The organism is Streptomyces sp. NPDC026417, from assembly GCF_055567695.1.
Genome location: NZ_JBVHPY010000025.1, coordinates 55,867 through 102,640 on the forward strand (window position 1 = coordinate 55,867; position 46,774 = coordinate 102,640).

Here is a 46,774-nt window from a genome sequence, read left to right on the forward strand (position 1 = left end):
GTGCGCCATTGCCGCAGCAGCGCCGAGACGTGCGCGCGGGCACGGGCGGGCGCGTCGTTGCGGGCGGGCAGCCGCCAGGTCGCGGTGTCCCCCTTGCGGTACCCGATCATGCGCGCGAGCAGCAGGGTCACGTCGTCGCGCTGGCGCGCGGGCGCCAGCGTAGAGATGACGTGCCGCGCGGCCTGCTGCAGGGCGTCCCAGGGGTGCACCGTGGACACGGCGTCGGCCAGCCTGTCGATCCCCTCGTCGATCGACAGGGCCGGATCCTCCACCAGGCCGTCCGTGTAGAGGGCGAGCAGGGAGCCCGGCGGCGCGCTGAAGGTATGCACGTCGAACGGCTCCCGCAGCGCGAATTCCGCCCCCAGCCCGGGGTGCGGGCGCACCGACAGCGGACTCGCCCGCCCGTCCGGAAGCACCAGAACCGGGGGGAGGTGGCCGGCGCTGGAGAGCGCCACCTGATGGCTGACCGGGTCGTACAGGGCGATGCAGCAGGTCGAGCCGAGGGCGCTGTAGCCCGCCGCCAGCCCGGAATCCGAGTCGTCCAGCAGTGACACGGTCTCGTCGAGGTGCTCCAGTACCTCGTCGGGTGCCAGTCCCGCGGAGAGCAGCGCGCGGGCCTCCATGCTCAGCTGGCCCATGGTTGCCGCGGCTCCCAGACCGTGCCCGACGACGTCACCGACCACCAGCGCGGTCCGGCCGTCCGGCAGCGGGAAACTGTTCACCCAGTCGCCGCCGACGCCCGCGCTGTCCGGGGTGGCGGGCTGGTACACGCTCGCGATCTCGATGGTGTCGCCGCCGGACCGGGGCAGCAGCCGGCGCTGCAACGCCAGCACCTGCGTGTGCTCGCGCTGGTGCTGACGAGCCAGGTCGACGTGATGGGCGGTCCTGGCCACCAGTTCCTGCAGGTCCAGCAGTTCGCTGTCGCGGAAGGGGCGGTCCGCCCGGCGCCAGACCTCCGCCACTCCCAGCACGACGGGCGGCGTGGCGTCCAGGACCAGCGGAATGCACGCCACACTCGCCGACCGGTCGCCCGGCACCAGGGCACGGATCACGCGCGGACTGCCGAGAACCCGCTCGATCGTCTCCCGGTCGGGTATGACGATCGCCTGCGGGGCGTCGTCCCGCCGTACGGCCTGCGCCAGCAGGCGGCTCGCGTCGCCGGGAAGATCGTCGCCGGGGGTCACGTACCCCTCGGGCCATGCCCGGTCCGGCACCAGTGCCGCCCGCCGGAGCCGGATGCGCCCCTGCGCCCGCTCGGTGACGCCCTCGCCCGTCCACACGGCGAAGTCGAGGTCGACGGCTGCCACGTCTCCCCAGGCCAGCAGGGACTGGGCCAGGGACTGCGCGGTCTCGCCGATGTCCAGTGAGGTGCCGATCGCGGTCTCGGCGGCGTACAGGTGCAGCCGCCTGGCCATGGCGATCACGGAGACGGTCAAGCCCTCCTGGGGTGCCGCGGCGGGCAGGATGCTCAGCGAGGTCACCAGCTCCGACCCGTCTCCGCGGCGCAGGCGCTGGATCCGGGCGACGTGTGCCTCACCGAGCTCCAGGACCTGGCGCAGCCGCCGGGTGACCGTCGGTACGTCCCCGGGAGGCAGCAGATCGGCGAACGGAGTCCCCGGTACGGCGTCCAGGCCCGCGAACACGGGGGCGTCCAGGTTGCGGCGGGTGACGTTGAGGTCCGCGTCCAGGTTGACCACGCCGAGAATCTGGTCCTGACGGTCGGCCGCCGGGTCCTCTCGTGGGCGTCGGCCGGTGCCGAGGTCGCCCTGCGCGTCGCCGGGACCGGCGGCCGCCGCCGCTCCGCCACGCGGGATGTACCGCCCCAGGGCGCTGCTGACCAGGTCGAACGGCGACGAGGCTGAGGGCGTGGAGTCCATGCGGCTCTCTCGGCAATCCCCGGCGCAGGGCCGGGGGCGTTACTCGGACCCGTGCGACGGGGCCCCGAGATCCCTGAGCGCACATCTCATTGAATAACACCGGGGGTCGCTTCGCACACACCAGCGCATCGGGAGGTGAACGCTCCCGCTGGGATGCGGGCCGTACGGCCCGCATCCCCACGAGAACGCCGGGCTCCCCCGCCACGACGGGTGCGCACCGGCCTGACCGGTGCCCCGCGCGGGAGCGGGGAGGGCCCGGTCAGGCGTCGATGATGACGGGGATGATCAGCGGCCTGCGGCGGTGTGTGCGGAAGGCCCAGTTCGCCACGGCACGGGCGATGAGCTGTTCGAGCTGATGGGCGTCGCCGACGCCTTCCTCCGCGGCGGCGGCCAGCGTCTTCTCGATGACGGGGACGACGGGCTCGAAGGTGGTGTCGTCGTGGACGAAGCCGCGGGCCAGGAAGTCGGGGGCTTCGGCGAGGGCGCCGGTGTCGGCGTCGACGATGGCCACGACGGTGATGACACCCTCCTGGGCGAGGGTGACCCGGTCCTTGAGGGAGGCTTCGGTCGCGCCGCCGACCTCCATGCCGTCCACGTAGACGTTCCCGGCGGGCACCTTGCCGGTGATGGAGGCGCGGCCGTCGACGAGGTCGACCACGACACCGTCCTCCGCGATGACGACACGGTCGGGGTCGACGCCGGTGCGGATGGCGAGGTCGGCGTTGGCCCGCAGGTGGCGGAACTCGCCGTGGACGGGCATGACGTTGCGGGGGCGGACGATGTTGTAGCAGTAGACGAGTTCGCCGGCGCTGGCGTGGCCGGAGACGTGCACCTTGGCGTTGCCCTTGTGGACGACGTTGGCACCCCACCGCGTCAGGCCGTTGATCACCCGGTAGATGGCGTTCTCGTTGCCGGGGATGAGGGAGCTGGCGAGCAGGACGGTGTCGCCCTTGCCGATGCGGATCGCGTGGTCGCGGTTGGCCATCCGCGACAGGGCCGCCATCGGCTCGCCCTGGGAGCCGGTGCACACCAGGGTGATCTTGTGGTCGGGGAGCTTCTCCAGCTCCTTGGCGTTCACGACCAGGCCCGACGGGACCTTGAGGTAGCCGAGGTCGCGGGCGATGCCCATGTTGCGGACCATGGAGCGGCCCACGAAGGCCACCTTGCGGCCGTGCTGGTGGGCGGCGTCCAGAACCTGCTGGATGCGGTGCACGTGGCTGGCGAAGCTGGAGACGATCACGCGGCGAGGCGCGGTGCGGATGACCTGTTCGATCGCGGGGTTCAGCTCGCGTTCGGAGGTGGTGAAGCCGGGGACCTCGGCGTTGGTGGAGTCGGTGAGGAACAGGTCCACACCCTCCTCACCGAGGCGGGCGAAGGCGCGCAGGTCGGTGATCCGGTCGTCCAGGGGGAACTGGTCCATCTTGAAGTCGCCGGTGTGCAGCACCATGCCGGCGCCGGTCCGCAGGGCCACCGCGAGCCCGTCCGGGATCGAGTGGTTGACGGCGACGAACTCGCAGTCGAACGGGCCGAAGCCGCGCCGGTCGCCCTCCCGCACCCGCACCGTGCGGGGCCTGATCCCGTGCTCCTTGAGCTTGGCCTCCAGGAACGCGAGGGTGAGCTTCGAGCCGACGACGGGAATGTCCGCCCGTTCCCGCAGCAGATAGGGCACGCCCCCGATGTGGTCCTCGTGGCCGTGGGTGAGGACGACGGCGACGATGTCGTCCAGGCGATCCCGGATCGAGGTGAAGTCGGGCAGGATGACGTCGACCCCGGGCTGGTTCTCCTCGGGGAACAGCACACCGCAGTCCACGATCAACAACTTGCCGGCGTGCTCGAAAACGGTCATGTTGCGACCGATTTCGCCGAGGCCGCCCAGGGCGGTGACCCTCAGCCCGCCTTTGGGCAGGGGCGGGGCGGCTTTGAGTTCTGGATGCGGGTGGCTCATAACCTCACGTTACCGAAGAGTCCGCCGGGATGATCCACCGCCTGCACCGTCGACGCGAGACGCGGCGCGATGTCCGGGCGAAACGGTCGCCGCGGGGGGCTGAGCAGGGCGTGCCCGCGGCGGTGCACCGCGCGGGCGGCGCCGGTCGGATCACCGGAGGCCGCGGCGACCCGCGCCGCCGCGAAGGCCCGATCGGGGGCGGGGTGACCGGAGGTGCGGACGTGGCGGCGCCTGGCCGTGAACCCTGGCGCGCGGAAGCGGCGGGGTCCGCTGCGTCCGCGCCCGCCGGTGGACCCCTGTGCCACCTGGGGCCCGCGGGCAAGCGGGTGAGGGGTGCGTTGCCCGGGGGAGGGGGTCTCGTTAGGACGGGCATGATCAAGAAGCTCGCCTGTGTCTCTGTCATCGCCGCGGCCCTGCTGGTGTCCGCCCCGGCCGCCCAGGCCGCCCAGGCGGCCGCTCCCGGCCCCGGCCGGTCCGCCGCCCCTCTGGCGCCCTTCCTGAACGGTGTCCTCGGCTCGCTGGAAGTGGGGCACCCGGCCACCTCCCTGCAGTCGATCCTCCCCGCGGGCACCCTGGGCGGCTGACGGGCGGGAGTCCATACGACGGACCGGGAGGTCGTGCCCCCGATCCGCTCCCCGCGGTCCGGGCAGAGGGCGGGGGCACACCGTTCCGGGCCGTCCTCGTCCGGGGCGGCCCGGCGAGGTCGCGCGACCGCCGGCCCCGCGGGCGGCGGAGGTCAGCCGTCGCCGAGGAAGGCGACCAGCTCGGCGCGGAAGGCGGGATCGAGCACCGCCTGCATGTGGTCGCCGGGCACCACGCGCAGCGTCGCGTCGGGAATCGCGTCCGCGAGGGTTTCCGGGCGGACGGCGAGCACGTCGTCCCGGCCGGCGACGACCAGGGTGGGAGCCTTGATCGAGTCGAGCGGTATCGGCCGGGCGTGGGCGGCGGAGGCCTGCGCCGCCAGGGCGATGCGGTCGCCGCCGACGGCGTCGACGAACGCCCGGAAGCCCGCGGCGGCCGGATCGGCGATCGTGGCGGGGTCGTCGGCGCGCAGGGCCTGCTGCAGGGCCGGGCCCCCGATCACCCTGGTGTCCACGCCGCCGAGTTCGACCACCGCCGCGCCCACACCCCCGACCACCAGTCGCCGTATCCGCGCGTCGCGGACGGCGGTGAGCAGGGCGACGATCGCTCCCATCGAGTAGCCCACCAGGTCGTAGGACGGCGCCCCGAGCAGATCGGCCAGCGTGCGGACGTCCTCGGCCATGCGGGCCTCGCCGTACCGCTCCGGGTCGTGGGGCTTGTCCGACCGGCCGTGCCCCCGTGCGTCGACGGCGACGACCCGGCGTCCGCCGGCCGTGAGCGCCGCGACGATGCCGGTGGAGACCCAGTTGGACTCCCCGTCCGCGATGAAGCCGTGGTGCAGCAGCACCGGGGGCAGGCCGGAATCCCCCGGCCACTCCCGATACGAGAGGCGGACACCGTCGGTGGCGGTGAAGACCGGCATGTGCGGTCCTTTCTCGAAAGGCGAGGGCGTGAGGCGGCGCTCCGTGAGCGTACCCACCGTCCCGCCGCCTTCGAAGGGCCGAGTTCCGCGAGCACTGGTCGAGTTGGCCGGTACCGGACGCGACGTGCGCGTCCGGGGAGTCCCGTGGGGCCGCCGAGCGGCGAGCGGCTCCTGTGCATCGTGCAACGAAAGCGTGGAAGAAGGCTGGCATGCCTACCAACCTGGAAGACCAGCTGGTCGCCGACTTCTACGACTTCGAGGCCGCGCTCTCGGACGAAGAGCGCAAGACGCTGCTGAAGACGCGGACCTTCATGCGCGACGAGATCAAGCCGCTGGTGAACGAGAACTGGGCCGCGGGCACCTTCCCGCCCGAACTGGTCCGCAAGTTCCGTGAGAGCGGCCTCGTCGGCCTGCCCTACGAGGACTACGGCGAGCACCACACGGCGGCCGGCCATCTGCTGACGGGGATGATGGCGATGGAGATGGCCCGCGTCGACGCCTCGGTCGCCACCTTCTTCGGTGTCCACAACGGACTGGCGATGTACTCGATCGTCGCGGGCGGCAGCCAGGAGCAGCGGGACCGCTGGCTGCCCGGCATGGCCAGGATGGACACGATCGGGGCGTTCGCCCTGACCGAGGCCCTCGGCGGATCCGACGTGGCCGTCGGGATGCGCACCACCGCGAGGCGCGAGGGCGACGACTGGGTGCTGAACGGGTCCAAGCGCTGGATCGGCAACGCCACGTTCGCCGACCACGTGGTGGTGTGGGCGCGGGACGTCGACGACGACCAGGTCAAGGGCTTCGTCGTGACCAAGGGGACCAAGGGCTTCACCACCGAGAAGATCGCGAACAAGACGTCTCTGCGGATCGTGGAGAACGCCGATGTCACGCTGACCGACGTGCGGGTGCCGGAGACCGACCGCCTGCAGAACATCGAGTCCTTCCGCGACGTCGCGGAGATCCTGCGCGCCACCCGCAGCGGTGTGGCCTGGCAGGCGCTCGGCGTGATGATCGGCGCCTACGAACTGGCCTTGAAGTACGCCACGGAGCGGGAGCAGTTCGGCCGGCCGATCGCCGGCTTCCAGCTGGTGCAGGACCTGCTCGTGAAGAGCCTGGGCAACATCACCGCCTCCTGGGGCATGCTGGCGCAGCTGGCCCGGCTGCAGGACGACGGGGTGTTCAAGGACGAGCAGTCGTCGCTGGCGAAGGCGTTCGTCACCGCGCGGATGCGGGAGGTCGTCGCCTGGGCGCGGGAGATTCTCGGCGGCAACGGCATCGTCCTGGACTACGACGTCGCCCGGTTCTTCGCGGACGCCGAGGCCATCTACTCCTTCGAGGGCACCCGCGAGATGAACACGCTCATCGTCGGGAAGGCGATCACCGGACAGAGCGCCTTCGTCTGAGGGCTTGCGGTCGGACGAGGGCGCGCCGCCACCGGCGGCGCGCCCTCGCCTCAGCCGGAGCGCGTCACGGTGAAGTGCGCCCCGTCGGGGTCGGAGAGGACGGCCTCGGTGGACCCCATGCCGCCCTGGAGTGCGGTGCCGCCGTGGGCGCGGGCGGCGCGGGCGCACTCCTCCACGTCCTCGACCGCGAAGTGGATCTGCCAGTGCGGCCGCAGCGTCGGATCGGGCGCGGCGCCCAGGGCACCGGAATGGATCCGGGCCACCACGTCGCCCCGGCTGCGCAGCACGACCTCGTTCTCCTCGTAGTCGACGTCGCAGCAGCCGGCCTTGTCGGATGCCCAGTCCAGGACCTCGCCGTAGAAGATCGCTGCGTCGAAGGCGTCCCGGGTGTGCAGCCGTACGAACGCCGGAGCCACCCGGCGCCACTCCTCCCAGCCGGTGACGAGCTTGCCCTCCCAGATGCCGAAGACCGCCCCGTCACGGTCGGCCAGCAGGGCCGCCCGTCCCGGGTGGAAGGCGATCGGCCCCACCGCCGTCGTGCCGCCGCGCTCCTGGCTGCGCGCCACGGCCTCGTCGGCGCTCGGGACGGCGAAGTACGGAGTCCAGGCCGCCGCGATCTGCCACATGGTCGCCACCGCGGCCACTCCGGCGACCGGGACTCCGTTCACATGGGCGACCTTGAACTGTTCGCCCAGCTTGACCGAACGCCACTCCCAGCCCAGCACGGCCGCGTAGAAGTCCTGGGTGGCCCGCAGGTCGCGCGCGGTCAGGCTGACCCAGCACGGGGCACCGAAGACCGACTGGCTGGAGTAGACCCTGCCGGGAAGCGTTCTGTTGCTGTTCATGGTTCGTCGCACTGCCGTTCTGGTCCTGTGGCCGGCCCTGCGCTCAGAGCCGGGTTCCGAAGCGCTCCCACACACGATGCTTGCCGAGCAGCCCGGTGATCTGTTCCAACACGCCCGTGCCGCTGTCCGCGGTCACCACGCCCGGTGCGTCCGCCGGAATGCCCGCGGCCGCCAGCACCGCGTCCGCGCCCGCCCAGCCGCCGATGGCCTTGCCGTGCCGGAAGGCCTCCGCCAGCATCAGCGTGACCCGCGGGTCGGCGGTGGCGCCGACGGCTCCGTCGCCCGCCTTGGCGTCGCGGGCCCCGAAGGCGTCCTTGGCGGGACCGGGGACGCCCGCCAGCAGGAGCGCGTCGCACTCCACGGACCGGGCGGTGGCGAAGGTGCGCTGCACCGTGAGCGGTTCGCCGTCCGGGTCGAGCTTCCCGCCCCTCGGGGCGATGACCAGCGGGACCATGCCCGCGCTCAGGACGGCCTCCTGCACGGCGCGCACGCCGTCCAGGTCACCCTGCTCGTCGGTCACGATGCCGATGATGCGCCCCTCCAGCGGCCAGACCTTGCCCAGCTGCGAGAGGGCCGGGCTCGGTTCGGGCGTCACCAGCGGCTCCGTGGCCTCCGGGGCCGGCAGCCCGAGCCCGGTGGCGACCTGCTCGCAGAGCTCGGGGTCGATGTTGGCGAGCACCTGCAGCGCCCGCTCCTTGATCGCCTGCTCGTAGCACTTGCTCAGCTCGAACGTGTACGCGCCGACGATGTGCTCGCGCTCCGTCGGAGTCATGCTGAGCCAGAACAGCCGGGCCTGGCTGAAGTGGTCCGAGAAGGACGCCGGGGCCTCCCGGACCTTCCGGGCCGCGGGCACCTCGACCGGGGTCTCGACGAACGCACCGGTGTCCGCGCCCGCGAGGAACGGGCAGCCCCCGTCGAGGGAGTTGGGCCGGTAGGGCGCGACTCCGGTGTGGACCGCCGTCTGGTGCATGCCGTCGCGCAGCATGTCGTTGACCGGGGCGTGGGTGCGGTTGATCGGGAGCTGGCCGAAGTTCGGTCCGCCCAGCCGGCTGATCTGCGTGTCCAGGTAGGAGAAGAGCCGTCCGGCCAGCAGCGGGTCGTCGGTGACGTCGATGCCCGGGACGAGGTGGCCCGGGTGGAACGCGACCTGCTCGGTCTCCGCGAAGTAGTTGGACGGGTTGGCGTTGAGCGTGAGCATGCCGATCGGCTGCACCGGCGCCAGTTCCTCGGGGACGATGTTCGTCGGGTCCAGCAGGTCGATGCCCTCGAAGGTCTGGTCCGGGGTGTCCGGGAAGGCCTGGATGCCCAGCTCCCACTGCGGGTACGCGCCGGCCTCGATCGCGTCGGCCAGGTCCCGGCGGTGGAAGTCCGGGTCCATGCCGTTGATGAGCTGGGCCTCCTCCCAGACCAGCGAGTGGACGCCGAGCTTGGGCTTCCAGTGGAACTTCACCAGCGTGGTGGCGCCCTCGGCGTTGACCAGCCGGAAGGTGTGGACGCCGAAGCCCTCCATCATGCGGTACGAGCGCGGGATGCCGCGGTCGGACATGTTCCACAGAGTGTGATGGGTGGCCTCGGTGTGCAGGGTGACGAAGTCCCAGAAGGTGTCGTGCGCGCTCTGCGCCTGCGGGATCTCCCGGTCGGGATGCGGCTTGCCGGCGTGGATGACGTCCGGGAACTTCACCGCGTCCTGGATGAAGAAGACCGGGATGTTGTTGCCCACCAGGTCGAAGGTGCCCTCGCTGGTGTAGAACTTCGTCGCGAAACCCCGGGTGTCCCGGACGGTGTCGGACGAGCCGCGGGAGCCGAGCACCGTCGAGAACCGTACGAACACCGGCGTCTCGGCGTCCTTGGCGAGGAAGGCCGCCTTGGTGACGTTGGCGGCGGTGCCGTAGCCCTGGAAGATGCCGTGGGCGGCCGCGCCGCGGGCGTGCACCACACGCTCCGGGATGCGCTCGTGGTCGAAGTGGGTGATCTTCTCCCGCAGGTGGTGGTCCTGGAGGAGCACCGGTCCCCGGGCGCCGGCCTTCAGGGAGTGGTCGGTGTCGTGGAGGCGGGCCCCTTGAGCCGTGGTCAGGTAGGTGCTCCCCTGGGCCATGTCGCTCGGCGCGGCGCCGGTCGGCACACCGGTGGGGCCGACCGTCGCGGGGGAGCCCTGGTCGGCCTTGGGCGGAAGCGGCTCGCGCGGCTCGGTGGGCTCGGCGACGGTCGGCGGCTGCACGCCCGGCCTGCCCGGGACGGAGTCCGACGGGCCGGCCTCGCGGATCGCGTCGACGACCTGCTCGGCCTTGGCCTTCAGGGGGTTCTTCTCACTCATCACACATCCAAGGGGGTCGGGGGTTTGCCTGGGTACCCGGGACCCGCTCGTCGAATCGCCCGTCGTGCGGAGGTTTGCGGAGGTCGGCCTACCGTCGAGCGGCAGCCCGGCGGCTGTGTGGCGGGCGAACCGCACGGAGCAGGGCCGGTGCCCACGACCTCGCCGGGAGCCCGCACGGCGGTGCGGGGCGGCGCGGAGTGCGGTGCCGACCACCACGACTCTGCCGGTTCTGGCGGCCGAGTACCCGGTGGGCCCGGCCCAAACGGGTCACGGCGTCCGACTCGGCCCCGCCCGCGGCCGTCGTCCCGGGCGCGGGGCGGGGCCGGCGCAGGAGGCGGGTTTCCCGGCGGCGTCGTGGGGGACTCGGTCGGACGGACAGAAGCCACCTACGCGGAGCAGACCCGGTTCCGAGCGGGACCGGAGGCAGAAGGAAGTTGAAGTGCCGTGACCGCGGACGTCAGAAGAGACAGCATCATCCGCCGGCCCGAGACGGGCTGGGCGAAGGCACGTCGCCGACGCGCGTGCGCCATACGGACCTGCGTCCCCGCGAGAGCCGACAGAGACAACCGGCAGGCCCAGGCGGCCCCGGACTGGAACATCGTCAGAGGCGAGGACTGACCGGCCGCAGGCCGGCGGAGGGACCCGCGAGGGAAGCAGGGAAGGGCAGGGGGGGGGGGGGGGGGGGGGCGCCCCCCCCCCCCCCCCCCCCCCCCCCCACCCGGGTGCGTCAGTGCTGACGCCTGCTACCAGCGGTACCAGCGGCCTCGGTTGCCGCCTGCTCCGGTGGAGCGGGCGAAGAAGCCGACCAGCCAGATCACCAGGACGATCACGGCGATCCACCACAGTGCCTTGAGGGCGAACCCGGCACCGAAGAGGATCAGGGCGAGCAGAAGAACGAGAAGCAGGGGAACCATAGTTATCAACCTCCGTCCCGCCGTCTGCCCCGCCCCCACACCCGCACACCTGGAAGTTTTATGTGTTTCTTATCGGCCGGCCGGGGCATCCTGACCTGCCGCCTCCACACCCCCGCCGCCGGCCGGAGCCAGGCGCGTTCGATGCGCACCCGCGGGGGAAACCGGCAGGCATGTTCTTCTTCAGCAACCGCGTCGGCTGCCTCGGCTCCCTGCTGATCAGCGTCGCAGCCACCGCCGTCCTGTACCTGCTCCTCAGCCGCTGACACCCCCACCCGCTCCGCCCTCGCCCCTTCTCGGCTCTCGTACAGGCGTGGCCGGTACACCAGTCCGGCCCGTCACCCGATGGGTGATCTTGCCCGCGCCGTCCCGCCCGCCCGGTCACGCTCGATGCCAGACACACCACAGGGGGCGGGCCACCGGCCGAGCACAGCCTGGCCGGCGCGCTGCTCGCCCCCGGCGGCCACAGACACAAGGGGGCGGTCATGACCGAGGAGACAGCGAGCCGGCACAGCGACGTCGTGCTGCTGGGGGCGGGCCTGGCCGACCTGGCCGTCGGCGCACTGAGCTCCGCCGTGGGAGGCCTGCGCACCCTGCTGGGCCGCTCGGACGTGGCGGACCTGGCCGGTGAGAGCCGCCAGGAGCTCAAGGCCCGCGGCCAACTGGCCCTTGACCGCTGCACGGTGACGGCACCCGCCCACCTGGAGGTGCTGGCCCGCCGCGCGGTGGCCAGCCGCGGTGACGGCGCCGATGCCTGAGGGCGGCGAGCCGGCCGCTCTGACCGCCCGTATCGAGCGGGCCCTGGCCCACTTCGTCGAGCGGGAGATCGAATCGCTGCTGGACATCGACGCCCAGCTGGCTCCCATCGCCGAGCAGCTCCAGGCCGCCACCGGCCACGGCAAACGGCTGCGGGTGGCGTTCTGCTACTGGGGCTGGCGGGCGGCCGGACAACCCGACAGCGACGCCCTGGTGCGGGCGGCCGCCGCCATGGAACTCGTCCACGCCGCCGCCGTCGTCCACGACGACCTCATCGACGCCAGCACCCTGCGGCACGGCCTGCCCACCGCCCACCGGGCGCTGCGCACCGCCACCGCCGGCAGTCCCCGCCCCAAGGCCGCCGCCCGCTCCCTGGCCATGCTCGTGGGGGACCTGCTGATGTCCTGGGCCGGGCAGCTGTTCACCACCTGCGGCCTGCCCGGCGCCTACCTCTCCCGCGCCCGCCCCGCCTGGGCCGTCCTGGCCAGAGAGCTGGTGGCCGGTGAAGCCCTGGAGATCCTGCGCACCGGCGCACCCCCCGACACCGACGCCTCCCTGAAGGTCATCCGGTACAAAACCGCCAAGTACACCGTCGAGCACCCCCTGCACATCGGCGGCCTGCTGGCCGGCGCCCGCCCCGCACTGCTGGAGGCCTACTCCGGCTACGGACTGCCGCTGGGGGAGGCCTTCCAGCTCCGCGACGACCTGCTGGGCCTGTTCGGCGACCCCGCCCGCACCGGCAAGGCCGCCGCGGACGATCTCGGCGCCCACCGGCCCACCGCCCTGCTCGCGCAGACCTGGCAGCACGCCCCGGCCGCCGACCGGGCCGAACTCACCCGGCTGCTGGGCCGGCGCGACCTCGACCAGGACGGGGTGCGCCGGGTGCAGGAGATCATGCACGACGCCGGGGCACCCGCCCGCATCGAGGCGATGATCACCGAACGCGTCGCCGTCGCCGCCGCCGTCCTCCACGACACCGACCTGCCCCCCGACGCCGCCCGCGCCCTGACGGGCCTGGCCCGCACGGCCACCGCCCGCCGCCACTGACCCACCACCCCGCCCCACCCCCGGCGAGCCCGGTGCGCCCACCACCCGCACACCCGACGCCGCCCGCGCCCCGCACGCCGTACGTGCCCCCATCCGCGAGGAGCCCTCGATGACCTACACCGAGCAGTCCCTGCAAGCCCTGCGGCAGGCGGGCGACGAACTCGCCGACACCACCGTCGCGACCCTCTTCGAGCGCGGCGAGGTCGGCAAGTTCAACACCCTCATGCGGTACTTCTCCACCGCCGGCCAGCCCCTGCCCGACGGCCTTCCGGAGGTGGCCCGCGCCTACCTGCACGAAACCGCCGCCCCGCCCTCCTGGGTGGACTGGGGCGAGATGGAAAAGGCCCGGCTGTTCTTCATCGACAACCAGGTGCACATCTCCACCGCACTGTCCTTCGCCTCCATGCCCGCCTGCTACGTCGTCCCGCACGTGGCGAAACTGCTCTCCGCGACCCACGGCCTGAGCTATCCCTCCAAACGGATGGCGGAGACCGGGCAGTTCACCGTCCACCTCATGCAGCCCGACGCCTTCGAGGCCGGCGGCCGTTTCGTCCCCGCCGCGCAGAAGGTCCGCCTCCTGCACGCCGCCATCCGCCACCACCTGCGTCGCGAGGACCGGTGGGACACCGCGGGCCTGGGCACCCCGATCTGCCAGGAGGACATGATCGGAGGGCAGATGATGTTCTCCCTCCAGGCCCTGGACGCCCTGCACCGACTCGGCATCCACATGAGCACCGAGGGCGCCGAGTCCTACTACTACGCCTGGCGCGTGGTGGGCGCCATGCTCGGCGTCGACCAGGACCACGCCCCGCGAGACCTCCAACAGGCCCGCGTCTTCTCCGACCTGTACATGACCCGGCACATGGGCCCCTCACCCGAGGGCGCCCACCTCACCCGCCAACTCCTGGACCTGTACGAGGAAGTCGTCCCCGGCACCCTCTTCGACCCCGTCGTCGGCGCCCTCATCCGCCACCTCATCGGCGACACCTGCGCCGACTGGCTCCAGGTGCCCCGCACCCCCTGGGACACCGCCGTCAAAGCCGCCCCCGCCCTGCTGGGCGTCATGGAGTCCCTCGAGGACAGCTCACCCCTGGCCGCCTGGGCCCTGGACCGGCTCGGCCACCTGACCACCCGCTTCGAACTCAGCTCCCTCACCCGCGGCCGCGTCATGCACTACGCCATCCCCGAACACCTCAAGAAGGACTACAACCTTCCCGGCGCCGTACCTCCCACCCGCCGCTGGACACCCCCCGCACCCACCCCCGCCCCCTGACATCCAGCCGCCCAACAGGGGCCACAATCCGGCCAGTTCACCTCCCCACCAGGGCACCCGACCAGCCGCCGCACCGCGCAGCGGTGAAGCGTATTCCGCCTCATTTACTCCGCTTGATCCCCCGAAGAGGCCGGACCGATTCCGCCCTGCATGGAAACCGTTTTCGGGGGCACGGCTCGAACCCCCGTACGTTTCCTGTGACAGGTTGTGGGTCCCTGGTGACCACAGGGGTTGCCGGGCTCATCTTCCTGTGGGGGGAAGTCGTGCACCTACGTGCCTTCGGCGCGCCCGTCCGGCGTGCCCGCAAGAGAACAACACGCATGGCCATCACGGCAGTTGCCGCATCCGGCGCACTCGCGCTGTCGATGCTCCCGGCCGCCACCGCCACCGCGGACGACACCAAGCCGGTCTCCGCCTGGGGCAAGGACGCGCCCCGCTTCACCATGCCGGAGGTGAAGGTCGGCTCCAACAAGCCCGTCGCCTCCCAGGCGGAGAAGACACCCTCCGACGACCTCAAGGCCTGGCGCGCGGAGCAGAAGGAACACGCCACCAAGCCCTCCGCCGGGGCCGGCAAGGCTGCCCGGAGCGCCGCCCAGGACGCGAGCGTCCTCAGCATCGTGCCCGAGGGCCAGGGTGACGTGCCCTGGCACCGCATCACCGACTTCGCGATCACCGACGCACTCACCGCCCGGATCGACTACTCCACCGGCAACCTCATGCTCACCGCCACCGACTTCGACATCGCCGGCGTCGGCAAGAAACTCACCCTGGCCCGCACCTACAACTCCTTCGACGCCCCCTGGGGCAAGGTCTCCCAGCGCTGGTGGCAGCAGTACGAGCGCTACCTCTCCCTGGGCAGCAGCGAAGCCGTCCTCTACGACGCCAGCGGCGCCACCGTCCGCTTCACCAAGAACAGCGACGGCACCTACACCACCCCCAAGGGCTACTCGCAGGAACTGAAGAAGAACAGCGACGGCACCTACACCCTCAACAACTGGAAGTCCCACACCAAGGACACCTACGACGCGAACGGAACCCTGACCAAGGTCACCGACCGTAACAAGGGCACCATCACCGTCACCCAGCACGACGAGGGCAGCGAGCACAAGGGCTTCAAACTCACCGAGACCCGCTCCGGGCGCTGGGTCGACCTCCTCAAGACCGACGCCTCGCAGTGGCAGGCCAAGGACCACACCGGCCGCACCGCCGTCTTCGACCTCGACCCGGCCGGCAACCTCGCCAAGACCACCGACACCGAAGGCAAGTCCACCGTCTTCGGCTACGACTCCTCACGCCGCATCAACAAGATCACCACCGCCGAGGGCCGCGTCACCGTCTTCACCTACGACGACGCCAACCGCGTCACCTCCATGCTGCGCGCCACCGAGCTGGGCGGCTCCGGCCACACCGGCCCGACCTGGACCTACAGCTACGACACCACCTCGCCGACGGCCGCCGGCACCACCACGGTGACCGACCCCGAGTCGCACGCGACGAAGTACAAGCACGACGGGGACGGACAGGTCACCGAGGTGACCGACGCGCTCACCCACAAGCGGTCCACGAAGTTCGACGCGAACCACAACATCGACTCCGCGACGGATGCGATGGGTTCGGGCACCACCCCGGGCAACGCCACCGACTACGGCTTCGACGACCGCAACAACCTCAAGACGGTGAACCTGCCCACCGGCGGCGCCACGGTCAACCACTGGCAGACCATCGCCGGCGGCGGCGACGTCCCCTCCGACTCCACCAACCCCGACGGTGAGAAGACGGAGTTCAAGTACGACACGGCCGGCAACACGATGTCGGTGGCGCAGACCGGCACCGGCGGCGGCAACGTCTCCTACACCTACAACTCTTCCTCTCCGACGTGCGGCGGCTTCGAGGGCCAGCGCTGCACCGCCAAGACGAAGATGACCTCGACGAAGACGGTCACCACGGACTTCCACTACGACGCCAAGGGCAACCTGGACACCGTCACCCCGCCCGCCCCGCTGGCCAAGACGACCTTCACCTACGACGCGCTGGGCCGCACCGAGACGGCCGTGGACGCCCGCGGCATCAAGACGGTCTACGTCTACGACAACCGCGACCGGATCAAGACGGTGTCCTCCACCAACGACACCGTCCGCTACTGGTACGACGGCGACGGCAACCTCAGCCAGCGCACCGACGGCACCGGCACCATCACCTACAAGTTCGACCCGCTGCAGCGCGAGACCGTGCGCACCCTGCAGGACGGCTCGCAGACCCTGCTGGCCTACACCCCGGCCGGCAACGTCGACTACTACAAGGACCCCGCCGGCACGACCGACTACACCTGGAACGAGGTCAACAAGCTCAAGGAGTTCAAGGACCCCCAGGGCCGCATCACGACGTACAAGTACAACAACAACGACGTCCGCACCACGACCACCTACCCCGGCGGCACGGTGCAGGAGGTCAAGCCGGACAAGTCCGGCCGGCCCGAGTCCATCAAGGCCACCTCGCCGCAGGGCACGCTGGTCAACCTCGCCTACACCTACGGCTACGGCACGAACGCCGCCACCGACGGCAGCAAGATCCGCACCAGCACCGACAGCGTCTCGGGCCTGAAGCGGACCTACAGCTACGACGGGGCGGGCCGCTTCTCCTACGCCAAGGAGGAGAAGAACGGCACGATCGCCGACTCCTGGCAGTACTGCTACGACCTGGCCGGCAACCTCACCAGCCAGGGCACCGACCCCGGCTGCCCGCGCGGCACCACCTACACCTACAACGACGCCCAGCAGCTGACGAACAAGTCCTCCACGACCGGGACCTGGTCCTACGACGCCATCGGCAACGAGACCGCCGCCGCCTCCACCGACGACTACATCCGCACCGGTGAGAAGTGGTCGGACTACTCGCAGATGACGTCGATCACCGTCAACGGCAAGACGTACGCGGGCCAGTACGGCTCCACCGACCAGAGCGAGCGGATCAAGCTCGGCGACACGCTCTTCCACAACGGCCCGCTCGGCCTGTCCGCGAAGACCACGGCCGGCGCGGACATGGGATTCAACCGGGAACCCGGGGGCACCTTGAATTCCATGACGACCGGGGGCAAGGCGTACTACTACCTCACCGACGCGATCGGCAGCGTCATCGCCCTCACCGACGAGGACGGCAACAAGGTCGACTCCTACGCCTACAGCCCCCGCGGCGTACGCATCCTGGCCCAGTCCACCGAACCGGTCGCCCAGCCCTACCGCTTCGCCGGCAACTACCAGGACCCCACCGGCCTGTACCACCTCAAGGCCCGCTACTACGACGCCAACATCGGCCGCTTCACCCAGTCAGACCCCTCCGGCCAGGAACAGAACCCCTACCTGTATGCGGAAGGCGATCCCGTCAACCGCATCGATCCGACGGGTCTCATCACCGGGTCCCTGAGTGGAGAGGTCTGCTTCGGTATCTGCGTCGGCATCGGCGGTAAAACCGACGGTGAGAGTGCCAAGCCGACCGTCTCCTTCGGCTTCGGGACACCGGGCGCGAGCGCTGAACTCTCCGCAGATACCGGTGACATGAGCAGCGGCTGGTCAGGTGAGGCTGGCTGTGGCCTGGGAGCTGGAAACTTCAAATTCGCCGGCGATGAGAGCGGCGCGGACATCGGTTACGGAACTGGCGCAAGCACCGGCAAGTGCTCGATTCGCGGACAATACACCTACTAGGCACGAGGAGCATGAGTGAACGTTGCCGTCGGAATCTTCATCGCTGCCTTCGGTTTGGCTTTAGCGATCTTTGCGCCTCGCTTCTCGAGGGCCAGTGCCGCCAGCTCCAAAGAGATATTTGGTACATCCGGCGGCAGGCCGATGCAGATCTGGAACCGTACGGTCTTCACAGTGATCGGACTCGTACTGGCGGCGTTCGGGGTCCTCTACGCCACTGGCGTCCTCGGCTGAGCGAAAAGCGATCTCTCCGAAAGGAATCGATGACGTGTTGACCAACGCGATGATCTTGGCCGAACGGTGGGAGGGCCCGCCCTGGTTCAAGTGGGCCTGGCTGGTCCTAGCCGCGGTCGGAGCTGTGTTCGTCTTCACGATGCTGGCACGCCGAAGCAAGCGCAAATAGCCAGTCGTCGGCACAGGAGGAACATTCATGTCTGACGACGGCAACATGATCGGCGAAGGAAACCCGATGGGCGAGGCCACCGCTGCCGTGGGGCTGTGGGTGGCTCTAGCGGGGGCGGTCTTCCTGGTCGTCATCGGTGTCGTCGCCTTGGTCGCGGGCATGTCGGCGGGACTCTGGATCAGCGTGGCGGGCCTGCTCTGCACCCTGGCTGTCGGAGCATCCCTCTATTTCCGCCGGCGCTGACGACCACGACTTCGGAGGACTGGGGACCCCACCGGGCCCCAGTCCTCCGAAGTCGAGGAAGAGGCCCCATCAGTGGCACTCGGGGGAGACTCAGGTCCCTCCCGACTCCGAAAGGAGAGGCATGGAGCAGGAACGCTTCACTGACGCCGGTAACACCCGCCGCAATCTGCGGTGGACGACTGTCGCCACCAAGCCATTGTGTCCTGATCTTGTTCTACCTGGTTGTGGTGCACGGCATCACCGCCGAGTGGATCGGGCTCGCCCTTGTCGCGACGATGTGGGCCCTCCTCGTGTGGCGCATCAGGGGGCGCAGCAGTGAAGGCCTCTCACCTCAGCGTTGACCCCCGCCGCGGGCGGGCCGGCCGGAGTGGGAATCGGGTGCTAGGCGGGATGCGAGGTAGCTGAGAGCCGACGGCAGCGTGGTCGGCGCCCGGCCTCTGCGCCGAGGGGTGACGCGTCAACCGCATCGACCCAAGTGCTTGAAGAGCTGCCTCAACCTCGACAGTGTGTGACGGAGCGAGATGACGTGATGGAAAATCTAGAAACAAGGGGCGCGGCCGCAAAAAGCGTACTGTGTTTCACATTTCTGCTTGCGGTGCTTCTCAACCTGGTGGACGCAATCTGGGGCCCTTCCGGTGGTGTCTGGAAAGTCGCTAGAATCGTCACCACTGTCCTTTTTACTGCATCATTGATTGCATTCGCGGTGACACAGGTCAATCTCCGCAAGAAGCGAAGCGGTTAAGCGTCTGATGTCTCGGCCCGAAAAACAGGATCAGGCCTGCATGATTGGCGGGGGAAAACCGATGGGGGGAGGCATCGCTGCTATGGGGCTGCGGATGGATCTTGCGGGGGCGATCTTTCTGTCGTCATCGGTGCCGTAGCCCTGGTTCTGCCTGCGACGAAGGAGACATCGTGCCATCAACTGCAGATTCGACTGTGCTGGCCTACAAGGGGCTTGACGGCGTCCCTCTCTGGCTGGTGTTCGGAGTCGCCATCCTCGCCTTCATCGTCTTCGCCGTCGTCCAGGCTCGCAAGAGGAAGTAGTACCTGAGATCCGATGGCTACTATGTGGTCCTTTTCTGCCCCGCCGTTGCTGCAAGATGGGCAATCGGCGCTTTTTTTCACCGTCGGGTTCATCGTGCTGGTTGGGGTCGCTCTATTCTTCCTCGGCAACAGGAACAGATGAGGTCCCTATGGCGCCGCTACTGGGCTCCGCGAGGAGTGAGATGACGCATGCAATGAACGATAAACTCAAACTGCAGGTATTCTCTGTCGTGTGCATCGTGATATCGATCGCGGCTTTGGTTGCCGGGGTGCAGACAGGTGACGGGATGTTCCTGTTCTTGGGGGCCATGGGACTGCTGGGAGTGGCTCTGCTTGCCTTCGCGGTGATGCGGAGGGGGAGACAGAGTTCTTGATTGGGGCCGCGTCGGCGCGGGCAGCGGGACCGCTCGGTGTAACAGAGGTGGAAAGTAGGAACAGGCTTCCAGTCTCGACATACTCCCTCGGTCGGCGCGCCGAACCCCATGGCGATCGACTTCCCCCGACGCTGACGCCGGCGTCGGGGAAGCCTGCGACCGGAAGAATGCACAGGGTGGGCGACGAGGAGACTCATGATGAAGGAAGCGATTCGGAAAGCGCTTATCTTCTCGGCTATTGCGATAGTAGCTGGCGTCAGCGGATGTATTGCTGGTGCTGCAACTGGCGACGGCCCGCCTATTGTCTTCGGAGCAGTGGCGATTGCGGGCGGATTGATTTTGGCCGCCATGGCCGCGCTGGCCAGACGCAAGGGCAACCGCTGAAAAAGGACGCAAGAGGCCTAATCAAGGACGGTTTGAAAGTAGGTCGAAACGGCAGTGCCTGGATGAGGTTTGCCCTCGGAAGGAAAGGGATAAAACGCAATGAATCTATTGGCTCAGGCATCTGGACGTTACGACTACCTGCCGACAGCGGGTTGGGTTATTGGCTTCATCGTCGTCTGCTTTGTCCTGGCCTTTCTCATCAAGATGAGAAAGGGTCGCTAGAAGACGGAGATGTCGTTCTCGCAAGAAGTTTCAAAAGGGTGTACTTCACGCGAGTGATCAGCTCTGGCACCACGCTTTTACGCGCCGACGTCCCGGCCAGGAACAAGGCCCCCTACCTCTACGCCGAAGAGGACTGCTTCGACCGCATCGACCGACCGGGCTCGCCTTCTTCGACGCCGTCGGCAAGGCCTTCGATGCGTACGACATCGGCAGCATCGCCAAGGACTTGGACGAGGGCGTGCGGCGCGGTCGCTGTCGCCGTAGCGGGCGCACTGCGGGCGGGGAGGGCTGGCTGGCGCCGCCACGTGCTTCGGCATCGGCGACGGCGCGGGCGAACGGGGGGAGAGAAGGCCGCAACGAGCGTCCTGAAGCAGACACCGCCAAGCAGCAACCGGCAGACAGGAGGAGCACATGGTGCACGGTCAGCTCCTGGCCAAGGGTGCCGGGGAGGGCGCTCCACCCTTCTGGATCGTCGCTGTCGCTCTGGTCGTCATCGTCGGAGTGGCCTTCTTGGTGAGCAAGGCCCGCAAGAGGTAGCGAGATCCACGGAACACGGGGAATGTGTGATGCTCCGCCCGTCTTGCCCGTGCCGGCCGAGTGAAGCACTGACCCGTAGCCATAGGGCCGAAGAAGGGGGAATGGCATGGACAGGTATGCATCTCGGCTCAGTACGTTCTTCGTTGGGCTTGCTGTTCTCGGGCTCATCGCGTTGTCGGTGATGCGGTCGCCGCATGACATGCCGTTCGCGACGAGACTGGCCGGCGGTGTAGTTCTCCTGGTGTGCCTGATGGCGTACATGTCCAGAGACGGCGTCTGGGCGAACAGGGGGGAACGAGGATGAGGGTGTTCCTGTCCGTCTTCGCCGTCCTCGCCGGCCTGGGCCTCATCCTGGGCCGCAAGAAGTTCGCGCGTGCGGCGGTGAGTCAGGACAATGTTTTCGGAAGGGCGAACGCGTCCGCGGGGAAGTCCACCGTGCGGATGGGCCCGGTGATCGTCGGAGTGTTCCTCCTCGTCATCGGGATCCTCGCAGCCACGGGGCTGGTGGCGGTCGAATAACAACCGGCCGGTATCTCGTCGGGAGTTGCCGGCGGGCCGGTCACCGAAGCGGTGTGCCGTCGTCGCGAAGGGGAGGGGGCAAGGTGCGACCTGAGAGCAAGCTGGCCGTGTTCGCGATACTGGGAACCCTGTTCGGAATGGTGTGCATCGCCGTGGGCGCCGGCCGGGGCGATCACTGGCTTCTCGGGGCGGGGGTGGCCGCGACCGGCTGCGGCCTGTGGCTCGCCGTCCTGATGCTGATGCGGCATCGGGCGGGGGCGTAGGGCCGCCGCGCCGAGGTCCGAGGCCTCGCGGGCGCGGCGCGGCGGTGCCCGGGGGTGTTTGCGGCGCCGGACGTCGCGGCCACGACGCGGCTACGTCGCGACGTGCCGGTGCCCGGGGGAGGAGCGGGCGGGGAAGGCGCGGTGGCGCACGCAGGGGCACCCCCCCACGTGCGCCGCGGGTTTACGCGTCCTGGCCGGTCTTGTCGTAGAAGCCGTCCTCGTGGATGGCGTCGAGTTCGACAGGCTCGCCGTTGGCCTTCAGCCACGCCTCACGCGCGGCTGCGGCCTCGTCGTCGGCCAGCGCCGCCGGGACGAGCTTGCCGCCCGGGGTCAGCCGCAGCGGCGCCTCTCCGGCCATCTTCCAGTCGAACTTCGCCGCCAGCTTGAACAGGTCTTCCTGCGTCAGCGGGCCGCCGTTGTCGGCCTCGGCCTGCAGCGCGGTGGGGTGGTAGTTCTCGTAGCCGCCCGGCAGGTGCAGGGTGAGGAAGTGCGCTCCGTGCGAGGCGGGGGTGGCCCAGGTGTGCCGGGTGCCGGGGGTGATGTGGGCCATGCTGCTGGGGCCCAGCTCCACGACCTCGTCGTCCACTTGCAGGATGAGCGAGCCGGAGACGACGAAGTACGTCTCGTCGGACTCGGAGTGGGTGTGCAGCGGCGGACCCGACCACGCCGGGCCCATACGGGTTTCCACCAGGGCCGCCGCCCCGTTGGTCATCGCGCTGGAGAGCACGATCTCGAATCCGCGCCGGCCCGCGGGCCGGTCCTCGGGATGAACGATGTTGGTCATGGAGTAGTCCTCATTCCGCGCGTGGATGTCTAGCCGCGCTTCGATCTAACTGAGCAAGCTGGCAGTTCAACTGTGTGGGTGGGGGCCGCAGTTGAACGGTGACTGACTGCCGCTACCGTCTCCCTCCTGATGCGGCCGCCGCCCTCGTCTGCTTCAGTGGCCAGGTGGCGGTACGTCACTTCACGCATCACGCCTGTTGAGGCCGTGTCCTCCCGCTCCCCCTCCTTCGTACAGAGCGCCGTCGTGACGGGCCGGCCCTGTCCCACAGGGGGGCCTGCTGGGCTGGATCCCGTCGCACTTCCCGGTGCATTCGTTCGAGTGGCGCTCAAGAGAAGGCCGGGTCCGGACGCGCTCGTTACGGGGCTCGGCGGCGCTGCCTTCGCAGCGGGAGTTGCCGCATGTCGAGCGCCCTGCGTCGTGAAAGGCACCTGACGGTTGCTGCGGTGCGAATTTTGCGATGTACATCAATCCGGTACATGGACTACCATTGGTACATGTCTATGAAGCGCACGAATGTTTACGCGGACCCCGAAGACCTGGAGATCATTAAGGAGGCCGCCAAGCGCAGGGGGATCAGCGAAGCCGAGATCATCCGGCAGGGCATCCACTTGGCCGCCATGGCCAACAGGGTCTGGGACGAACCGCTCTTCTCTCGCACTTTCGAGGGACCAGGACGGACCCTGAGCCGGGGAGAAGTCCGTGACACGGTTGCCGAGGCGGTCCGGCGCGAGTCTGAACCTGGGACCATGGCGTGATCATCGTCATTGCCGATACATCAGGGCTTCTGGCTGCCCTCGACTCGTCACACCCTGACCACCACGCAGCGAATGAGGCGATCCTTGCGGCGGGACTTCTCGTCATGTCCCCTCTTCTGCTCGCCGAGCTCGATCATGTTGCTACTCGTGAGCTGGGCCGGCCTGCGGCGCACAGTGCGATCGACGACATCCGCCACTGGATGCGGCGGGGGCGCGTCATTGCGCCCGAGATCACCGAGGAACACCTAGCTGCAGCTCAGTCTGTCCGGGCCCGCTACAGCGCCCTGAACCTGGACCTTGCAGATGCCGTAAATGTGGCCCTCGCTTCCGACTACGACACCGACGCGATCCTCACGCTCGACCGGCGTGACTTCCGCGCGGTGCGCCCGCTCGGCCGTCATAAGGCCTTCCGGGTACTTCCCGACGATCTTCCGCTGTGACGCCGAAATGAACCCAGCCGCCGGTCCGGAACAGCGTTCCGACAGTGCCATGACATGGCTGAGCGGCCATGCGGTCGGTCGGCTCAACTGGACCTGAGCTCGCGCATGTGCGCCCGCTCCAGTGGGGTGAGCGGGATGTCCAGTCGCACGCGCTCGGGGTGGGCCGGGCACGGCCCTTCGAGCGGTGCGGGCGCCAAGTGCGCGGGGCCGGCGCCCGCCGACCCCTGCGGGTCCACGCCCGTGTAGATCGTGCCGTAGGCGATCAGGCTGCGGTAGATCGAACGCAGCATGCGGCGGGGGAGAGACAGTTTCACGTCCAACCTCACTCCAGTAGGTCATGGCGACCGGCCATGTGCGGACAGCCTGCGGTGCGCGGCTGGAGGAGCAGCCGGGATGCGGTCGAGGTCCGCTCGAATGTTGCCGACTGCACGGATACAGGGAGGGGGAGTCCCCGGCTGTCGGCGGTACGGCCCAAAGCGGCACCCCTGAACATGGAGCCGTACCAAGCAACTTGCAGGCGCCTCACTGGAAAATGCAGGAGACGGGCTGTGAAGCCGACTGCCCGTCCACTCCCATAGAGCCAGCGTCGCCCCGCCCCGGGCCTGCGCGGCACCGGCGGGGTACACACCGCCCGCTGCAGTGACCCACCCACTGCACCCGACGAAGCCTGGGCCCCGGCCGTGACCGCGACGGGCCGTGGGCAGGCCCGGGGCCAGGGCGGCGTCCGATGAGCCTGTCTAGGCGCCGACCCTCACCTGCTCCCCGGTGGCCGGGCTGACGGCGCCGATGAGGGTGTAGCGGACCGCGTCCAGCAGGGCCTGCCAGGAGGCGGTGACGAGGTTGTCGTCGACGCCGACGGTGCTCCAGTGGCGTTTGCCGTCGAAGAAGGTGGCCAGCACCCGGGCGGGGGCGGCGCTGCCGCGCCGGCCGGTGGGCACCCGCACCTGGTAGTCGGTCAGTTCGAGGCCGGCCAGCGCCGGGAAGGACGTGTCCAGACCCTGGTGCAGGGCCCGGTCCAGGGCGTTGACGGGGCCGCTGCCCTGTCCGAGGGCCACCACCGGGGCGCTGTCGCCCACCCGCAGCTGCACGCGGGCCTCGGTGAGCGCCGCGTCGCCGCGTTCTTCGACGGTGACCTGCCAGAAGTCGACGGTGAAGGCCTCCTGGCGGCCGGCCTCGGGGTAGAGCTCCTCGCGCAGCAGCAGTTCGAAGGAGGCGTCCGCGGACTCGAAGCTGTAGCCGCGGCTTTCGAGTTCCTTGACGCGGGCGGCGGCCCTGGCCACCGCGTCGGAGCCGGCGGTGACCTCGTAGCCCAGCTCGCGGGCCTTGAGCTCGATGGAGGAGCGGCCGCCCATGTCGGAGACGAGGGTGCGCATCCGGCTGCCGACGGCGTCGGGGGCGATGTGCTGGTAGAGGTCGGGGTCCACGCGCAGCGCGGAGGCGTGCAGGCCGGCCTTGTGGGTGAAGGCGGACGGGCCGATGTAGGGGGCGGCGCTGTGGGCGGGGCGCCCGGTCAGTTCGCCGATGGCGCGCCCGGCCTCGGCCATGGCCGCCAGCCGGCCCGCCGGCAGTACGTCCAGGCCGCGCTTGAGGACGAGGTTGGCGGCCACCGTGAACAGGTTGGCGTTGCCGCAGCGTTCGCCGTAGCCGTGGGCGGTGCCCTGGGCGTGGGTGGCGCCCGCGTCGACGGCGGCCAGGGTGTTGGCGACCGCACAGCCGGTGTCGTCGTGGCAGTGGATGCCGATGCGTACGCCGGTGGCGTGCAGGGTGTCGGCGACCACCTCGCCGATCCGGTCGGGCAGGGAGCCGCCGTTGGTGTCGCACAGCACGACCGCCTCGGCGCCGGCCTCGGCGGCCGTGCGCACGCACTCCAGGGCGTACTCGCGGTTGTGGCGGTAGCCGTCGAAGTAGTGCTCGGCGTCGACGAACACCCGCCGGCCGGCCTGCACCAGATGCCGCACCGTGCCGGCGATCATGGCGAGGTTCTCGGCGAGGTTGGTGCGCAGCGCCAGCTCGACATGGCGCACGTCGGTCTTGGCGACCAGGGTGATGACCGGGGCGCCGGAGGCGAGCAGGGCCCGCACCTGGGGGTCGGTGGACGCCGACACACCGGGCCGGCGGGTGGCGCCGAACGCGGCCAGTTCGGCGTTGGTCAGGGGCAGTTCGGTGGCGGCGCGGCGGAAGAACTCGGTGTCCTTGGGCACCGCGCCGGGCCAGCCGCCCTCGATGAACCCCACCCCGAAGGCGTCCAGGTGGCGTGCCACGGCCAGCTTGTCGTCGACCGTCAGCACCAGTCCCTCCTGCTGGGTGCCGTCGCGCAGGGTGGTGTCGTAGAGCTGGAAGCCGTGCACAGCCATCAGGGGCCCTCCTGAGTGTCGTTGGGCGTCACGGTCGGACGGCGGCCTCAAGAAACGCTCGACGCGCGCCGGACTTCCGGCGCGGGCGCGGCGGCCGGGGTGCGCTCGAAACGCGGGGCCGGCGCGGGGCCGGCGTCGGTGTAGGTGCCGCGGGCGTGCAGGTGCGGGTGGCGGGCCGCCTCGGTAAGGGTGAGCACCGGGGTGACGCAGGCCTGGGTGTCGGCGAAGTGCGCCGCCCACGCGTCCCGGGTGCGGGTGGCGAACAGGGCCGCGAACCGCTCCCGCAGAGCGGGCCAGTTGGCGGGCTCGTCGCGGTCGGGCAGGACGCGACCGTCCAGGCCGAGACCGTGCAGCAGCGCGGCGTAGAACGGCTCCTCCAAGGCGCCCACCGCGACGTGGCCGCCGTCCGCGCAGGCGTACACGCCGTAGAAGGGGGCCCCGCCGTCCAGCACGTTGCCTCCCCGCCGCGCGGTCCACTGCCCGGCCTCGGTCATCGCCAGCAGCATCCCCAGCAGGGACGCGGTGCCGTCCACGATCGCCGCGTCCACCGTCTGGCCCAGCCCCGAGCGCTGCCGCTCGAAGAGGGCGGCCAGCACCCCGCAGACCAGGAGCATCGAGCCGCCGGCGAAGTCACCGAGCAGGTTCAGGGGCGCCACCGGCGCCCCGCCCGCCTCCCCGATGGCGTGCAACGCCCCGCTGAGCGCGATGTAGTTGATGTCGTGGCCGGGCAGTCCGGCCAGCGGCCCGTCCTGCCCCCAGCCGGTCATCCGGGCATAGACCAGGCCAGGGTTGCGCCGGCGGCACACCTGCGGGCCGATGCCCAGCCGCTCGGCCACCCCGGGCCGGAACCCCTCCACCAGCACATCCGCGTCCTCAAGCAGCCGCAGCAGCTCCTCGACGCCGTCGGGGTCCTTCAGATCCAGCGTCACCGTGCGCCGCCCGCGGTCCAGCACCCGATGCCAGTCGGCGAAGGACCGGGCGCCGTCCGCGCGCTCCACGCGCAGCACGTCCGCCCCCAGATCGGCCAGCATCATGCACGCGTGGGGGACCGGCCCGATCGCGGCCAGTTCCACCACCCGCAACCCGGCCAGCGGGCCCGCCCCTGCGCAGTCGTCCATGCCCGCAAGGCTCACGCGGCGCCCTCGAGGACGCCTGGAGCCGGGCCCTACCGCAGCCGAGCACACTTCCAACCACCCCGCCCGCGGACGGCGGGTGGGCCACCGGGGGCACACCGCTCCCGCACCGTCTCTGTCAGGAGAACAGCACACATGACGACGACCGACCAAGGGCCGATCCGCATCGAGCCGTGCGCCAAGCGGGTCAGGGTCTTCCTGGGCGGCCACCCGGTGGCCGACACCCTCACCCCCCTGCTCGTGTGGGAGTCCCCGCACTTCCCGACGTACTACTTCCCCGCCCGCGACGTCGACGGCAAGCTGCTCGTGGCCGACGGCCGGCGCGCCCAGGCGCCCGGCCGGGGGGAGGCGGAGCAGTTCACCGTCACCGCGGGCGCCGCCACCGCGCCGGGCGCCGCCCTGCACTACGAGGACGGCGACCTCAAGGAACTGCACGGCCACTACCGCTTCGACTTCGACGCCATGGAAGGCTGGTTCGAGGAGGACGAGGAGATCTTCGTCCGCCCCCGCGATCCGCACGCCCGCATCGACGTCCTGGCCAGCTCCCGCCACGTCCGCGTCGAGATCGACGGTGTCACCGTCGCCGATTCCCGCAGCGCCCTGCTGCTGTTCGAGACCGGCCTGCCCACCCGCTTCTACCTGCCCAAGCCCCACATCCGCATGGACCTGCTGCAGCCCAGCGACACCGTCAGCCGCTGCCCCTACAAGGGAAGCGCCACCTATTGGTCGGTGCGCATCGAGGACACCCTGCACGCCGACCTGGCCTGGTCCTACCGCACCCCGCTGCCGGAGGCCCAGAAAGTCGCCGGCTACGTCGCCTTCTACCAGGCCGACATCTACGTCGACGGGGTCCTGCAGAGCTGACCGGCCGCGCGGCGTGCGGCGGGCGCCCAGGGGCCGGTACGGCGTCAGCCCTCGCCCCGGAACCAGTCGCGCTGGACCTGCCGGGCCAGGGCGCGCCGCACCGAGGCCGAGCCGGGGGCGGGGGCGCTGCGGTCGGGCAGGTCGAGACCGCGGCTGATCTCGTCGTAGGTCCTGCGGTAGCTGCCGGGCAGCTCACCCTGCTGCAGCCGCAGGTCCTCCTCCACCAGGCGCCGTAGCTCGTCGACGTTCTCGGCGGTGAAACGCTTCCTTCCGCGGGCCAGCGCATGGACGCCACGGGTGCAGCCCGCGCGGCCGTGGCAGGCCAGGGAGATCTCCTCGGCCAGCGCCCACAACCGCCCCTGCAGCCACGGCACATCACCCTGCTCCAGGGCGGTGCCGGTCACGCCCGGCACCTCACCGGGTGCGTGCCGGGCCAGATGCTTGGACACGGCCGGCTGGCTCATGCCGGTGAGGTGGGCGATCTTCTCCTGGGTCCAGCCGTAACCGGCGAACACCAGGACCAGTTCGGCGCGCAGCGCCCGCAGCTCCTCGCCCGCACGGATGACCTCGTTGATGCCCTGAAGCATCCGCCGGGCCTGCTCCTCGCCCAGTACCGCGGGGGAGGAGCGCGACGTGTCCGAACCTTCCATACCCCGGTTATACACCCTCCTCATCCTCCCCACCCCCCTGTCCATAACCTGGTTGTAAAACCAGGTTATGGATGTCAGGATCGCGGTCATGCCCACCTTCGACGCCGCCGACGGCACCCCGCTCGCCTACCGCACCGCCGGAAGCGGCGAACCGCTGCTGTGCCTGCCGGGAGGCCCCGCCGACTCCCGCTACCTCGGCGACCTCGGCGGCCTGTCCGCCCACCGCCGCCTCATCCTCACGGACCTGCGCGGCACCGGCAGCTCCCCGCACCCCGAGGACCCCGCCGCCTACCGCTGCGACCGCCTCACCGACGACGTCGAGGCCCTGCGCGCCCACCTGGGCCTGGCGCACATCGACCTGCTCGGCCACTCCGCCGGCAGCAACATCGCCACCCAGTACGCCGCCCGCCACCCCCACCGGATCCGCACCCTCACCCTCGTCGGCCCCAGCACCCGCGCGGTCGGCCTGGAGATCACCGCACAGATGCGCCACGACGTGGCCCGACTGCGCCGCGGCGAGCCGTGGTTCGAGCACGCCTACGCAGCCCTGACCGCGCTCACCGAGGGCACCGGCAGCGACGGAGAGGCCATCGCGCCCTTCTTCCACGGCCGTTGGGACGCCGCGGCCCGGCGCCACCACGACGCCGCCCGGCCGCGCAACGCGGACGCCGTCACCGGCTTCGGTGCACCCGGCGCCTTCACCCCGGACGACACCCGCACCGCACTGGCCGCCTGCACCGCCCCCGTCCTGCTGCTCACCGGCGAGTTCGACGTCAACAGCCCGCCGGGCTCGGCGGCCGAGTTCGCCGCCCTCTTCCCCGACGCCCGCCTCGTGGTGCAGCCGGGCGCGGGCCACCACCCCTGGCTCGACGACCCCGAACGGTTCACCTCCACCCTCACGGCCTTCCTGCCGCACTAGGGCACCTGCCGGGCCGTTGACCGACGGGTGTCGCGGCCGGCTCGCCGGGCCGGTGCCCGTACAGGGGTGAAGTCTGCGGTGGACGGCGAGTGCGCGGTGGCCGGCCGCGCCAGGCGGGCGCGAGCGCCCCGGAGGCGAGGGCCGGAGACGGGCAGCGGGGGCCGGACGCGAAGAGCCACCTGCGGCCGGCTGGGGGATGAGCGCGGCGGCAGGGACCGGCCGCCGGACGCGGAGAGCGCGGCGGTGCGGTACGGACCGTCCCGCGCAGGGGCGGCTTTCTCGGGATCGCGCCCGCCTGCCCGCCGCGGCGGTTGTGTCAGAGCACCGCGAGCCGGTCCACCAGCAGCTCCACCCTGCGCTCGGTGTCCTGCGGCGGGAGCCGCCCCGCCCGGGTCAAGGTGGCCAGCCCGTGCAGGGCCGCCCAGAACGTCTCGGTGAACAGTCCCTCCTGGACGCCGTCCCCGGCCACCTCGCCAAGGCTCTCCAGCAGCGCGGCGAAGGCGTCCTTGAGGGGTTCGGGGGTGTCCTCCTGCGCGTACGGCAGGCCGCCGTCGAGCTGGAACAGGGCGTCGTAGACCGCCGGGTTGCGTGCGGCGAAATCGAGGTAGGCGCGGGCCAGGGCGTACACCCGCTCGCGCGGGCCGTGCGCGGCGGCGGCCGCGGCGCGCACCGCCGCGGCCAGCTCGGCGGCGCCCTCCAGGGCGACGGCGCCGATGATCTCGCGCTTGCCCCGGAAGTGGCTGTAGAGGACGGGCTGGCTGTATTCGATGCGCTCGGCCAGCCGGCGGGTGGTGACCGCGTCCCAGCCCTGCTGCTCGGCGAGTTCACGAGCCGTCGCCACGATCAGGCGCTCACGGCTCGCCCGCTCGCGCTCCTTGCGTTCCTGTACCGACATGACGGAAATCCTAGCACCGCTAGACAAGCGAGCGACAGCAGTACTAGCGTTGCCTCATCATCTAGCACTGCTAGATCCCTGGAGGGGTCGTCATGTTCAACGCACTCGAGGTCGTCACGGTCGTAGTGGTCGGCGTGATGGTGGGGGTGGAGTTCGCCGTCGCCTTCGTCATGAACCCCATCCTTGATGCACTCCCTGAGGACAGCGGCCAGCTCGGCCACGCCCACGGAGGCCGGATGCTCGGCGCCGTGATGCCGGTCTGGTACATCACCTCGCTCGTCCTCGTCGCCGTATGGGCTGTCGCCGGACGCCACCACGGCGGCACCGGCCTGGTCGTCACCGCCGGCGCGCTGCTGCTCCTCAGTGTGGTCATGTCGGTACTGCTGCTCGTCCCGATCAACAACCGGAACAAGACCTGGACCCCCGAGAACCGGCCCGAGGACTGGAAGGAGCAGATCAACCGCTGGCTCCGCTTCCACTACGTCCGCCTCGCCGTCATCATCGCCGCCTTCACCCTGCTGGTGGTCGCCCTCGCCTGAACTGCGCGGGCCGGCACCGCGCCGCGGCGCACGACCCCCACCGCCCGCCCGGGCCGCGCGGCGCACGACCCGGCCCCTGCTGCCGGCGGGAGCGGTCAGCCGAGGAACGCGACCAGCCGGTCGTTCAGCTGCTCCGGCGCGGCAAGGGGCAGCGAGTGGTGGGTGGCTCCGGGCAGCAGCGCCACCTCGGCGTGCGGGAGGGTGCGGCGGGCCGTGGCGGCGACCTGGGCGGCGTGATGGGCGCGACTGCGCTCCGCGAGCAGGACCAGCGCCGGCAGACGCAGATCGGCGATCCGGGGACGGCCGCCGACGACGATCTTCCGGCCGGGAACGGTGCCCGCCAGCCCGTACAGGCGTTGCCAGGTCTCGTCCGGGGGGACACCTGCCGTCTCCCAGGCCAGGAACGCGCGGGCGCGGTCCTGGCTCGGGCGGATCAGAGCCGGCAGCGCACGCAGCAGATAGCCGGGGCGGAACCCGGCGAAGACCTGGGTGGGATCGACGAGGGCGAGGCGGCCGAGGCGCTGCGGCGCGTGCAGTGCGTACCTGGCGGCCAGCCAGGCGCCGTAGGAGTGACCGCACAGATGCGTCCGGGTGAGTGCGAGGCCGTCGAGCAGCGCGTCCAGCCAGGCCGTCAGATCGCCCGCGTTCCTCAGCGGTGCGCCCCGGCGTTCGCTCCGGCCGGCGTCGCCCATCAGATCGACCGCATGGATGCGGTAACGCCGGCCGAGAGCCGGTGCGTTGGCGAACCAGACCAGCCCGGTGGCCGAGCCGCCGGGCAGCAGTACCAGGGGGTGGCCGTCCGCCGGGCCGTACACGTGCACCCGGGTGGGGCCGTACGGCGTGGCGATGTCGCGTTCCTCGGTGGACTGCGGCCAGCGGGCGCGCAGTTCGTCGTAGGCAAGGTCGAAAGCGGACACGGACACGAGGATTCCTCTCGCTCAGCGATAATCTCGCTCAGCGAGATATATTACGGGGGTTCGAGGGAGTGTGCATGGACGATCAGAGCCCGGAGATGGGACTGGTTCACCTGCTGCGCGCGGTGACGGTGCGGTTCGACGAGCTCGGCGCCGAGTTCGCCGCGCACAACGGGCTGCACCCCACCGATGTGCGGGCGCTGATCCACCTGCTGGACGCGGCGCGGGCCGGCACCCGCGCCACACCCGGGTGGCTGGGTGAGCAACTGCGCCTGAACTCGGCCGGGACCACGGCCCTGGTGGACCGGCTGGAGCGGCTCGGACTGGTCCGCCGCAGCAGGGATCGAGCGGACCGGCGACGGGTGCTGCTGAACGTGGAGGAGAAGGCCACGCAGCTCGGGTGGGCCTTCTTCGGGCCGGTGATCGGCGAGGTGGTGGCGGCCGCGGACAGCTTCGACGCGGGCGAGTTGGAGACGGTACGGCGCTTTTTGACCGCGGTGCTCACGACCACCGGCACCAGCCGGCCGTGACCCTTCGGCGGCCATCGCCTGCAGCGCAACCGCCGAACCACCGCCGCATGCCCGCCTGCGAAGGATCACGGGGGTTTCGGGGTTGAAGCCGGGCCTGGCCGCCTACCAGCGTGACGCCATCGACGCCTACGCCATCCACCGGCTGAGCTGAGCCGCGCGGGCAGCGGCAGGCCCGCTGCCCACCCCGCCGACGCCGGCCGCCCCGCCCCGCCGACGTCCGCGGCCCGACTGCAGGCGTGGAATCCGGCGACGGCGGGCGGCGGCGCATCGTGGGGCGGCCGAAAGGGGCGGCAGGAATGCCCAGCGGCGGAAAGAGGCGAAAAAGGGGGAGCGGCCGCTGTGCGGGGAAAGGGCGTCCGGCGGGGGAGTGGTGACCGAGCCGAAGCGCCGTCAGGCGCTCTGCTCGGCAGGCTCCTTGACGCCCAGCAGCTCCTCGTACGGTCCGGTGTGCAGGTCGCCGCTCTTGAACCCGGCGACCGCCCTGGCCCCCAGCAGACCGGTGGCCGGCGTGTACCCGGCCCCGCCACCGGGGCCCAACGACAGCGCCATGATCAGCCCGCCGGGCCGGTACGAGGTCAGCGCGCCGCCCTCGATCAGGGCGCGGATGTTCGCGACGACGACGTCCGCGTGCAGCTCCGCCGACTTGGCCTTCTTCAGCTCCGCCAGGGCGGTGATGTCACCGAGCGCGAACACCCGCTCCTGCCCCACGACTTGCAGGGTGTCCTGGACCTCGACCAGCCCGTCGGCCCGGCGGGCACCGGCCAGCTGCTCGCCCAGGCAGTCGGTGGAGGGGGCCGCGCCGAAGCACTGGAACCAGATGTCCGCACTCACCTCCGCGCCCGAACTCAAGGCCGCCGTGAACGACTTGGCCTGCCCCGGCCCACCGGGCAGCAGCTCCCGGTCCACCTGCGCACCCAGGATCACCTGAACACCCAGCTCCGCCAGCTGCCGCGCCACCTCCGCCCGCAGCTCCTCGGGCACCTCACCGTCCAGGATCCGCTCACCCGCCTCGACCAGGACGACCCGCTTGTCGGGCCAGACCGCCTTGATCTCACCGGCGAACTCGAGCCCCACCGGCCCCGCCCCCAGCAGCAGCACCGAGGAGGCCGCCTGAAGCGCCGCCCGCGCCTCACCCAGCCGCTCCAGCGCACCGGCCGCCTCGCTCACCTCCGCCTTCGCCGGGAAGGGGTAACCGGAGCCGGTGGCCAGGACGACATAGTCCGCCGCGATGTGCTCACCCGAGGCGAGCGTGACCCCTCCGGGCTCCACCCGCTGCGCCCGGCCCCGCACCACCCGTCCCCGCCGCAGCAGCCGGTCGTAGGGCATGAACATCCGCTCCGCCCATCCCGCGTCCACGACCCCGCGCAGCGCGGCGACGTTGTGCACGAAGGCGTCCCGCTCCTCGACCAGGATCACCTCGGCCACCTCGTCCAGGGCCTTGGCCACCCGCACGCCCCCGTACCCGCCGCCGACGACCACCACGCTCGCGCTCATAAGTCCTCCGAGTCCCACGTCCGCCGAAGCCGCCACCGGCCCCGCAGCGCGGGGGCGCCCGGTACGGGCCGCCTGCACCGCTGCGGGAGCCCGCACAGCGGCGCCCTGCCGCCGGCCGACGCTAGCCACGCCCCCTCGAGCGGCGGCAGCACGCGAGCGGACCCGAGACAGAGCAGGGTTTCCCGGCGACCGCCGCACGCCCCCGTTTCCGCGCGCAGCCGATGAAATCCAGGACGTGCGGGCCCCCTTTTCCCGGGTACGGAAAGGCGCTTATCCGTTGCCGACGGGGCGGGGGATTGGTCGTTTGGGGAATTTAATCCCCTTGAGTGAGATACCAATCCGCCCCCCGCCCGGGACCGGATTCCCCACGTGAGGACAGAGCGGAACGACCAGCAGACGCCCGCCCGTTGGGTGCGGTTCGAGCTGGGTGCGCTCAGCGGGCTCCTCGCCGGTTTCGCCGCGCTGGCCGTGGCGGAACTGGTGTCCGCGGCCGTCCGCCCCCAGGCCGGACCGGTCGTCGCCGTGGGCGGCGCCGCCATCGACCGCACCCCCGCCCCGGTCAAGGACTGGGCGATCCGCCACTTCGGCACCAACGACAAACTCGTCCTCCAGCTCGGCATCCTCGCCGCCCTGACCCTGCTCGCACTGGCCCTGGGCGTACTGGCCACCCACCGCCGCCGCACCGGCGCGGCCGGCGTCCTGCTCTTCGGTGCCGTCGGCGCCCTCGCCGCCACCACCCGCCCCGATTCCACCGGCCCCGCCGACGCCCTGCCCTCGATCCTGGGCGCCCTGGCCGGAGCCCTGCTGCTGTACGTACTGGCGGGCCGCCTCACCCCAGCCCACACCCCCACCCCCACCGCCCCAGCCGCCGGGGCGGCGCAGCCCCACCCGGACGTGGACGGCATCCCGGGCCCGCGCCCGGAGCCCGACCCGGCGCAGGGCGGCGAGCGCGGCTGGGACCGCCGCGGATTCGTCATCGCGGCCACCGCCGCCGCGGCCGCCTCCACCGGCGCCGCGCTGGCGGGCCGCACCCTCAACTCCCGCTCCGGCGGCCAGGCGGTCGCCTCCCGCAGCCGGCTGGTCCTGCCCGCCGCCGCTTCCCCCGCCCCGCCCCTGCCCCGAGGCACCCGGCTGCGGGTGCCCGGCATCAAACCGTTCCTCACCCCCACCCAGGACTTCTACCGGGTCGACACCGCACTGGTGGTCCCCAAGGTGGACGCCACCACCTGGCGGTTGCGGATCCACGGCAAGGGCGTCAGCCGCCCGCTGACCATCACCTTCGAGGACCTGCTGCGCCGTGAACTCATCGAACGGCACATCACGCTGACGTGCGTGTCGAACGAGGTCGGCGGCCCCTACGCCGGCACCGCCCGCTGGCTGGGCGTCCGGCTGGCGGACCTGCTCGCCCAGTGCGGGGTGAAGCCGCCGTCCAAGGGCGGAGGGGCCGACCAGCTGGTGGCCCGCTCGGTCGACGGCATGACCCTCGGCAGCCCGGTCGAGGACGTCATGGACGGCCGCGACGCACTGCTGGCCATCGGCATGAACGGCCGGCCGCTGCCCTTCGAGCACGGCTTCCCGGTCCGCATGGTCGTCCCCGGCCTGTACGGCTACGTCTCGGCCTGCAAATGGATCGAGGACATCGAACTGACCACGTTCGACGCCTACGACCCGTACTGGGTCAAGCGCAGCTGGGCCCGCCGGGCGCCGATCAAGACCCAGTCCCGCATCGACACCCCCAAGCCCTTCGCCCGCCCCGCGGCCGGCACGGTCATGGTCGCCGGGGTGGCCTGGGCCCAGCACCGCGGCATCGACAAGGTCGAGGTCCGCATCGACGACGGCCCCTGGCAGCAGGCCGACCTGGCCGCCGAAGCCTCCCGCGACACCTGGCGCCAGTGGTCCTTTCCCTGGAAGGCCACCCCAGGCAGCCACACCCTGACCGTGCGGGCCACCGACCGCACCGGCCGGGTGCAGACCGACCGGCGCACCCGCACCGTCCCCGACGGGGCCAGCGGCCGGCACTCGGTGGTGGTCACCGTCGACTGACCACCCCAACACCCCTTTCCCGCAAGCCACTTACGTCTTTTCTTCCCGCTGAAAACGTCATACGACACCCCCTATAGGAGAACCGTCATGAACACCCGTATCCGCCGCGCAGCCGTCGCCGTCGCCGCAGCCGCCGTACTGCCGATCGCGCTGACCGCCTGTTCCGACGACAGCAAGGACTCCTCCGCCTCCTCCTCGACGAAGGCCTCCGCCTCCGCCGCGGCCACCGACAGCTCCACCGGCAGCGCCGGCGACGAGATGACCTCCGACGAGCCGTTCGGCCCGGCCTGCGCCTCGGTGCCCAAGGACGGCGCCGGCTCCTTCGAGGGCATGGCCAAGGACCCGGTGGCCACCGCCGCCTCCAACAACCCGGCCCTGTCCACGCTGGTGACGGCCGTCAAGAAGGCCGGCCTGGTCGACACCCTCAACAACGCCGAGAACATCACCGTGTTCGCGCCGACCAACGACGCCTTCGCGAAGATCCCCAAGGCCGACCTGGACAAGGTCCTCAACGACAAGGCGCAGCTGACGAAGATCCTCACCTACCACGTCGTGGGCGAGAAGCTGACCCCCCAGGACCTGGAGAACGGCTCCTTCGAGACCCTGGAGAAGTCCAAGCTGACCACCTCCGGCTCCGGTGAGTCCTACACCGTCAACGACTCCGCCAAGGTCGTCTGCGGCAACGTCAAGACCGCCAACGCCAACGTGTACATCATCGACACCGTGCTGATGCCCAAGAGCTGACGCGCCACCGATCCGCCGGCGCCGGGACCACCTGGGTCCCGGCGCCGGCGCACCCGGCCGACCCGCGGCCGCGGGCGCTGCCGCGGGAACCGCCACCGGCCCCGGCGTCCGGCGCAGGGGCGGGCGGGGGCGATGTCCGAGGGATCCGGTTGGATGAACGCGTGACTGCCTACGACGTGGCCCGCCGGCTGCCTGCCATCGATGACCTGCGGGACCTTTGCCGCTCGCTTGCCATGCTCGACGCGATCCTGAGCCCGGACTGGGAAGGCCGGTACTACTCCTTCGACGCCACGTGGGCCGAGGGCGAGGAGATGGCCTCGATGCGCAACGGCTCGGGAGACGCGTACTCCATCGTCTTCTCGGACGCCGGGGCCTATGTCCGCGGCTTCGACCACGAATCACCGATGAGCCCCTACGGCCGGGACGGCGAGCCCTGGCCGGGAGTGATCGACGACGTTCCCGGGGTCTTCAAATCCTGCGTCGAGGAGCCGGCGTTCACCGACGAGGACGGCGTGCCCGTCGTGACGGTCTGCCTGTGGCGGGAGGCGAGGGATGAGCAGTGGCACCACGGCACGATCGACTTCCCCGCGAACCGCACCGACCCTGATGGCGCGACGGGCCTGTTCCCCCTGCTCCTCGATCGCTCACCCGAAGCGTTCCAGCGCTTCGCCGAGGACTACTACGAGGTCGGTGTGGACCTGCAAGCGGTCCGTGAGCTGTATGCCCTGCGGCCGCTGACCCCCGCACTCGTGGCGTCGTTGAACGCCGAGGTCACCCTCGCGGACCTGGCCCAGGACATCTCCGAGATCGGCTATCCGCAGGCCCACTGAGAGGTGAGAGCCGGTCCCTCTGCCCACCGGCGCGTCCCTGCCGGCGGGCCTGAGGAGGTGCCCCGTTGCGGAGCCGTCTAGTAGCTGTCGTAGCCGGGCTCACCGCTCGGCCGGTAGACGCCCACGACGGTGCCGCCCTTCGTCGTCGAGACGCTGACGGGCTCCAGCGCGGTGGGGATCGCTCCGTCGGCGAACAGCCGCTTGCCGGTACCGATGATCACCGGATGGATGGTCAGCCGGTACTCGTCGACGAGGCCGTGCCGCATGAGGGTCTGGGCGAGATCGCCGCTGCCGACGACGTTGATGTTGCCGCCGTCGGACTCCTTCAGCTTGCGCAGCGCATCGACGACGTCGCTTCCCAGCAGCGTGGAGTTCTGCCACTCGACGGACGTCAGGGTCCGGGACGCCACGTACTTGTCCATCGTGTTCATCCGCTCGGTGAACGGGTTGGACGGATCGGCGGTCGGCCAGTACGACGCGAAGATGTCGTACGTCTTGCGGCCGAGCAGCATCGCGTCGGAATGCTCGTACCAGCCGGCGATGGCCGCACCGACCTCGTCGTCGGCCACCGGCTTCTGCCAGCCGCCGTGCTGGAAGCCGCTCTCGGAGTCCTCGTCCGGACCGCCCGGCGCCTGCATGACGCCGTCCAGGGTGAGGAACGTGCAAATGATGATCTTGCGCACGGTGCGCTCCCTTCGTCGACGGGTAGACGGCACAGCCACCGCAAACTCATCGGCACGAGGTCCGCGGCGCAGCACAAAAGCCGTCGTCCGCACCAACCCCTGAGGCCCGGCGTCGGACACGGGCCCCGGCCACCCTGTGCAGGGGTTTCCGGCCGGCGGGCGTCACGCCGGCCGGCCGGGTGCACATCGGGTGCGTGCTTCACGGGTGAGCGATGAGTTCGGGGCGCGGATCGGGTCTGCCCTGTATGACGTCGATCATCGCTGACATCTCGGTCTCCCTCGACGGTTTCGTCACCGGGCCCGACCCCGGCCCGGACAACGGCCTGGGCACCGGCGGGGAGGCTCTGCACACCTGGGCGTTCTCCGACGACCCCGACGACCGCCGGTTCCTGCGCGAGGGGACCGCCCGCTCGGGTGCGGTCGTCCTGGGCCGCCGCCTCTTCGACGTGGTCGACGGACCGCACGGCTGGGACGACACGACCGGCTACGGCGCCGGCGAGGTCGGCAAGCCCGCGTTCGTCGTCGTGACGAGCTCCCCGCCGGAGTCGGTGCGGCTCACCGGCCTGGACTGGACGTTCGTCACCACCGGTCTGGCCGATGCCGTCGGCGCGGCGCGCGAGCGCGCCGAGGCGGCGTCGGCACAGCAGGGCAAGGACCTCGACGTGGTCCTCATGGGCGGCGGCGCCACGATCGGCTCGGCGCTCGCCGCGGGACTCCCCGACGTGCTGTCGCTGCACCTCGCGCCCGTCGTGCTGGGTGCCGGGACGCCCCTGTTCACCGGCGGGCCGCCCCGCACGCTGGTGCAGCGGAGCGTGACCTCGACATCGACCGCGACGCACCTGACCTACGACGTCCGGCGGTGATCCCAGTGGCCACCGTCGACGTCAATGAGACCGCCGTGGGCATCGAGTCGTTCGGCGACGACGACGCGCCCCTGATCCTGCTCGCGGGCGGGACGACGATGCTGTCCTGGCCCGACGCGCTGTGCGAGCGCCTCGCCGCCGGCGGGCGCCGGGTGGTGCGCTACGACCTGCGCGACAGCGGAGAGTCGACGACCGCCGACCCGCAGGCGCCCGCCTACACCCTGCGCGACCTCGCCGCCGACGCGGCGGCCCTGGCCGGCGTACTCGGCGGCGGGCCCGCGCACCTCGCGGGGATCGGCGTCGGCGGGATGGTCGCCCAGGTGGCCGCGCTCGACCATCCGGGCGCGTTCTCGGCGCTCACCCTGGCCGGCACCCGCGCCGTTGCGCCCGGCCCGCCCGACGACGACCTGCCCGACCACGACCAGGCGACGATGAGCCGGCTGTTCGCGCATCCCATGCCCGACTGGACCGACCGCGAGGCGGTGGCCGAGTTCGCCGCCCACGGCGCCCGGATCCTCGGCGACGACCCCGCCGCCGCGCGCGCGAGCGCCGCGCGCATCTGGGACCGCACACCCGGTACCGCACCTGCCGTCCAGATGGCCAACCAGCTGGGCATGGTCTTCTCCCGGCTCGACTGCACACCCCGCTGGCGCGAACGCCTGCCCGAGATCGGCATCCCCACGCTCGTCGTCCACGGCCGCCGCGACCGGTTCTTCCCCGTCGGCAACGCCGAGGCACTCGCGCGCGAGATCCCCCGGGCGCGCCTGCTCGTCCTGGAGGACGCCGCCACCGCGATCCCCGACGCGGCGGTCGGCGAGGTCGCCGAGGCGATGCTGACCCTCGGGTCCACGCCTCGACGGTGAGCCGGCGGGTCTCCAAGACCGGGCCGGCCGTCGTGACGTGGCACCGGAACCAGCGTCGGTCGATGCGGTCGAGCCCTGAGCATCGCGACGACGGCTCTCCCTGCGCTTCAGATGCCAGGGACCAGGCCTCGAACGAGGTGCCGGTCACGCCGATGCATCGTGCGCTCGGGTGTGGCGAGCCGGCACCGCGACGCCACTGGAGCACATCCAGTCCTCGCGGTTTCGCTCGGTGCTCCGAGGGTATTGCCCAGATCTGAGTTCGAGGGGGTGAGGGAACGTTGATCAGCGCTCAGTGGATCGTCGAGGTTCTCCGCATCTCCCTGTCAGGCCTGGTCGCCTCCTTCCTCCGCGCCATGGCTGCCCGCCTCGCGCTTCTCGGACCCCACGCACGCCTACCCCATGCCGCCCGCGTGGCAGCGCTTCGCGCGGCGCGGACCCGTGCGGACCGGCGATGTGCCCTTACCACCCGCCAGTGGCTCGCGGCCGTACCGATTCCACTCCCCACGCCGCTCGCCCAGACTCCGCGCGCTCCGCGGAGCCCCGCAGGCGGGGCAGCCCTCACCTTCATCCAAGGGGCACCCTCGTCTTCGTACCGCCCGTGAGGGGCGTCTCAGAGACGCGACGAGGGGCCCACGGGGCTGCCGTGTGTCGGAGTCGCAGACATGCTCGTCGAATACCTTGCCAACTTGCCCGCGTGGGCGGGAGCGTTGGCAGTCATCCTGATGTTGCTGAGCGGTACCGCGGCAACCATCTGCCGAGTCATCTTTCCGCAGGCTTCCAAGGACCGCGCAAGAGTCTGGTCCGAGTTCCTGTCGCTCGCTGCTCGCTGGGTTGACGCCCGCATCGAGCGTCGTCGCGTGCAGGACAGGAATCGGCAACGCAGCCGGGAGCGTCCCCGCCGCTAGGGTCGGGCCGGCGCAGGTGTCGATCAGCGCACTAACGCATTCGGCTGGGGAAGCCTGGATCGGTTGAGGACTCTGCTGAAGGCCGGGAACTGGTGCCCGCAGAGCGAGCTCGCCGGTCCGGGGGACCCAACCTGGCCCGCACCGGATGGCTCACACGCCGGCGTGACCGCCGCACCACGTACGGGAAACGGCCTGCTGTCCGGTCATTCGCCACCCGGCATCCGGAGCCCGACACGCTTCGGTCGACCAGGGCGAGCCTGTCGCGGACGGCGGCGAACTCGACGTCCGAATACTGCCGGTGCGCCGGGCTCCGGCAGGGGATCATGCGCTGACTGCGGGAGTACCGCCGACGCCGGATGCGAGCGGTCTTCTGACGGTCCGGGACAGGGAGCTGTCCGTCGCCGATCCGCCGTATGAGGGGCTCTTTGTGGACCAGCCTGTTGTCGCCGACACCCTTTTCGACGACTCCGTGATCGGCGGCGAGCAGCCTCCCGCGGTCCGGGACGACCTCGTGCCCGCACTTGCCGGACTTGACTGGCCGGCGCTTTACGCGCAGCTGTGCCAGGAGGGAGCGGCCCTGACTCCGAAGCTGCTGACCCGCACGCAAAGTTCGGACTGGTCATTGGCGAGGCGCCGGGACAGAAGGCGCCTCCCCGTGTCGTCGATCACCACGCAGTGGTGATGGGTCTTCCCGGCGTCGATACCGGCCCAGGGATGGCTCACTCGCTTCTCCGCAGGTCGTGTTCGATTAGGTACCACGGGCGAACTCGCTGTCGAGTGCCTACTGATCGATCAGTGCGGCAATTCCTAATGAGCAGCCGCGTCTTCGTGGGGTGCCGAGCGACGGCTCGGAGCAAGCCACAACCACGGCAGACGCCGGAAAGCCACACCCGGCACCCGTGAGTAGGTCAACCCTAGGAATGGCTCGCTGATCCCGATCGACGCGGTAGGGACGCCTGCACCCGCCTCAACGACCGCCGCCCCACCCCGGTCCTCGACCACATCCCAGTCAGGTTACATTGACTGCGCACCGACAGGTACTGCCCGAGCGGGGAGGATTGACTTGGGTTTATGCTCAGCCGTGGCTGGTGTATTCCAGTGCCGTAATTCCCCAGGTGAAGCCGACGGCGGCCGTTGCGAGCAAGATTAGGCTGCCGGGGCGAAGTCTGTTGGCCGTTTTCAGGTCGGACAAGGCTATCAGAGTGTCTACGCCGCCCATGTGCCCAAATCTGGTGTAGTTGAACACACTCCTTTCGTCGGGAATCCCGAGGGCTTGGAGGACTTGCTTATGTCTATCCATATTGGTTTGGCTGATAAGGAAATAAGCGATATCGGATGGCTTCCTGTCGAGCACGGAAAGGGTTCTGTTGACCAGTTTATTGAAGTTTTTGACATAGACCTCGCCAAATCCTTCTCGACGCCTTCCCTGGCGGATGAAAACTCCCTCCGGTCCGTGCTCGGCTGCGGCACTGTCAACCCAGTCAGGATCGGTGAGCATCGTGGAACCGAGCATTTCAAAGGGGCCCTCACCATCGCCTACAAGCATCGCCGCCGCTGCGTCGCCGAAATTGAAGAGACCCTTGGATTCTGGATTACTGTAGTCTACAAGCCTGCTCAGCCGATCGGCAACAAGGACGAGAACGTACTTTGCTTGCCTCAGTGCCACTTTATCGCGCGCAATCTGCATCGCGGCCATTCCGGCATTGCAAAAGTTCGCGACCTCGAAGCAGTGTGCCTTGCGGATCCCTAGCGCCTGTGCCACCTTAGCTGCTGGCGACCAGAAAGGGATGTCCCATTCGGAGGAGCCGGAGTATATGACGAAGTCAATATCGTCCCTACCTACCCGGCTTCGGGTCAATATTTCCTCTGCGGCGCGGTGTGCGAGTTGCCAGGACTGCTCATCCTCACCCAAAATTGGCACCTCCTCGCAATGAGTGACAGCCATAATTTCGGCAAGCGGGACCCCCGATCTCGCGTGAATATCCCTCACGTTAAGACGTGCGGAAGGAAATTGGACGGCGAGGTCCAGTACACCTATCACGAATTGCCCTTTCTGCGGTAAGTGGCTTTATCAGGTGATGCCCTTATCGCTGGTCGAGGGCGACATTGGGGGCTTGCCGCCACAGGCCTCGACCAGTTTGCCCGGGCCGTCGGACGCAAGCCCAGATGGTCCAGAACTGATTCACTAGGAGATTTCACCCTCGCCCCAACCGCATAGGCGTCATCACGAAGGCCGCACTCGTCCTCAACGACACCTAACGATGACTTTCGCGAGAAAACCTCGCTGGTTGCAGATCGACGCGACGAGTAAATCGCCCGTCGCCTTCAGCCGATCCGCAGCGTGCGGCATCAACGCGAACAGCAGTCCGGGCCAGACGGCAGCCACCAGTGGCCAGAGCCGCGACGTGTTGAAGTCCGGACCGGACCTGATGGTTTGTTACTACCAGCCAGATGCGGGCGCTTTCCCCGCGGACTCCTCGGCGGTTTTTCTGATCTCCTGTTCGACGTCCATACCATTCATCAATGAGATCAGTTTTTCTATTTTTGATCTGAATTCCTTCTGTGTTCTGGGTGAAAGCAACGGCGTGTCGGAGAATTCGGGGTCCTCGCGCATGATCCGGGTCAGTGCGGAGGTTATTACTTCCGGCCAGATGTCCCGCCGGGCAGCGAGTGTCACGTGCAGGGACGCCGTGTCGGTGCTTGCGGCAACGTGGGGTGCATGGCGGGGCATGTAGAGAAGGTCCCCGGGGTGCAGGGTGGTTTCTAGGAATGGCTCCCCGAGTTCAGCGGGATCGTAGAATTCTCCGTGAGGGCGGGGGTTTCCCTGGGGCAGCCATACCCGCCAGTCCTTGGTTCCTTCCAGTTGCAGGGCGAAGACGTCGTCTGGGTCATCGTGCTCGGAGACGCCGCGTGAGTGGGGAGGAGTGAAGAATGCATAGGTGTCGCATGATGCGCCGAGCCTGTCAGCGGCCATCCGGCGGTTCTCCTCGAAATCTTTCCGGAAGAGGTGGATGTTCCGCCACATGACGGTTGCTCCATCATGGAGCCACTGCTCAACTTTTTCTGGTATTGCAAATTTCACCGGAGCCCCGCCGCTCTCCCACCTGTACCCGCTGTACTCGTTCGAAGGAATCGTTTCGGGGTAGCGGTAGAGGCTCAGGAAGCGGGTTGGGAAGACGCACTCGCGAAGCAGGGAGAGCAGGACCTGCGAGGAAGCCACCTCACTCGCGTCCCTGCCAAGCGCGTTCCTGCGCAGAAGAGGTCGATTTCCGAATTCATTCGACAGGAAGTCCGGGCCGGCTAGGCCCACGAAGTCAACAGTGGACATCATCCCGGCCCTTCCTCGAAATCGCCGGGATTGCTGGATCCCCCGACGGGTGGGCGCGTCGCGGCGATGAGAAGGAGTGGGTTCTCAGCGTCTGCGCACGGGATGCACAACAGGAAGGACAGGCTCATTACGGTCTCCGTTCTTCGCGGGCCGTGCCGGTGGTTAGGACTGAGGCAGGGCGACGGTGGCGAGTCCGCGGTGGGCAGCTTGGAGGACGGGGTGGTCGGGGGTGACGCGGCCGGTGAGGAGGGTGATGGCGCGCTGGTAATGGGGGAGAGCCTGATGGGGCTGGTTGTGCTGCAGGAGCGCGGCGGCGAGGCCGACGAGGGTGGTGGCGAGTTCGGGGTGGTCGAGGCTGAGGAGGGATTCTTTGACAGCCAGTGCCGTGTGGTAGTTGGCAATGGCGTCGGTGTAGCGGTGGCGGCGGTGGTGGAGGGCTGCGAGGTTGTGACAGTTCACGGCGATGTCGTAGCGGTGGTCACCGTCAGCCGAGCCGAAGGTTTCCAGGGCGGCGCGGAGTTGGGTCTCAGCCTCGTCGATGCGTCCGCAGCCGTCCAGCAGGGCGGCCCAGGCCGCCCGGTCGGCTGCCACCCGTAGATCACTGGGGCCGTGGAGATGTTCGCGGATGGCCACCGAGCGGGCCGCCCACGGCTCGCCCGCGGTGCTGTCACCACAGGCGTGGGCGAGGCCGCCCAGGTTGTGGCAGATCGTGGCCACTGCGTCGCACTCCTGCCCGTACATCTGCTCGTAGACGGCCAGTGCCCGCATGTACAGGGCCTCGGCCTGTTCGAAGCGGCCGGTGTACTTGCCCAGGATCCCCCACTGGTTGCAGATCGAGGCGACCAGGGGCCCGTCCGGGCCTTCGATCCGCTCCGCCGCTGCCAGCGTGAGGGAGAACAGCAGCCCCGCCCGCCGGTATTCCCCTGCCCTGCGCCACAGGTCGGCGAGGTCTCGCTGCGCGGCCAGGCGTGTGCGTGTGCCTCCGGGGGTGCGCGGCGCGTCGCGGATCGCGGACCGCAGCCGCCGCTGGGTGTCGTGGTTCCCGTTGATGGTCGTGGCAGTCATGGCGATGTTCCTCGGGTCGGAGGGTCACCCGGCAGATACGGGCTCGGGTTCCGGTTCGGGGTCGGATTTCGGTTTGGTGGTCCGTTGCGCTGGCAGGTCGATGGAGGCCGGCAGGCGCCGGCGCAGTCGCAGGCCGACGGCCGCGGCCAGAACGAGCAGGAGGGCGAGCGCGGGAAGGAGCAGGTTCCCCGTTCCGAGGGCAAGGAACAAGCCGGTCAGGGCCGTGCCGGCAAGCCAGCCTCCGGTCCAGGCCAGCGAGTAGGCGCCGTTGTAGCGTCCGCGGAGCCGGTCAGGGGCGAGATCATTGACCAGGGCGCCGAATACCGGGGCCAGCATGGTCTCGCCGACTGCAAACACCACCACAGCCATGGCCAAACCCGCGATGCCCAACCCAGGCGTGGCAGCCATCAGCAGCCACGCTGCGGCCATCACCAGCGCCCCAGTCATCAGGCAGGTGGTGCGCCGCCAACGGCGCGACAGTGCCCTCATCGGGACCTGCATGGCGGTGACCACCGCCATGTTGGCAGCGAACACCCAGCTCAGGCCGGAGGCTGGCAGGTGGCGCAGGGTGAGGACCGCGGGCAGGCCGATCGCCAGCTGGCAGTACCCGGCGGACACGACCACCGCCGCCACGGCACACAGCCAGCCCATCCCGCGGTCCCGCGCCACCTCCCGGTAACCCGCCGGCCTTTCGCGGGCTACCGGGGCCCGGGTCGCCTCTTCGAGGGCACACGAGGGCCTGTCACGCGGCACCCACCGCCACACCACCATGGCCAGGAGGAGGAACGAGGCGGCGTCCACTATGTACAGTAGTACATATCCGCCCGCGGGCTGCGCGCCCAGCAGGAACGCCGAGATCAGCGCCCCCGCGACCCCGCTCGCGTTCACCCCTGCGTAGGCGATGCTGAAGACCCTCGGCCGCTGCCCGTCAGGCGTGACCTGCCCCAGCAGAGAACTCAGCGCCGCCGCCAGCACGGCAGCCACCACCCCGTAGAGCAAGAGCGCGAGGACACCGACCGCCGGGCCGTGCACCGTCAGCAACCCGAGCACGCTGGCGGCCGTAGACACCAGTGCCGCCAGGGATGCCCGGCGTACTCCCAGCCGGTCCACCCACACGCCGCCCAGTGCAGCTCCCACCACAGCCCCTGCCGCGCGGACCGTCAGCAGGCCGCCCACAACCCCCGCCCCCAGGCCCCGCTCCTGCTCCAGGAACACGAACAAGTATGGCGCCGTCGCCGCCGTACCGGTGGCCGACACCACACACCCTGCCAGGACTATCCACACGACTGCCGGCAGACCCCGCCAACCACTACCCACGGCCACTCCCTGCTTCAGAAAGGCAAATATCGGCTGGTGGTAGGCACTCCTGCCACCAGCACCAGCCGACACCTGCCTCTACCGAGAACCCTCGACCACGAACTCAGATCCTGCTGATGTCATGGGTCAGGTCCCGAGCATTCGGGTCCGCGTCGACCACGATCTCGTTGTGGTTCGCACCGGACGGCGGTTCGTCGGGTCCTGCGTCGACCACGATCTCGTTGTGGTTCGCACCGGACGGCGGTTCGTCGGGTCCTGCGTCGACCACGATCTCGTTGTGGTTCGCACCGGACGGCGGTTCGT

At 70.1% G+C, this 46,774-nt stretch carries 46 protein-coding genes and 2 pseudogenes (1 of these 48 cut by a window edge); 27 read left to right on the forward strand and 21 right to left on the reverse strand.

Annotated features, from left to right (window positions below; genetic code table 11):
- A protein-coding gene (locus ACZ4NT_RS31745) for an ATP-binding SpoIIE family protein phosphatase (protein WP_121408319.1) crosses the window boundary here: on the reverse strand, positions 1–1,877 show its 5' portion. The gene continues 280 nt to the left of window position 1, outside the view; only the first 1,877 of its 2,157 coding nucleotides appear in the window; the start codon lies at positions 1,875–1,877; its stop codon lies off the left edge, out of view.
- Between the two features lie 259 nt (positions 1,878–2,136).
- The gene (locus tag ACZ4NT_RS31750) at positions 2,137–3,822 is read right to left on the reverse strand and encodes a ribonuclease J (protein ID WP_467728542.1); all 1,686 of its coding nucleotides are present in this window, start codon (positions 3,820–3,822) and stop codon (positions 2,137–2,139) included.
- A gap of 371 nt (positions 3,823–4,193) precedes the next feature.
- On the opposite strand from ACZ4NT_RS31750, the gene ACZ4NT_RS31755 reads away from it, so the two are divergent.
- Positions 4,194–4,406, forward strand: coding sequence for a hypothetical protein (locus ACZ4NT_RS31755; RefSeq protein ID WP_467728543.1), 213 nt, complete (start codon positions 4,194–4,196; stop codon positions 4,404–4,406).
- A 152-nt stretch (positions 4,407–4,558) separates the two neighbouring features.
- Here the strand turns inward: ACZ4NT_RS31755 and ACZ4NT_RS31760 are convergent, their stop codons facing one another.
- On the reverse strand, positions 4,559–5,326 hold the full coding sequence (locus tag ACZ4NT_RS31760; RefSeq protein WP_121408316.1) for an alpha/beta fold hydrolase: 768 nt from the start codon (positions 5,324–5,326) through the stop codon (positions 4,559–4,561).
- Between the two features lie 209 nt (positions 5,327–5,535).
- Here ACZ4NT_RS31760 and ACZ4NT_RS31765 point away from each other — a divergent pair, with 209 nt between their 5' ends.
- Entirely contained in the window at positions 5,536–6,729 is a 1,194-nt protein-coding gene (locus ACZ4NT_RS31765) for an acyl-CoA dehydrogenase family protein (protein ID WP_121408315.1), read from the forward strand.
- Between the two features lie 50 nt (positions 6,730–6,779).
- On the opposite strand, the gene ACZ4NT_RS31770 is transcribed toward ACZ4NT_RS31765, so the two are convergent.
- The 3 genes from ACZ4NT_RS31770 to ACZ4NT_RS31780 form a co-directional block, all read right to left on the reverse strand.
- Positions 6,780–7,574 (reverse strand): VOC family protein, encoded by a 795-nt coding sequence (locus ACZ4NT_RS31770; protein WP_467728544.1) that lies wholly within the window; start codon positions 7,572–7,574, stop codon positions 6,780–6,782.
- 43 nt (positions 7,575–7,617) lie between these two features.
- Positions 7,618–9,888, reverse strand: coding sequence for a catalase (locus ACZ4NT_RS31775; protein WP_467728545.1), 2,271 nt, complete (start codon positions 9,886–9,888; stop codon positions 7,618–7,620).
- 743 nt (positions 9,889–10,631) lie between these two features.
- On the reverse strand, positions 10,632–10,802 hold the full coding sequence (locus ACZ4NT_RS31780; RefSeq protein ID WP_467728546.1) for a DUF5670 family protein: 171 nt from the start codon (positions 10,800–10,802) through the stop codon (positions 10,632–10,634).
- 482 nt (positions 10,803–11,284) lie between these two features.
- Between ACZ4NT_RS31780 and ACZ4NT_RS31785 the strand changes: the two genes are divergently transcribed.
- From ACZ4NT_RS31785 to ACZ4NT_RS31845, 13 genes are all read left to right on the forward strand, one after another.
- Positions 11,285–11,557 carry a polyprenyl synthetase gene (locus tag ACZ4NT_RS31785; RefSeq protein ID WP_467728547.1) on the forward strand — a complete coding sequence of 91 codons (273 nt, stop codon included), beginning with the start codon at positions 11,285–11,287 and terminating at the stop codon, positions 11,555–11,557.
- Positions 11,550–12,602 carry a polyprenyl synthetase family protein gene (locus ACZ4NT_RS31790; RefSeq protein WP_467728548.1) on the forward strand — a complete coding sequence of 351 codons (1,053 nt, stop codon included), beginning with the start codon at positions 11,550–11,552 and terminating at the stop codon, positions 12,600–12,602. The genes ACZ4NT_RS31785 and ACZ4NT_RS31790 overlap by 8 nt, the downstream gene beginning before the upstream one ends.
- A 109-nt stretch (positions 12,603–12,711) precedes the next feature.
- Positions 12,712–13,875 carry an oxygenase MpaB family protein gene (locus ACZ4NT_RS31795; protein ID WP_467728549.1) on the forward strand — a complete coding sequence of 388 codons (1,164 nt, stop codon included), beginning with the start codon at positions 12,712–12,714 and terminating at the stop codon, positions 13,873–13,875.
- Positions 13,876–14,195: 320 nt separating this feature from the next.
- On the forward strand, positions 14,196–17,573 hold the full coding sequence (locus tag ACZ4NT_RS31800; protein ID WP_467728550.1) for an RHS repeat-associated core domain-containing protein: 3,378 nt from the start codon (positions 14,196–14,198) through the stop codon (positions 17,571–17,573).
- A 15-nt stretch (positions 17,574–17,588) separates the two neighbouring features.
- Positions 17,589–17,804 (forward strand): hypothetical protein, encoded by a 216-nt coding sequence (locus tag ACZ4NT_RS31805; protein WP_121409847.1) that lies wholly within the window; start codon positions 17,589–17,591, stop codon positions 17,802–17,804.
- 196 nt (positions 17,805–18,000) lie between these two features.
- Positions 18,001–18,216, forward strand: coding sequence for a hypothetical protein (locus tag ACZ4NT_RS31810; protein WP_467728551.1), 216 nt, complete (start codon positions 18,001–18,003; stop codon positions 18,214–18,216).
- A gap of 209 nt (positions 18,217–18,425) precedes the next feature.
- Positions 18,426–18,557: a hypothetical protein gene (locus ACZ4NT_RS31815; protein ID WP_467728552.1), complete on the forward strand. Its 132-nt coding sequence runs from the start codon at positions 18,426–18,428 to the stop codon at positions 18,555–18,557.
- A gap of 571 nt (positions 18,558–19,128) precedes the next feature.
- Positions 19,129–19,260, forward strand: coding sequence for a hypothetical protein (locus ACZ4NT_RS31820; RefSeq protein ID WP_467728553.1), 132 nt, complete (start codon positions 19,129–19,131; stop codon positions 19,258–19,260).
- 182 nt (positions 19,261–19,442) lie between these two features.
- Entirely contained in the window at positions 19,443–19,634 is a 192-nt protein-coding gene (locus tag ACZ4NT_RS31825) for a hypothetical protein (protein ID WP_467728554.1), read from the forward strand.
- Positions 19,635–19,829: 195 nt separating this feature from the next.
- Positions 19,830–20,018: a hypothetical protein gene (locus ACZ4NT_RS31830; RefSeq protein ID WP_467728555.1), complete on the forward strand. Its 189-nt coding sequence runs from the start codon at positions 19,830–19,832 to the stop codon at positions 20,016–20,018.
- A 633-nt stretch (positions 20,019–20,651) separates the two neighbouring features.
- Positions 20,652–20,777, forward strand: a complete 126-nt coding sequence (locus ACZ4NT_RS31835; RefSeq protein WP_467728556.1) for a hypothetical protein — start codon at positions 20,652–20,654, stop codon at positions 20,775–20,777.
- A gap of 300 nt (positions 20,778–21,077) precedes the next feature.
- A complete protein-coding gene (locus ACZ4NT_RS31840; RefSeq protein WP_147464509.1) occupies positions 21,078–21,296 on the forward strand; it encodes a hypothetical protein in 219 nt (72 codons plus the stop codon).
- An 83-nt stretch (positions 21,297–21,379) separates the two neighbouring features.
- Positions 21,380–21,559, forward strand: coding sequence for a hypothetical protein (locus tag ACZ4NT_RS31845; protein ID WP_467728557.1), 180 nt, complete (start codon positions 21,380–21,382; stop codon positions 21,557–21,559).
- Between the two features lie 181 nt (positions 21,560–21,740).
- Here the strand turns inward: ACZ4NT_RS31845 and ACZ4NT_RS31850 are convergent, their stop codons facing one another.
- Positions 21,741–22,343, reverse strand: a complete 603-nt coding sequence (locus tag ACZ4NT_RS31850) for a cupin domain-containing protein (protein WP_121409852.1) — start codon at positions 22,341–22,343, stop codon at positions 21,741–21,743.
- Positions 22,344–22,837: 494 nt separating this feature from the next.
- On the opposite strand from ACZ4NT_RS31850, the gene ACZ4NT_RS31855 reads away from it, so the two are divergent.
- A complete protein-coding gene (locus tag ACZ4NT_RS31855; RefSeq protein ID WP_121409891.1) occupies positions 22,838–23,098 on the forward strand; it encodes a ribbon-helix-helix protein, CopG family in 261 nt (86 codons plus the stop codon).
- Positions 23,095–23,538 carry a PIN domain-containing protein gene (locus ACZ4NT_RS31860; RefSeq protein ID WP_467728558.1) on the forward strand — a complete coding sequence of 148 codons (444 nt, stop codon included), beginning with the start codon at positions 23,095–23,097 and terminating at the stop codon, positions 23,536–23,538. Before ACZ4NT_RS31855 ends, ACZ4NT_RS31860 begins: the two co-directional genes overlap by 4 nt.
- 83 nt (positions 23,539–23,621) lie before the next feature.
- Here the strand turns inward: ACZ4NT_RS31860 and ACZ4NT_RS31865 are convergent, their stop codons facing one another.
- From ACZ4NT_RS31865 to ACZ4NT_RS31875, 3 genes are all read right to left on the reverse strand, one after another.
- Positions 23,622–23,852: a DUF6059 family protein gene (locus ACZ4NT_RS31865; protein ID WP_147464511.1), complete on the reverse strand. Its 231-nt coding sequence runs from the start codon at positions 23,850–23,852 to the stop codon at positions 23,622–23,624.
- Between the two features lie 423 nt (positions 23,853–24,275).
- Positions 24,276–25,892, reverse strand: coding sequence for a citramalate synthase (gene cimA / locus ACZ4NT_RS31870; protein WP_121409855.1), 1,617 nt, complete (start codon positions 25,890–25,892; stop codon positions 24,276–24,278).
- Between the two features lie 47 nt (positions 25,893–25,939).
- Positions 25,940–27,010: a CaiB/BaiF CoA transferase family protein gene (locus ACZ4NT_RS31875; RefSeq protein ID WP_121409856.1), complete on the reverse strand. Its 1,071-nt coding sequence runs from the start codon at positions 27,008–27,010 to the stop codon at positions 25,940–25,942.
- A 150-nt stretch (positions 27,011–27,160) separates the two neighbouring features.
- On the opposite strand from ACZ4NT_RS31875, the gene ACZ4NT_RS31880 reads away from it, so the two are divergent.
- Complete coding sequence (locus ACZ4NT_RS31880) at positions 27,161–27,889, forward strand: DUF427 domain-containing protein (RefSeq protein ID WP_467728559.1); 729 nt, start codon at positions 27,161–27,163, stop codon at positions 27,887–27,889.
- Positions 27,890–27,933: 44 nt separating this feature from the next.
- On the opposite strand, the gene ACZ4NT_RS31885 is transcribed toward ACZ4NT_RS31880, so the two are convergent.
- Positions 27,934–28,539, reverse strand: coding sequence for a sigma-70 family RNA polymerase sigma factor (locus tag ACZ4NT_RS31885; RefSeq protein ID WP_467728560.1), 606 nt, complete (start codon positions 28,537–28,539; stop codon positions 27,934–27,936).
- 88 nt (positions 28,540–28,627) lie between these two features.
- On the opposite strand from ACZ4NT_RS31885, the gene ACZ4NT_RS31890 reads away from it, so the two are divergent.
- Entirely contained in the window at positions 28,628–29,458 is an 831-nt protein-coding gene (locus ACZ4NT_RS31890) for an alpha/beta fold hydrolase (protein WP_121409859.1), read from the forward strand.
- A 316-nt stretch (positions 29,459–29,774) separates the two neighbouring features.
- Here ACZ4NT_RS31890 and ACZ4NT_RS31895 read toward each other — a convergent pair whose 3' ends face one another.
- Positions 29,775–30,353 (reverse strand): TetR/AcrR family transcriptional regulator, encoded by a 579-nt coding sequence (locus ACZ4NT_RS31895; RefSeq protein ID WP_121409860.1) that lies wholly within the window; start codon positions 30,351–30,353, stop codon positions 29,775–29,777.
- A gap of 92 nt (positions 30,354–30,445) precedes the next feature.
- Between ACZ4NT_RS31895 and ACZ4NT_RS31900 the strand changes: the two genes are divergently transcribed.
- A complete protein-coding gene (locus tag ACZ4NT_RS31900; protein ID WP_467728561.1) occupies positions 30,446–30,892 on the forward strand; it encodes an anthrone oxygenase family protein in 447 nt (148 codons plus the stop codon).
- Between the two features lie 95 nt (positions 30,893–30,987).
- Here ACZ4NT_RS31900 and ACZ4NT_RS31905 read toward each other — a convergent pair whose 3' ends face one another.
- Positions 30,988–31,815: an alpha/beta fold hydrolase gene (locus ACZ4NT_RS31905; protein WP_467728562.1), complete on the reverse strand. Its 828-nt coding sequence runs from the start codon at positions 31,813–31,815 to the stop codon at positions 30,988–30,990.
- A 68-nt stretch (positions 31,816–31,883) separates the two neighbouring features.
- On the opposite strand from ACZ4NT_RS31905, the gene ACZ4NT_RS31910 reads away from it, so the two are divergent.
- A complete protein-coding gene (locus tag ACZ4NT_RS31910) occupies positions 31,884–32,336 on the forward strand; it encodes a MarR family winged helix-turn-helix transcriptional regulator (RefSeq protein WP_467728563.1) in 453 nt (150 codons plus the stop codon).
- Between the two features lie 390 nt (positions 32,337–32,726).
- On the opposite strand, the gene ACZ4NT_RS31915 is transcribed toward ACZ4NT_RS31910, so the two are convergent.
- Positions 32,727–33,830: an FAD-dependent oxidoreductase gene (locus ACZ4NT_RS31915; protein WP_121409864.1), complete on the reverse strand. Its 1,104-nt coding sequence runs from the start codon at positions 33,828–33,830 to the stop codon at positions 32,727–32,729.
- Positions 33,831–34,199: 369 nt separating this feature from the next.
- Between ACZ4NT_RS31915 and ACZ4NT_RS31920 the strand changes: the two genes are divergently transcribed.
- The 3 genes from ACZ4NT_RS31920 (at position 34,200) to ACZ4NT_RS31930 (ending at position 37,447) form a co-directional block, all read left to right on the forward strand.
- Positions 34,200–35,873 carry a sulfite oxidase gene (locus tag ACZ4NT_RS31920; RefSeq protein ID WP_467728564.1) on the forward strand — a complete coding sequence of 558 codons (1,674 nt, stop codon included), beginning with the start codon at positions 34,200–34,202 and terminating at the stop codon, positions 35,871–35,873.
- 87 nt (positions 35,874–35,960) lie between these two features.
- Entirely contained in the window at positions 35,961–36,617 is a 657-nt protein-coding gene (locus tag ACZ4NT_RS31925) for a fasciclin domain-containing protein (RefSeq protein WP_121409866.1), read from the forward strand.
- 161 nt (positions 36,618–36,778) lie between these two features.
- Positions 36,779–37,447, forward strand: coding sequence for a hypothetical protein (locus ACZ4NT_RS31930; RefSeq protein ID WP_467728565.1), 669 nt, complete (start codon positions 36,779–36,781; stop codon positions 37,445–37,447).
- A gap of 77 nt (positions 37,448–37,524) precedes the next feature.
- Here the strand turns inward: ACZ4NT_RS31930 and ACZ4NT_RS31935 are convergent, their stop codons facing one another.
- Complete coding sequence (locus ACZ4NT_RS31935; protein WP_121409869.1) at positions 37,525–38,130, reverse strand: dihydrofolate reductase family protein; 606 nt, start codon at positions 38,128–38,130, stop codon at positions 37,525–37,527.
- Positions 38,131–38,375: 245 nt separating this feature from the next.
- Here ACZ4NT_RS31935 and ACZ4NT_RS31940 point away from each other — a divergent pair, with 245 nt between their 5' ends.
- The 3 genes from ACZ4NT_RS31940 (at position 38,376) to ACZ4NT_RS31950 (ending at position 40,761) form a co-directional block, all read left to right on the forward strand.
- On the forward strand, positions 38,376–38,993 hold the full coding sequence (locus ACZ4NT_RS31940) for a dihydrofolate reductase family protein (protein ID WP_467728566.1): 618 nt from the start codon (positions 38,376–38,378) through the stop codon (positions 38,991–38,993).
- A gap of 5 nt (positions 38,994–38,998) precedes the next feature.
- On the forward strand, positions 38,999–39,856 hold the full coding sequence (locus ACZ4NT_RS31945; protein WP_467728574.1) for an alpha/beta fold hydrolase: 858 nt from the start codon (positions 38,999–39,001) through the stop codon (positions 39,854–39,856).
- A gap of 662 nt (positions 39,857–40,518) precedes the next feature.
- Positions 40,519–40,761: a hypothetical protein gene (locus ACZ4NT_RS31950; protein WP_467728567.1), complete on the forward strand. Its 243-nt coding sequence runs from the start codon at positions 40,519–40,521 to the stop codon at positions 40,759–40,761.
- A gap of 606 nt (positions 40,762–41,367) precedes the next feature.
- Here ACZ4NT_RS31950 and ACZ4NT_RS31955 read toward each other — a convergent pair.
- The 6 genes and pseudogenes from ACZ4NT_RS31955 to ACZ4NT_RS31980 form a co-directional block, all read right to left on the reverse strand.
- Positions 41,368–41,484: pseudogene (locus ACZ4NT_RS31955) on the reverse strand (IS110 family transposase); the annotation flags it as partial.
- Positions 41,485–41,836: 352 nt separating this feature from the next.
- The gene (locus tag ACZ4NT_RS31960) at positions 41,837–42,802 is read right to left on the reverse strand and encodes a 3-oxoacyl-ACP synthase III family protein (RefSeq protein ID WP_467728568.1); all 966 of its coding nucleotides are present in this window, start codon (positions 42,800–42,802) and stop codon (positions 41,837–41,839) included.
- A 399-nt stretch (positions 42,803–43,201) separates the two neighbouring features.
- Positions 43,202–44,092 carry a JmjC domain-containing protein gene (locus ACZ4NT_RS31965; protein ID WP_467728569.1) on the reverse strand — a complete coding sequence of 297 codons (891 nt, stop codon included), beginning with the start codon at positions 44,090–44,092 and terminating at the stop codon, positions 43,202–43,204.
- A gap of 159 nt (positions 44,093–44,251) precedes the next feature.
- Entirely contained in the window at positions 44,252–45,154 is a 903-nt protein-coding gene (locus ACZ4NT_RS31970) for a tetratricopeptide repeat protein (protein WP_467728570.1), read from the reverse strand.
- Between the two features lie 24 nt (positions 45,155–45,178).
- Complete coding sequence (locus ACZ4NT_RS31975) at positions 45,179–46,543, reverse strand: MFS transporter (RefSeq protein ID WP_467728571.1); 1,365 nt, start codon at positions 46,541–46,543, stop codon at positions 45,179–45,181.
- 31 nt (positions 46,544–46,574) lie between these two features.
- Positions 46,575–46,774: pseudogene (locus ACZ4NT_RS31980) on the reverse strand (hypothetical protein); the annotation flags it as partial.

Bases quoted from the DNA above. Each gene is read 5' to 3' on its own strand.
- ACZ4NT_RS31830 (WP_467728555.1), top strand. From the start codon at position 19,830: ATGATGAAGGAAGCGATTCGGAAAGCGCTTATCTTCTCGGCTATTGCG.
- ACZ4NT_RS31780 (WP_467728546.1), bottom strand. From the start codon at position 10,802: ATGGTTCCCCTGCTTCTCGTTCTTCTGCTCGCCCTGATCCTCTTCGGT.
- ACZ4NT_RS31890 (WP_121409859.1), top strand. From the start codon at position 28,628: ATGCCCACCTTCGACGCCGCCGACGGCACCCCGCTCGCCTACCGCACC.
- ACZ4NT_RS31970 (WP_467728570.1), bottom strand. From the start codon at position 45,154: ATGACTGCCACGACCATCAACGGGAACCACGACACCCAGCGGCGGCTG.
- ACZ4NT_RS31925 (WP_121409866.1), top strand. From the start codon at position 35,961: ATGAACACCCGTATCCGCCGCGCAGCCGTCGCCGTCGCCGCAGCCGCC.
- ACZ4NT_RS31765 (WP_121408315.1), top strand. From the start codon at position 5,536: ATGCCTACCAACCTGGAAGACCAGCTGGTCGCCGACTTCTACGACTTC.
- ACZ4NT_RS31950 (WP_467728567.1), top strand. From the start codon at position 40,519: ATGCTCGTCGAATACCTTGCCAACTTGCCCGCGTGGGCGGGAGCGTTG.
- ACZ4NT_RS31885 (WP_467728560.1), bottom strand. From the start codon at position 28,539: ATGGAAGGTTCGGACACGTCGCGCTCCTCCCCCGCGGTACTGGGCGAG.
- ACZ4NT_RS31785 (WP_467728547.1), top strand. From the start codon at position 11,285: ATGACCGAGGAGACAGCGAGCCGGCACAGCGACGTCGTGCTGCTGGGG.
- ACZ4NT_RS31840 (WP_147464509.1), top strand. From the start codon at position 21,078: ATGAGGGTGTTCCTGTCCGTCTTCGCCGTCCTCGCCGGCCTGGGCCTC.
- ACZ4NT_RS31875 (WP_121409856.1), bottom strand. From the start codon at position 27,010: ATGGACGACTGCGCAGGGGCGGGCCCGCTGGCCGGGTTGCGGGTGGTG.
- ACZ4NT_RS31810 (WP_467728551.1), top strand. From the start codon at position 18,001: ATGTCTGACGACGGCAACATGATCGGCGAAGGAAACCCGATGGGCGAG.
- ACZ4NT_RS31800 (WP_467728550.1), top strand. From the start codon at position 14,196: ATGGCCATCACGGCAGTTGCCGCATCCGGCGCACTCGCGCTGTCGATG.
- ACZ4NT_RS31835 (WP_467728556.1), top strand. From the start codon at position 20,652: ATGGTGCACGGTCAGCTCCTGGCCAAGGGTGCCGGGGAGGGCGCTCCA.
- ACZ4NT_RS31915 (WP_121409864.1), bottom strand. From the start codon at position 33,830: ATGAGCGCGAGCGTGGTGGTCGTCGGCGGCGGGTACGGGGGCGTGCGG.
- ACZ4NT_RS31910 (WP_467728563.1), top strand. From the start codon at position 31,884: ATGGACGATCAGAGCCCGGAGATGGGACTGGTTCACCTGCTGCGCGCG.
- ACZ4NT_RS31775 (WP_467728545.1), bottom strand. From the start codon at position 9,888: ATGAGTGAGAAGAACCCCCTGAAGGCCAAGGCCGAGCAGGTCGTCGAC.
- ACZ4NT_RS31750 (WP_467728542.1), bottom strand. From the start codon at position 3,822: ATGAGCCACCCGCATCCAGAACTCAAAGCCGCCCCGCCCCTGCCCAAA.
- ACZ4NT_RS31790 (WP_467728548.1), top strand. From the start codon at position 11,550: ATGCCTGAGGGCGGCGAGCCGGCCGCTCTGACCGCCCGTATCGAGCGG.
- ACZ4NT_RS31795 (WP_467728549.1), top strand. From the start codon at position 12,712: ATGACCTACACCGAGCAGTCCCTGCAAGCCCTGCGGCAGGCGGGCGAC.
- ACZ4NT_RS31880 (WP_467728559.1), top strand. From the start codon at position 27,161: ATGACGACGACCGACCAAGGGCCGATCCGCATCGAGCCGTGCGCCAAG.
- ACZ4NT_RS31895 (WP_121409860.1), bottom strand. From the start codon at position 30,353: ATGTCGGTACAGGAACGCAAGGAGCGCGAGCGGGCGAGCCGTGAGCGC.
- ACZ4NT_RS31755 (WP_467728543.1), top strand. From the start codon at position 4,194: ATGATCAAGAAGCTCGCCTGTGTCTCTGTCATCGCCGCGGCCCTGCTG.
- ACZ4NT_RS31825 (WP_467728554.1), top strand. From the start codon at position 19,443: ATGACGCATGCAATGAACGATAAACTCAAACTGCAGGTATTCTCTGTC.
- ACZ4NT_RS31850 (WP_121409852.1), bottom strand. From the start codon at position 22,343: ATGACCAACATCGTTCATCCCGAGGACCGGCCCGCGGGCCGGCGCGGA.
- ACZ4NT_RS31770 (WP_467728544.1), bottom strand. From the start codon at position 7,574: ATGAACAGCAACAGAACGCTTCCCGGCAGGGTCTACTCCAGCCAGTCG.
- ACZ4NT_RS31760 (WP_121408316.1), bottom strand. From the start codon at position 5,326: ATGCCGGTCTTCACCGCCACCGACGGTGTCCGCCTCTCGTATCGGGAG.
- cimA (WP_121409855.1), bottom strand. From the start codon at position 25,892: ATGGCTGTGCACGGCTTCCAGCTCTACGACACCACCCTGCGCGACGGC.
- ACZ4NT_RS31855 (WP_121409891.1), top strand. From the start codon at position 22,838: ATGTCTATGAAGCGCACGAATGTTTACGCGGACCCCGAAGACCTGGAG.
- ACZ4NT_RS31965 (WP_467728569.1), bottom strand. From the start codon at position 44,092: ATGATGTCCACTGTTGACTTCGTGGGCCTAGCCGGCCCGGACTTCCTG.
- ACZ4NT_RS31900 (WP_467728561.1), top strand. From the start codon at position 30,446: ATGTTCAACGCACTCGAGGTCGTCACGGTCGTAGTGGTCGGCGTGATG.
- ACZ4NT_RS31940 (WP_467728566.1), top strand. From the start codon at position 38,376: ATGACGTCGATCATCGCTGACATCTCGGTCTCCCTCGACGGTTTCGTC.